This is a genomic window from Micromonospora sp. LOL_021, assembly GCF_048060215.1.
Taxonomy (GTDB): Bacteria; Actinomycetota; Actinomycetes; order Mycobacteriales; family Micromonosporaceae; genus Micromonospora_E.
This window is the reverse complement of sequence record NZ_JBHMIN010000035.1, coordinates 1-56570: the sequence shown is the minus strand read 5'-3', so window position 1 is coordinate 56570 and position 56570 is coordinate 1. Positions and strand designations below refer to the sequence as shown.

51 protein-coding genes and 1 pseudogene (1 of these 52 running past the window's edge) are annotated in these 56570 nt (G+C 72.2%); 30 read left to right on the top strand and 22 right to left on the bottom strand.

What is annotated here, in order from left to right:
* Positions 1 to 46: the end of an imidazole glycerol phosphate synthase subunit HisF gene (gene hisF, locus ACFHWT_RS21435; RefSeq protein ID WP_416596453.1), read on the top strand. The gene continues 737 nt to the left of window position 1, outside the view; only the last 46 of its 783 coding nucleotides appear in the window; its start codon lies beyond the left edge, outside the window; the stop codon is at positions 44 to 46.
* Between the two features lie 26 nt (positions 47 to 72).
* Here hisF and ACFHWT_RS21430 read toward each other — a convergent pair whose 3' ends face one another.
* Entirely contained in the window at positions 73 to 549 is a 477-nt protein-coding gene (locus ACFHWT_RS21430; RefSeq protein WP_416596452.1) for a hypothetical protein, read from the bottom strand.
* A gap of 57 nt (positions 550 to 606) precedes the next feature.
* On the opposite strand from ACFHWT_RS21430, the gene ACFHWT_RS21425 reads away from it, so the two are divergent.
* Complete coding sequence (locus tag ACFHWT_RS21425) at positions 607 to 2124, top strand: beta-N-acetylhexosaminidase (RefSeq protein WP_416596451.1); 1518 nt, start codon at positions 607 to 609, stop codon at positions 2122 to 2124.
* Here the strand turns inward: ACFHWT_RS21425 and ACFHWT_RS21420 are convergent.
* The gene (locus ACFHWT_RS21420; RefSeq protein WP_416596450.1) at positions 2099 to 2860 is read right to left on the bottom strand and encodes a YczE/YyaS/YitT family protein; all 762 of its coding nucleotides are present in this window, start codon (positions 2858 to 2860) and stop codon (positions 2099 to 2101) included. The genes ACFHWT_RS21425 and ACFHWT_RS21420 overlap by 26 nt on opposite strands.
* A gap of 59 nt (positions 2861 to 2919) precedes the next feature.
* Here ACFHWT_RS21420 and ACFHWT_RS21415 point away from each other — a divergent pair, with 59 nt between their 5' ends.
* A complete protein-coding gene (locus ACFHWT_RS21415; RefSeq protein ID WP_416596449.1) occupies positions 2920 to 4380 on the top strand; it encodes a PLP-dependent aminotransferase family protein in 1461 nt (486 codons plus the stop codon).
* Positions 4381 to 4405: 25 nt separating this feature from the next.
* On the opposite strand, the gene ACFHWT_RS21410 is transcribed toward ACFHWT_RS21415, so the two are convergent.
* Positions 4406 to 6232, bottom strand: coding sequence for an AMP-dependent synthetase/ligase (locus ACFHWT_RS21410; protein WP_416596448.1), 1827 nt, complete (start codon positions 6230 to 6232; stop codon positions 4406 to 4408).
* Positions 6233 to 6605: 373 nt separating this feature from the next.
* Here ACFHWT_RS21410 and ACFHWT_RS21405 point away from each other — a divergent pair, with 373 nt between their 5' ends.
* Together ACFHWT_RS21405 and ACFHWT_RS21400 are read left to right on the top strand one after the other, a co-directional pair.
* On the top strand, positions 6606 to 7820 hold the full coding sequence (locus ACFHWT_RS21405) for a S8 family peptidase (protein WP_416596447.1): 1215 nt from the start codon (positions 6606 to 6608) through the stop codon (positions 7818 to 7820).
* A gap of 268 nt (positions 7821 to 8088) precedes the next feature.
* Positions 8089 to 9489: a S8 family serine peptidase gene (locus tag ACFHWT_RS21400; RefSeq protein WP_416596446.1), complete on the top strand. Its 1401-nt coding sequence runs from the start codon at positions 8089 to 8091 to the stop codon at positions 9487 to 9489.
* Between the two features lie 66 nt (positions 9490 to 9555).
* Here the strand turns inward: ACFHWT_RS21400 and ACFHWT_RS21395 are convergent, their stop codons facing one another.
* The 3 genes from ACFHWT_RS21395 to ACFHWT_RS21385 form a co-directional block, all read right to left on the bottom strand.
* Positions 9556 to 10050, bottom strand: a complete 495-nt coding sequence (locus tag ACFHWT_RS21395; protein ID WP_416596445.1) for a PepSY domain-containing protein — start codon at positions 10048 to 10050, stop codon at positions 9556 to 9558.
* 107 nt (positions 10051 to 10157) lie between these two features.
* A complete protein-coding gene (locus tag ACFHWT_RS21390; RefSeq protein WP_416596444.1) occupies positions 10158 to 11453 on the bottom strand; it encodes a sensor histidine kinase in 1296 nt (431 codons plus the stop codon).
* A complete protein-coding gene (locus ACFHWT_RS21385; RefSeq protein ID WP_416596443.1) occupies positions 11450 to 12139 on the bottom strand; it encodes a response regulator transcription factor in 690 nt (229 codons plus the stop codon). Before ACFHWT_RS21385 ends, ACFHWT_RS21390 begins: the two co-directional genes overlap by 4 nt.
* A gap of 103 nt (positions 12140 to 12242) precedes the next feature.
* Between ACFHWT_RS21385 and ACFHWT_RS21380 the strand changes: the two genes are divergently transcribed.
* Positions 12243 to 12746, top strand: a complete 504-nt coding sequence (locus ACFHWT_RS21380) for a septum formation initiator (RefSeq protein ID WP_416596442.1) — start codon at positions 12243 to 12245, stop codon at positions 12744 to 12746.
* A 54-nt stretch (positions 12747 to 12800) separates the two neighbouring features.
* On the opposite strand, the gene ACFHWT_RS21375 is transcribed toward ACFHWT_RS21380, so the two are convergent.
* Complete coding sequence (locus ACFHWT_RS21375) at positions 12801 to 13754, bottom strand: terpene synthase family protein (RefSeq protein ID WP_416596441.1); 954 nt, start codon at positions 13752 to 13754, stop codon at positions 12801 to 12803.
* Between the two features lie 87 nt (positions 13755 to 13841).
* Positions 13842 to 14471, bottom strand: coding sequence for a TIGR03085 family metal-binding protein (locus ACFHWT_RS21370; RefSeq protein WP_416596440.1), 630 nt, complete (start codon positions 14469 to 14471; stop codon positions 13842 to 13844).
* A 175-nt stretch (positions 14472 to 14646) separates the two neighbouring features.
* Between ACFHWT_RS21370 and ACFHWT_RS21365 the strand changes: the two genes are divergently transcribed.
* Both ACFHWT_RS21365 and ACFHWT_RS21360 read left to right on the top strand, forming a co-directional pair.
* A complete protein-coding gene (locus tag ACFHWT_RS21365; protein WP_416596439.1) occupies positions 14647 to 16623 on the top strand; it encodes an ABC transporter ATP-binding protein in 1977 nt (658 codons plus the stop codon).
* A 113-nt stretch (positions 16624 to 16736) separates the two neighbouring features.
* The gene (locus tag ACFHWT_RS21360; RefSeq protein WP_416596464.1) at positions 16737 to 18470 is read left to right on the top strand and encodes an ABC transporter ATP-binding protein; all 1734 of its coding nucleotides are present in this window, start codon (positions 16737 to 16739) and stop codon (positions 18468 to 18470) included.
* Positions 18471 to 18558: 88 nt separating this feature from the next.
* Here the strand turns inward: ACFHWT_RS21360 and rpsD are convergent, their stop codons facing one another.
* Positions 18559 to 19170: a 30S ribosomal protein S4 gene (rpsD, locus tag ACFHWT_RS21355; protein WP_416596438.1), complete on the bottom strand. Its 612-nt coding sequence runs from the start codon at positions 19168 to 19170 to the stop codon at positions 18559 to 18561.
* Positions 19171 to 19244: 74 nt separating this feature from the next.
* Here rpsD and ACFHWT_RS21350 point away from each other — a divergent pair, with 74 nt between their 5' ends.
* Positions 19245 to 19994 carry a DUF2470 domain-containing protein gene (locus ACFHWT_RS21350; RefSeq protein ID WP_416596437.1) on the top strand — a complete coding sequence of 250 codons (750 nt, stop codon included), beginning with the start codon at positions 19245 to 19247 and terminating at the stop codon, positions 19992 to 19994.
* Between the two features lie 15 nt (positions 19995 to 20009).
* Here ACFHWT_RS21350 and ACFHWT_RS21345 read toward each other — a convergent pair whose 3' ends face one another.
* Genes ACFHWT_RS21345 through ACFHWT_RS21335 form a run of 3 tightly spaced genes read right to left on the bottom strand, consistent with a single transcriptional unit; the run spans position 20010 to position 22164 of the window.
* Positions 20010 to 20645, bottom strand: a complete 636-nt coding sequence (locus ACFHWT_RS21345) for a TetR family transcriptional regulator (protein WP_416596436.1) — start codon at positions 20643 to 20645, stop codon at positions 20010 to 20012.
* A gap of 26 nt (positions 20646 to 20671) precedes the next feature.
* Positions 20672 to 21427 carry an ABC transporter permease gene (locus ACFHWT_RS21340; RefSeq protein ID WP_416596435.1) on the bottom strand — a complete coding sequence of 252 codons (756 nt, stop codon included), beginning with the start codon at positions 21425 to 21427 and terminating at the stop codon, positions 20672 to 20674.
* Positions 21424 to 22164, bottom strand: coding sequence for an ABC transporter ATP-binding protein (locus ACFHWT_RS21335; protein ID WP_416596434.1), 741 nt, complete (start codon positions 22162 to 22164; stop codon positions 21424 to 21426). Before ACFHWT_RS21335 ends, ACFHWT_RS21340 begins: the two co-directional genes overlap by 4 nt.
* Before the next feature lie 148 nt (positions 22165 to 22312).
* Here ACFHWT_RS21335 and ACFHWT_RS21330 point away from each other — a divergent pair, with 148 nt between their 5' ends.
* A complete protein-coding gene (locus ACFHWT_RS21330) occupies positions 22313 to 22681 on the top strand; it encodes a MerR family transcriptional regulator (protein ID WP_416596433.1) in 369 nt (122 codons plus the stop codon).
* A gap of 89 nt (positions 22682 to 22770) precedes the next feature.
* Here the strand turns inward: ACFHWT_RS21330 and ACFHWT_RS21325 are convergent, their stop codons facing one another.
* A complete protein-coding gene (locus ACFHWT_RS21325) occupies positions 22771 to 23925 on the bottom strand; it encodes a hypothetical protein (RefSeq protein ID WP_416596432.1) in 1155 nt (384 codons plus the stop codon).
* A 374-nt stretch (positions 23926 to 24299) separates the two neighbouring features.
* Here ACFHWT_RS21325 and hisI point away from each other — a divergent pair, with 374 nt between their 5' ends.
* From hisI to ACFHWT_RS21310, 3 genes are read left to right on the top strand one after another with little or no spacing between them, the layout of a single operon-like run.
* Positions 24300 to 24746: a phosphoribosyl-AMP cyclohydrolase gene (gene hisI, locus ACFHWT_RS21320; protein ID WP_416596431.1), complete on the top strand. Its 447-nt coding sequence runs from the start codon at positions 24300 to 24302 to the stop codon at positions 24744 to 24746.
* Positions 24743 to 26302 carry an anthranilate synthase component I gene (locus ACFHWT_RS21315; RefSeq protein WP_416596430.1) on the top strand — a complete coding sequence of 520 codons (1560 nt, stop codon included), beginning with the start codon at positions 24743 to 24745 and terminating at the stop codon, positions 26300 to 26302. The genes hisI and ACFHWT_RS21315 overlap by 4 nt, the downstream gene beginning before the upstream one ends.
* Positions 26299 to 26901: a Trp biosynthesis-associated membrane protein gene (locus tag ACFHWT_RS21310; protein ID WP_416596429.1), complete on the top strand. Its 603-nt coding sequence runs from the start codon at positions 26299 to 26301 to the stop codon at positions 26899 to 26901. Before ACFHWT_RS21315 ends, ACFHWT_RS21310 begins: the two co-directional genes overlap by 4 nt.
* Before the next feature lie 55 nt (positions 26902 to 26956).
* Here ACFHWT_RS21310 and ACFHWT_RS21305 read toward each other — a convergent pair.
* Positions 26957 to 27184 (bottom strand): annotated as a pseudogene (locus ACFHWT_RS21305) (hypothetical protein); the annotation flags it as partial.
* Positions 27185 to 27619: 435 nt separating this feature from the next.
* Here ACFHWT_RS21305 and trpC point away from each other — a divergent pair.
* From trpC to ACFHWT_RS21280, 5 genes are all read left to right on the top strand, one after another.
* Entirely contained in the window at positions 27620 to 28423 is an 804-nt protein-coding gene (trpC, locus tag ACFHWT_RS21300; protein WP_416596463.1) for an indole-3-glycerol phosphate synthase TrpC, read from the top strand.
* Entirely contained in the window at positions 28420 to 29685 is a 1266-nt protein-coding gene (gene trpB, locus ACFHWT_RS21295; protein ID WP_416596428.1) for a tryptophan synthase subunit beta, read from the top strand. Before trpC ends, trpB begins: the two co-directional genes overlap by 4 nt.
* Positions 29682 to 30482: a tryptophan synthase subunit alpha gene (gene trpA, locus ACFHWT_RS21290; RefSeq protein WP_416596427.1), complete on the top strand. Its 801-nt coding sequence runs from the start codon at positions 29682 to 29684 to the stop codon at positions 30480 to 30482. The genes trpB and trpA overlap by 4 nt, the downstream gene beginning before the upstream one ends.
* Positions 30483 to 30600: 118 nt before the next feature.
* Positions 30601 to 31788 (top strand): prolipoprotein diacylglyceryl transferase, encoded by a 1188-nt coding sequence (gene lgt / locus ACFHWT_RS21285; protein ID WP_416596426.1) that lies wholly within the window; start codon positions 30601 to 30603, stop codon positions 31786 to 31788.
* A gap of 45 nt (positions 31789 to 31833) precedes the next feature.
* The gene (locus tag ACFHWT_RS21280; RefSeq protein ID WP_416596425.1) at positions 31834 to 33030 is read left to right on the top strand and encodes an FAD-dependent oxidoreductase; all 1197 of its coding nucleotides are present in this window, start codon (positions 31834 to 31836) and stop codon (positions 33028 to 33030) included.
* 43 nt (positions 33031 to 33073) lie between these two features.
* Here ACFHWT_RS21280 and ACFHWT_RS21275 read toward each other — a convergent pair whose 3' ends face one another.
* Positions 33074 to 34069 (bottom strand): GNAT family N-acetyltransferase, encoded by a 996-nt coding sequence (locus ACFHWT_RS21275; protein ID WP_416596424.1) that lies wholly within the window; start codon positions 34067 to 34069, stop codon positions 33074 to 33076.
* A 146-nt stretch (positions 34070 to 34215) separates the two neighbouring features.
* Here ACFHWT_RS21275 and gltB point away from each other — a divergent pair, with 146 nt between their 5' ends.
* The 3 genes from gltB to ACFHWT_RS21260 all read left to right on the top strand — a co-directional run bounded on the left by gltB (position 34216) and on the right by ACFHWT_RS21260 (position 41452).
* The gene (gene gltB, locus ACFHWT_RS21270) at positions 34216 to 38835 is read left to right on the top strand and encodes a glutamate synthase large subunit (protein ID WP_416596423.1); all 4620 of its coding nucleotides are present in this window, start codon (positions 34216 to 34218) and stop codon (positions 38833 to 38835) included.
* On the top strand, positions 38828 to 40396 hold the full coding sequence (locus tag ACFHWT_RS21265; protein WP_282231398.1) for a glutamate synthase subunit beta: 1569 nt from the start codon (positions 38828 to 38830) through the stop codon (positions 40394 to 40396). Before gltB ends, ACFHWT_RS21265 begins: the two co-directional genes overlap by 8 nt.
* Positions 40397 to 40645: 249 nt before the next feature.
* Positions 40646 to 41452: an SGNH/GDSL hydrolase family protein gene (locus ACFHWT_RS21260; protein WP_416596422.1), complete on the top strand. Its 807-nt coding sequence runs from the start codon at positions 40646 to 40648 to the stop codon at positions 41450 to 41452.
* A gap of 79 nt (positions 41453 to 41531) precedes the next feature.
* Here the strand turns inward: ACFHWT_RS21260 and ACFHWT_RS21255 are convergent, their stop codons facing one another.
* Positions 41532 to 42311, bottom strand: coding sequence for a hypothetical protein (locus tag ACFHWT_RS21255; protein WP_416596421.1), 780 nt, complete (start codon positions 42309 to 42311; stop codon positions 41532 to 41534).
* Positions 42312 to 42556: 245 nt separating this feature from the next.
* On the opposite strand from ACFHWT_RS21255, the gene ACFHWT_RS21250 reads away from it, so the two are divergent.
* The gene (locus ACFHWT_RS21250) at positions 42557 to 43240 is read left to right on the top strand and encodes a S1 family peptidase (RefSeq protein WP_416596420.1); all 684 of its coding nucleotides are present in this window, start codon (positions 42557 to 42559) and stop codon (positions 43238 to 43240) included.
* 168 nt (positions 43241 to 43408) lie between these two features.
* On the opposite strand, the gene ACFHWT_RS21245 is transcribed toward ACFHWT_RS21250, so the two are convergent.
* Complete coding sequence (locus tag ACFHWT_RS21245; protein ID WP_416596419.1) at positions 43409 to 44008, bottom strand: hypothetical protein; 600 nt, start codon at positions 44006 to 44008, stop codon at positions 43409 to 43411.
* Between the two features lie 9 nt (positions 44009 to 44017).
* Positions 44018 to 45028 (bottom strand): papain-like cysteine protease family protein, encoded by a 1011-nt coding sequence (locus ACFHWT_RS21240; protein WP_416596418.1) that lies wholly within the window; start codon positions 45026 to 45028, stop codon positions 44018 to 44020.
* Between the two features lie 484 nt (positions 45029 to 45512).
* Between ACFHWT_RS21240 and ACFHWT_RS21235 the strand changes: the two genes are divergently transcribed.
* From ACFHWT_RS21235 to ACFHWT_RS21220, 4 genes are all read left to right on the top strand, one after another.
* Positions 45513 to 48086 (top strand): FtsK/SpoIIIE domain-containing protein, encoded by a 2574-nt coding sequence (locus tag ACFHWT_RS21235; protein ID WP_416596417.1) that lies wholly within the window; start codon positions 45513 to 45515, stop codon positions 48084 to 48086.
* A gap of 5 nt (positions 48087 to 48091) precedes the next feature.
* A complete protein-coding gene (locus tag ACFHWT_RS21230) occupies positions 48092 to 49060 on the top strand; it encodes a hypothetical protein (protein ID WP_416596416.1) in 969 nt (322 codons plus the stop codon).
* A gap of 146 nt (positions 49061 to 49206) precedes the next feature.
* Positions 49207 to 49761: a Uma2 family endonuclease gene (locus ACFHWT_RS21225; protein WP_416596415.1), complete on the top strand. Its 555-nt coding sequence runs from the start codon at positions 49207 to 49209 to the stop codon at positions 49759 to 49761.
* 77 nt (positions 49762 to 49838) lie between these two features.
* Positions 49839 to 51164 (top strand): ATP-dependent 6-phosphofructokinase, encoded by a 1326-nt coding sequence (locus ACFHWT_RS21220; protein ID WP_416596414.1) that lies wholly within the window; start codon positions 49839 to 49841, stop codon positions 51162 to 51164.
* Between the two features lie 62 nt (positions 51165 to 51226).
* Here ACFHWT_RS21220 and ACFHWT_RS21215 read toward each other — a convergent pair whose 3' ends face one another.
* Positions 51227 to 52297, bottom strand: a complete 1071-nt coding sequence (locus tag ACFHWT_RS21215; RefSeq protein ID WP_416596413.1) for a hypothetical protein — start codon at positions 52295 to 52297, stop codon at positions 51227 to 51229.
* A gap of 194 nt (positions 52298 to 52491) precedes the next feature.
* Here ACFHWT_RS21215 and ACFHWT_RS21210 point away from each other — a divergent pair, with 194 nt between their 5' ends.
* Positions 52492 to 52815, top strand: coding sequence for a DMT family transporter (locus ACFHWT_RS21210; RefSeq protein WP_353850380.1), 324 nt, complete (start codon positions 52492 to 52494; stop codon positions 52813 to 52815).
* A complete protein-coding gene (locus tag ACFHWT_RS21205) occupies positions 52812 to 53507 on the top strand; it encodes a TetR/AcrR family transcriptional regulator (RefSeq protein WP_416596412.1) in 696 nt (231 codons plus the stop codon). Before ACFHWT_RS21210 ends, ACFHWT_RS21205 begins: the two co-directional genes overlap by 4 nt.
* Here the strand turns inward: ACFHWT_RS21205 and ACFHWT_RS21200 are convergent.
* The 3 genes from ACFHWT_RS21200 to ACFHWT_RS21190 are packed head-to-tail and all read right to left on the bottom strand — an operon-like array spanning position 53479 to position 55090.
* Entirely contained in the window at positions 53479 to 53967 is a 489-nt protein-coding gene (locus tag ACFHWT_RS21200) for a hypothetical protein (RefSeq protein WP_416596411.1), read from the bottom strand. The genes ACFHWT_RS21205 and ACFHWT_RS21200 overlap by 29 nt on opposite strands.
* Positions 53964 to 54752: a hypothetical protein gene (locus ACFHWT_RS21195; RefSeq protein ID WP_416596410.1), complete on the bottom strand. Its 789-nt coding sequence runs from the start codon at positions 54750 to 54752 to the stop codon at positions 53964 to 53966. The genes ACFHWT_RS21200 and ACFHWT_RS21195 overlap by 4 nt, the downstream gene beginning before the upstream one ends.
* Positions 54749 to 55090 (bottom strand): hypothetical protein, encoded by a 342-nt coding sequence (locus ACFHWT_RS21190; RefSeq protein WP_416596409.1) that lies wholly within the window; start codon positions 55088 to 55090, stop codon positions 54749 to 54751. Before ACFHWT_RS21190 ends, ACFHWT_RS21195 begins: the two co-directional genes overlap by 4 nt.
* A gap of 260 nt (positions 55091 to 55350) precedes the next feature.
* Between ACFHWT_RS21190 and ACFHWT_RS21185 the strand changes: the two genes are divergently transcribed.
* A complete protein-coding gene (locus ACFHWT_RS21185; RefSeq protein ID WP_416596408.1) occupies positions 55351 to 55584 on the top strand; it encodes a winged helix-turn-helix domain-containing protein in 234 nt (77 codons plus the stop codon).
* A gap of 761 nt (positions 55585 to 56345) precedes the next feature.
* Entirely contained in the window at positions 56346 to 56537 is a 192-nt protein-coding gene (locus tag ACFHWT_RS21180; protein ID WP_416596407.1) for a hypothetical protein, read from the top strand.
* Positions 56538 to 56570: the final 33 nt, after the last annotated feature.

The following is a 56570-nucleotide window of genomic DNA, read 5'->3' as shown; positions in this document are numbered from 1 at the left end:
CGCGGTCAAACAGGAGCTGCGCGACGCCGGCCACCCGGTGCGCTGACCGCCGGCGAGGCAGCCGGCCGGCGGTCAGGGCCGGCCCTGCTGGGCGGCGGCGGAGTTCTCCACCGAACGCCGGGGCGCCGGCGGCAGGAAACGCCCGGTGTATTCGAGCATCGCGGCAGCGTGGTCCTGGTCGTCCAGCCGCCACTCGGCCTCGGTGGTGGCGTACCGCTGGTCGAGCAACCCGTGCACACTGTCCACCGTCGTGGTCAGACCGCTGCGTGGCCGGTCCCGCCACAGCTGTTCACCGGCCTCGGTCACCTGGAACCAGCCGTCGCTGACCGAGACCAGCCTGGCGCCGAGCAGTCGGCGTACCCCGGTCTCGATCTCCTCCCGGGTGGGGATCGCCTGGTTGAGGTGTTCGGCGGTGGTGAGCACGTCGACCAGGCGTACCCCTTCGGGCCGGCGGCTCAGCGGCGACCTGCGGTGCCGACCCACCTTGCCCGCGATGACCGTCGAGACGAAGATCCACGCGTCCGACCAAGCCCACCCCTCGTCCATCATCTGCCCATGATGCCGCGCGGGGCGGCGCGGGCGGAACTCCTGTGCTTGGCTGTGGACATGCTTTTGCCGCGTCCCACCCGGCTGATCCGTGAGGCCGGGCATTTCACCCTCGATGCGACGACCGGTCTGTTCGCGCCGGCCGGCGTCGCCAACCTGCTGCGCGAACTGCTCACCCCGGCGACCGGGCTGCCGCTGCCGATGGCCGGGGCGCCCGGCGACGGCGTGATCAGCCTGCTGGTGCGCGACGATCCCGCGCTCGGCGCCGAGGGCTACCGGCTGCGCGTCGACCCAACCGGGGTCCGGGCGGTGGCCGCCGCCGAGGCCGGGCTGCGCTGGGCGGTGCAGACGCTGCGTCAGTTGCTGCCCGACCAGGTGTACGCGGCCGGGCCGGTCCGCGGCGTGCCGTGGCGGCTGCCGACGGTGGAGATCGTCGACGTGCCGGCGTACCCGTGGCGGGGATCGCTGCTCGACGTGGCCCGCTGGTGCCACCCGCTGCCGCTGCTCTACCGCTACGTCGACGTGCTGGCCATGCACAAGCTCAACACCCTGCACCTGCATCTGACCGACGACCAGGGTTGGCGGTTCGAGGTGCGGCGGTACCCCCGGTTGACCGAGGTGGGTGGGTTCCGGGCGGCGTCGCCGGCCGGTCATCTTCGGGACGGCCGCAGCGACGGGGTGCCGCACGGCGGCTGGTACCGGCAGGCAGAGCTGCGTGACCTGGTGGCCTACGCGGCCCGGCGCGGCGTGCGGATCATGCCGGAGATCGACCTGCCCGGGCACGCTCAGGCGGCGATCGCGGCCTATCCCGAGTTCGGCAACGATCCGACCCGCCAGTTGGCAGTCGGGACGACCTGGGGGATCTCCACCCACGTGCTCAACCTGGAACCGGCCACCCTGGCCGCCGTGCACCACATCCTCGACGAGGTGGTCGAGGTCTTCCCGTTCGAATACGTGCACGTCGGCGGGGACGAGGTGCCGACCACCGAGTGGGCGGCGAACCCGGCGGCCGTCGCCCGGGCCACCGAGCTCGGCCTGCCCCGGGTGGCCGACCTGCAGGGCTGGTGGACCGGGCGGCTCGCCGAGCATCTGGCCGGCCACGGCCGGCGGACCGCGGTCTGGGACGAACTGCTCGACCGGGGGGCGCCGGGCGGATCCACCGTCTTCGCGTGGCGGGGCACCGACCGGATCGACGTGGCCCGGGCGGCCGGCCTGCCGGTGGTCGCCGCGCCGTACAGCCACACGTACTTCGACTGGGCCGAGTCCGACGATCCGGCCGAGCCGTTGGCCATCGCCGGGGTGCTGCCGCTGCGCACGGTGTACGGGTTCCAGCCCGGCGACGTGCTCGGGGTGCAGGGGCAGTTGTGGAGCGAGTACCTGCCCACCGAGCAGCGGGTGTGGTGGCGGGCCTTCCCCCGGCTCGCCGCGTTGGCGGAGGTGGGCTGGTCCGGACCGGTGCCGACCGATGACACCGGCGCGGTGCCGCCCGGGGTGTGGGCGGAGTTCCGTAGTCGGCTGACCGGGCAGCTGCGCCGGCTGGACCGGGTCGGCGTCAGCTACCGTCCGCCGGACGACTGACCGCCGGGACCGGCCCGGGCCCGGCCGTGTCGGGCGGCGTGGCGTCGGGCGCGGTCAAGTTGCTGGGTACGGTGCACAGCGGCAGGAAGAACTGCACCAGCGGTCCGATGCCGACCGCGTAGAGCACGGTGCCCAGCCCGGCGGTGCCGCCGAGCAGCCAGCCGCACGCCAGGACGGACACCTCGATCACGGTGCGGACCAGCCGGACCGAGCTGCGCGGGTGCCGCGCGACCCAGCCGGTCATCAGCCCGTCCCGGGGGCCGGGGCCCATCCGCGCTCCGATGTACAGGCCGGTGGCCAGGCCGTTGAGCACGATCCCGGCGACCAGGAACGCGCCCCGGACCGGCAGTTGCGTCGGTGCGGGCAGTAGCGCGAGGCCGGCGTCCACCGCGACGCCGATCACCACCACGTTGCTGACCGTGCCGAGGCCGGGCCGCTGCCGCAGCGGTATCCACAGCAGCAGCACGGCGCCACCGACGAGCACCGTGACGGTCCCGAAGCTCAGCCCGGTCAGCTGGGTCAACCCCTGGTGGAAGACGTCCCACGGGTTCAGCCCGAGGTCCGACTCGATCATCAGCGCCATGCTGACGCCGTACAGGGCGAGGCCGGCGTAGAGCTGCCCGAGCCGCCGGGGCAGCCGCCGACCCGGGTGTCGGCCGGGGCGGCCGCCGACATGGTGACCGGGGTCGGGGTCCGATCTGCGGCGGAGGCCACCGCCGTTGCCAATCTTGGTCATGCATGCCACTCTGAAGGCCAATCGGCGATCGCGAAACGACCAATCGGAGGCAACTGGTTATGGCGGTGATCGTGCGGGGCAGCCAATTGGCCCGGCTGCTCGGCCAGTGGCATGCCCTGCCCGGCCGGCGGCGCAACCCGGACTACGCCGCGTTGGCCGGGGCGGTCCGCGGCCTGCTCGCCGACGGGCGGCTGGCGCTCGGCGTACGGCTGCCGGCCGAGCGGGAACTGGCCGAGGCGCTTCGGGTCAGTCGGACCACCGTCACCGCCGCGTACCGCAGCCTGCGGGAGACCGGCCACCTGACCAGCCGACGGGGGGCCGGCAGCTGGACCACGCTGCCCACCGGACACCAGGTGGCCAGCTCCGGGCTGTGGACCGCGGCGACCGCTCCCGACATGATCGACCTGGGGTACGCGGCACTGGCCGCCCCACCCGAGCTGGTACCGGCGGCCCGGGCCGCCGCCGAGGACCTGCCCCGCTACCTGCAGCACGCCGGCTACTACCCGACCGGGCTGGCCGAGCTGCGGGCCTCGGTCGCCCACGGCTACACCCGGCGTGGCCTGCCTACCAGCGCGGAGCAGATCATGGTGACCAGCGGCACCCAGCACGCCCTCGACCTGGTGCTGCGGCTGCTGCTGCCGGCCGGTGCGCCGGTGCTGGTCGAGTCGCCCACCTACCCGAACGCGCTCGCCGCGCTCGCCGCCCGTCGGGCCCGGATCGCCACCCACGGACTGGCGACCACCGCCGGCGACGGGTGGGACGCCGACCTGCTGCTCGGCGCGATCCGGCAGGACCGGCCCCGGCTGGCCTACCTGATCCCCGAGTTCCAGAACCCGACCGGTCACCTGATGTCGGCCGAGCTGCGGGAACGGGTGGTTGCGGCGGCCCACGCCAGCGGCACCGACCTGGTGGTCGACGAGTCGTTCGTGGACCTGCCGCTGGACGGCACCGTGGTGCCGCCGCCGACCGCGGTCTTCGACCGGCACTCCCGGGTGATCTCCATCGGGGGGATGAGCAAGCCCTACTGGGGTGGGCTGCGGATCGGCTGGGTACGGGCCTCGGCGCCGCTGGTGCAGCGGCTCGCCGCCCTGCGGGTCGGGGTGGACATGGCCGGTCCGGTGCTCGACCAGCTGGTCGGGGTCCACCTGCTGGCCGCTGCTGACACCATCGTGCCGGCCCGGTTGGCGCAGCTCACCGCCCAGCGGGACGCGCTGCTCGCCGAACTGGCCAACGTGTTGCCCGAGTGGCGGGTCACCGTGCCGCACGGCGGGGTGACCCTCTGGGCGGAGCTGGACGGCCCGATCTCCAGCGCGCTCGCCCGGGCGGCCGAGGAGTCCGGGGTGCGACTGGCCCCCGGCCCAAGGTTCGGCATCGACGGCACCCTGGAGCGGTTCCTGCGGTTGCCGTTCACCCTGCCAGTGCCGGTGCTGACCGACGCCGTACGGCGGATCGCCGCCGTGCGCTACGACCTTGACCGCACCAGCCGCCGCCAGTGGCGGGAGCCCGCCATGATCGCCTGACGGCGGCTGGTGCCCGACCCCACGGTCAGATCTCGGCGAGCTGACCGGCGTACATCCGGTCGATCTCGGCGGCGAAGTTGTTCTCCACGATCCGGCGTTTGATCTTGAGCGACGGCGTCATCTCGCCGTCCTCGATGGTCAGGTCCCGACTGAGGATAGCGAACTTCTTGATCGTCTCCCACCGGTTGAGCTTGCCGTTGAGCTCAGCGACGTAGCCCGCCACCAGAGTCTGCACTTCGGGCGAGGCGACGATCTCGGCGTACGGGCGGCCGGCCAGCGGCCCGTCGGCGGCCCAGCCGGTGATGGCGTCCGGGTCCAGGGTGACCAGCATGGTGCAGTAGTTGCGGGCCTGGCCGATCACCACCGCCTGTGAGGTGTACGGGCAGACCGCCTTGAACAGGCCCTCGATGTGCGACGGTGCTACGTACTTGCCGCCGGAGGTCTTGACCAGGTCCTTCTTGCGGTCGGTGATGGTGAGGAAGCCCTCGTCGTCGAGGTTGCCGATATCGCCGGTGCGGAAGAACCCGTCGGCGGTGAACGCCTCGGCGGTCTCGTCCGGCAGGTTGTGGTAGCCACGCATCACCGGGGCGCCACGCAGCAGCACCTCGCCGTCGTCGTCGATGCGGCACTCCAGGTCGCCCAGCGCCTGTCCGACGGTGCCGATCTTGATCTTGACTGGCCGGTTGACGAAGTTGGCGGCGCTCGCCTCGGTCAGCCCGTAGCCCTCGCAGATCGGCAGGTTGGCGGCGGCGAAGAACTCGGCGATGTCCGGGCTCAGCGGCGCCGAACCGGAGACCAGCGCGTTGATGTGCCCGCCGAGACGGGCCTGGAGCTTGCTGAAGACCAGCTTCTCGGCGATCGTGTACTTGAGCTTCAGTCCACCCGGCACCGGCCGGCCGGCCTGTTGCAGGGCCACCCGCTGGCGACCGACGCCGACCGCCCAGTCGAAGATCCGGGCCTTGGCGCCGCCGGCCTCCTGAGCCGTGGTGACCGCCTTGTTGTAGACCTTTTCGAAGATCCGCGGGGCGGCGCACATCAGCGTCGGCCGGACCACCGACAGCATGTCGACCAGCTTGTCCACCCGGCCGTCCACGTAGGTCGGCAGTCCGACATGGATGATGCTGCACAGCAGGGTCTTGCCGAACGAGTGCGACAGCGGCAACCAGAGGTACTGCAGGTCGTCGGGGTTCATGATGCCCAGCTGGGATTGGGCGACGGCCTCCCAGCACCAGCCCCGGTGCAGCAGCTCGACGCCCTTGGGTCGGCCGGTGGTGCCGGAGGTGTAGATCAGGGTGGCCAGGTGCTCCGGCTCGATGGTGGTGGCGATCCGTTCGATCAGGCCGGGTTCCTCGGCGAGTGCCTGGGCGCCGCGTTCCTCCAGCTCGGCCAGGGTGAGCTGGGGGACCGTCGCAGCGGGGTCGGCCGCCCCGTCGATCAGCACCACGTGGGTGAGCGCAGGCAGGTCCGCACCGGCCATCTTGTCGGCCTGGGCGCGGTTCTCCGCGATCAGGATCTTCGAGCCGGAGTCGCCGACGATGAACGCCGCGTCGGCGGGCTCGGTGGTGGGGTAGACCGTGGTGGTCGCGCCGGCGGCGCACATGATGCCCAGATCGGCCAGTACCCATTCGATCCGGGTGTTGGCCAGGATGGCCACCCGGTCCTCGTTGCCGACGCCCAGCGCGTACAGGCCGGCAGCGATGGCCCTGGTCCGGCCGGCGACCTCGCTCCAGGTCAGCCAGGTCAGGCCGGAGTCGCCGGGGGCGGGGCCGGCGATCGCGTTCCGGTCCGGGGTGGCAGCCACCCGCTGCAGAAACATGTCAGGAATCGACCGGTATGGGACGTCGAGAGCCATTGGGTCCGTCGCCTCCGCATATGTGATAGTGAGCGCCGTCACGTAAATTCTGTGTTACCGAACAGTAGTGCCAGGGTTGCGCGTTCGGCTAGCCCCAAGCATCGCCCAGCGGGGCAGACCCGGCCAGGCCTCGCGGTGGCATTCCTCGTCAAGGGCTGTTTCGCCGGTGCCCGGCTCCGGTGCGCTGCTCCGGGTCGGTGACCCGCGCCCGGTTCCGGGGACCGGAAACCATGCGTCGGCGGTATAGGTATATCGATATATAAATCTGCCTACCATCCCGCATACGATCCCATCGATCGATATCCCGATCGCCCGCCCGCGACCGAGACGGCCACAAGCCGACGCGGGTGTCCGCATCCAGGAAGGAACAGGGATGACCGTTCTCCGTACCACCGGCCGCCGGCTGCTGCTGGCCGGCTGCGCCGCCGCGGTCGCCACCGCGCTGGTCGGCAACCCGGCGGCCGCCGCTCCGGCCGGGGAGATCAAGCTCGCCGGCGGGGCCACCGCGGTCGCGGGCAGCTACATCGTGGTGCTCACCGACGCCGCCGTCGCGGCTCGGGGCGACGCGGCCCGCGCCGCCGCCGTCGCCGACCGGGCCGGCAGCCTCGCCGCCCAGTACGGCGGTGCCGTCAACCGGGTCTTCGGCGCCGCGGTCAACGGCTTCGAGGCGCGGCTGTCGGCGTCGGCCGCCCGTCGGCTCGCCGCGCACTCGTCCGTGGCGTACGTGGAGCAGAACCACACCGTGTCGATCGCCGCCACCCAGAACAACCCGCCGTCCTGGGGTCTGGACCGCATCGACCAGCGCAACCGTCCGCTGAACAACGCCTACACCTACCCCACGACGGCCAGCAACGTCACCGCGTACATCATCGACACCGGCATCCGCACCACGCACAACGACTTCGGTGGGCGGGCCCGCGCCGGCTACGACGCGTTCGGCGGCACGTCGGCGGACTGCAACGGGCACGGCACCCACGTCGCCGGTACGGTCGGCGGCAGCGCGTACGGGGTGGCCAAGGGCGTCCGGCTGGTCGCGGTCCGGGTGCTGAACTGCTCCGGCAGCGGCACCATCGCCGGGGTCGTCGCCGGGGTCAACTGGGTCACCGCCAACGCGGTCAAGCCGGCGGTGGCGAACATGAGCCTCGGCGGCGGGGCCAGCAGCACGCTGGACAGCGCGGTGGCGAACTCCATCTCCTCCGGCGTCAGCTACGCGGTGGCGGCCGGCAACTCCAACGCCAACGCCTGCAACTACTCGCCGGCCCGGGTCTCCAGCGCGATCACCGTCGGTGCCACCACCAGCAGCGACGCCCGTGCGTCGTACTCCAACTACGGCAGCTGCCTGGACATCTTCGCGCCGGGCTCGTCGATCACCGCGCCGTGGTACAACAGCAACACCGCCACCCGGACCATCAGCGGCACCTCGATGGCCGCCCCGCATGTGGCGGGTGCCGCCGCTCTGGTGCTCGGCCGGTTCCCCTCCTACAGCCCGGCCCAGGTGACCAGCTACCTGGTCGGCAACGCCACCACCGGCGTGGTGTCGGGCGCGGGCTCCGGCTCACCGAACCGCCTGCTCTTCGTGGTCAACTGATCAACAGATCAGCTGATCGACCCGACGAGTCGAGCAGCGCGCGCGGCCCCCGGGCACCCCAGCGCCCGGGGGCCGCACCCCGCCCGGCACCCCTACCCATCGACGCCGCATAGGGTAGTCGTTTGCATACTGCTAGTGATATGACCCAAGAGGTATAGGAAGCCGTCAATCGGCTCCGCCCTACGATCGGTCCGATCGGCATCGTCGATCGTCCATCTATCCGCAGTAGTCGATCTACTGCGGACAAAAGACCGAAGGAAGGACGGAGATGACACCCTTGCGCACGCACGTCCGGCGCGCCCTGGTGCTGGTCGTGGCGGCGGCCGTCGCCACCATGACGGTCACCCCGCCGGCCGCGGCCGCACCCACCGGCGAGATCCGCCAGGCGGGTGGCGCCACCGCGGTGGCGGGCAGCTACATCGTCGCGTTGAAGGCCAGCGCGGTGAGCGGCTCCCGCACCATGCGGACCGCCCGGATCGCGACCCGCGCCGCCGACCTCGCCGGGACCTACGGCGGCGTGGTCAACCGACTGTACGAGACCGCCTTCACCGGGTTCGAGATCAACCTCTCCGAAGCCGCCGCCCGCCGCCTGGCGGCACACTCGTCCGTCGCGTACGTGGAGCAGAACCACACCGTCTCGCTGGCCGGGACCCAGGTCAACCCGCCGTCCTGGGGCCTGGACCGGATCGACCAGCGCTACCTGCCGCTGGACCGCTCCTACACCTACCCGAACACCGGCTCGACGGTCACCGCGTACATCATCGACACCGGCATCCGGTTCGACCACACCGACCTTTACCCCCGGGCCGTCCCCGGGTACGACGCGTTCGGTGGCACCTCGGCGGACTGCAACGGGCACGGCACCCACGTCGCCGGTACGGTCGGCGGCACCAAGTTCGGGGTGGCCAAGAAGGTCCGGCTGGTCGCCGTCAGGGTGCTCAACTGCGGCGGCAGCGGCACCGTCGCCGGAGTCCTCGCCGGCGTCAACTGGGTCACCACCAACGCCGCGGGCCGGCCGGCGGTGGCGAACATGAGCCTCGGTGGCGGGGCCAGCGCCACGCTGGACAGCGCGGTGACCGCCTCGATCGCCTCGGGCGTCAGCTACGCGGTGGCGGCCGGTAACTCCAACGCCGACGCCTGCAACTTCTCGCCGGCCCGGGTCCCCACAGCACTGACCGTCGGGGCCACCGACCGCAACGACAACCGGGCCCCCTACTCCAACTGGGGACGCTGCCTGGACCTGTTCGCGCCCGGCTCGCAGATCACCTCTGCCTGGCACACCAGCCCAACCGCGACCAACACGATCAGCGGCACCTCGATGGCCGCGCCGCACGTGGCCGGAGCGGCCGCCATGGTGCTGCACGCGTACCCGAACTACACCCCGGCGCAGGTGTCCGCCTTCATCCTGCGGATCGCCACGCCGAACGTGGTGGTCAACCCCGGGCCCGGCTCGCCGAACCTGCTGTTGTACGTCCTGTTCCGCAACGCCGTCACCCCGGCGCCGACGTTGACCGCGGTCCCGACCTTCACTCCACGGCCGACGTTGTCGCCGCGCCCGACTGTGGCACCGTCGCTGACCGCGATCCCGACCTTCACTCCACGCCCGACGTTGACCGCGGTGCCGACGCTGACCCAGCGTCCGCCGCTGCTGCCCGCACCGATCGGCTGACCATGTCCGGCCGCCGGGACGGGCATCATCCCGTCCCGGCGGCCGGCACGACCGGGCCGCCGCCGCTCAGCGATCCCGGCGGTCGTCGTCGCGGTCGTCGTCCCGGCGGTCATCGTCGTCGCGGTCGAGCTTGACGATGGCGCCGGTCACCCGGTCGATGTCGAGGTCCCACTCGACGCCGTCGGCGACGACCTCGACCTCCCAGATCGGCCGGCCGTCCGTGTGGTCCCGCTCGATCTCGGTGACCCGACCGCCGCCCACCTCATCGACCGCGATCCGGGCCGCCCGGTCCAGGGTGACCTGGTCGGCGGACCCACCGCCCATGCTGGCCTTACCGCTCGGCCCGTCGCCGCCGCTCGGCCCGTCGTCGGCGGCCCCGTCCGTGCCGGTACGCGGCACCGACGTCGTTTCCTGTCCCGACTCGCTGGCGACCACGGCCGGGCTGGTCGGCCCGGCGCCGCCGGTCACGTCCTGGGCCGCCGCGCCGAGCGCGGTGCCCGCGACGGCGAGTGCGGCGACCGCACCCACCCCGATCATCACGATCATCGGTCTGCTGGCCATGTCGAACCTCCTGTCGTCGTTGTACTACCGAAGGTTCGCCCGTCGCCGGATAGCGGCGCGCTGCGTCGTCGATAAAGCCGAGTTAAACCGAACGGGGCCGGGCTGGTTCAGCCACCGGCTGGCGGCCCGAACCGCAGCGTCACCACCGCGCCGGGGGAGCTGTCGGCCAGCTCGAGCCGACCGCCACTGGCCTGCGCGGCCCGGCGGGCGATGTCCAGACCCAGACCGGTGGAGCCCGCCCCCGACACACCACGCAGGACAAGCCCGTCCGGCATGCCGGGGCCGTCGTCGGCGACGGACAGCACCGCGCCGCCGACCGGCGCGCCGGTCAGGGTGACGGTGAATCCGGCGCCGTCCGGGGTGTGCGCGAAGACGTTGCCCAGCACCGCGTCCACGGCGGCGGCCAGCTCCTCGGCGTCGATCCCCACCGGCAGCGGACCGTCCGCCAGGTCCAGCCGCACCACCCGGGCGGTGTCCTCGGCCAGCACCGACCAGAACTCGACCCGGTCGCGTACCACCACGGTGGCGTCGGCCACCACCGCCGCCGGCCCGGCCGCCCGGCCCGGCGCTGCGCTGCGTCGCCGGGCCTGTTCGATCAGCCCGGTCACCGCCCGCTCCAGCGAGTCGACCCCGGCGGTCACCCGGGCCGCGTCGGCCGGATCGGACAGCGTCTCGGCCTCCAGCCGCAGCGCGGTCAGCGGCGTACGCAACCGGTGGGACAGGTCCGCGACCTGCTCCCGCTCGTCGCGCAACAACTCCTGGATCCGGCCGGCCAGATGGTTGAGCGCACCGGCCACCTCGCGGAACTCGGCCGGACCGCTGGGTCGTGCCCGGGCCGACAGTTCGGCGTTCGCCAGCCGGTGCGACACCGCCGACAGTTCGGTGACCGGTGCCGCCAGCCGCCGGGCCAGTCGGTCGGCGACGAGCACTCCGAGCAGGATCAGCACCACTCCGAGGCCGGCGAGCACCGCCCAGGCTCGGCCGACGCCCCGGTCGAGTTCGGCAGCGGGCACGAAGGTCCGGATCACCGCCGTGCCGTCGTCGCGACCCTGCACCGCGACGAGGATCTCCCGTCCTTGCCCGTCGGTGGCGGTGAGGCTGCGGCCGGTGCCGGCCAGCCGTACCGCCGGGGTGACGTCGACCTGGTCGCCGAGTACGGTGCCGTCCGGCAGGTAGACGGTGACCGGCCGGTCGGCGGTTGCGGTCAGCTGATCGACGGTCAACCGCAGGCTGTCGGCGTCGGCGGTGCCGACCAGCGCCACGATCGACTGCACGTCGGCGGTCGCCGCGGTGATCGCCCGGTCCTGGGCGACGGTCCGCAGCAGCAGCGCCAGCGGCACCAGGAACGCCACCAACACCAGTGTCGTGGTGGCGGCGACCAGGGTGGTCAGCCGTCGTCTCACGGCACAGCGTCCGGGTCGTCCAGCCGTACGCCGACGCCGCGCACCGTGTGCAGGTAGCGCGGAGCCCCAGCGGTCTCCCCGAGCTTGCGGCGCAGCCAGGACAGATGCACGTCGACGGTCTTGTCCGCGCCGCCGTAGGGCACCTGCCAGACCTCGGTGAGCAGCTCCCGCTTGGTCACCACCTGCCCGGCCCGGGCCGCCAGGTAGTGCAGCAGGTCGAACTCGCGCGGGGTCAGCTCCAGACCGGTCCCGGCGAGGCTGACCTGCCGGGCCCGTACGTCGATGTACAGTGCGCCGACGGTCACCGCGCTGTCCACCGGCTCGCCGGCACCGCGCCGCAGCACCGCGCGGATCCGCGCGTCGAGCTGCGCGGCGGTGAACGGTTTGACAACGTAGTCGTCCGCGCCCGCGTCCAGCCCGCGGACGATCTCGCCCTCGTCGTCGCGTGCCGTGGCGATGATCACCGGTACGCGGCTCACCGCCCGTAGCATCCGCAGTATCTCCAGGCCGTCCAGATCGGGCAACCCGAGGTCCAGCACCACCAGGTCGGGGCGGTCGTCCAGGGCGTGCTGGAGTCCGTTCATGGCGGTGTGCGCCGCGGCCACGGCGTGCCCGCGTTCACGCAACGCCCGGATCAACGGGGTACGGATCGCCAAGTCGTCCTCGATCAGCAGCAGCCGGGCCACGCCCACGCACGTTACCCGTCCCGGCGGGTCGGACCGTCGGCGTTAACCCTGCCTTAGCACCCCTCGGCGCCGCCGTTAACCCGCCAGGCGGCATAGTCGGGACATGCCGATCAACCGCCGGATGCTGCTGACCGCCGCCGGTTGGGGTCTTGCCGCCGGCCTGGCCACGCTGATCGGGGTGGCCGCGATCCGGGTGGTCGGCGAGGGCCTGACCGGCGGTCCGGCCGGCGAGGTGCTGAGCCAGGCCGAGATCGCCCGTGAGCTGGCGGCGGCGGAGTCGGCGGAGCCGGAGGCGGGCCGGTCGCCGTCCGGCGCTCCGCCGACGGGGCCGGCCGTTCCCACCGCGACCGGTGCGGCCACGACCGGCGGGCCCGACGCGGTACGCCGGGCGGCCGCCACCCCGGGCGGGACGGTGGTCGCCGAGTGCGCCGGGGGTCGGGCCCGGCTGGTGTCCTGGGCCCCGGCGCAGGGCTACACGGCGACCGACGTGGACCGAGGGCCGGACGACGACGTCGAGGTGAGCTTCGTGGGGCCGGCGGGGGAGTACGAGGTCGACGCCGTGTGCGTCGGCGACCAGCCGGAGATTGGCTGGGAGCTGGACGACTGAATCCCGGGGTGAATCCCGGCTGAATGCCGTCGACCCCGGCGGTGCGACGCCCGGTCACTGGTACCGGCTGGAGTTCACCGACCAGTCGTAGGTGCCACGGATCCAGTTTCGTCGCGTCGCGACCAGGCGGGCCACCGGCGGCGGCGCGTCGGTCAGCACCTCGGCCTGCAGCCGGAGGAACAGCGCGAGACCGTTGTTGAACCGTTCGGCGGCGGCGGCCAGGGCCGCCGCCGGACAGTGGCCGGTCTCGTGGGCGATCACGGTGACCAGGTTGTGGGGATCCTGGCCATGTTCCTTGCCGTACGAGAACAGGTCGTTGCACCAGCAGACCAGATCCGCCGCCACAGTGTTCAGTCTGGCGAGCCTCGGGTCAACCCGGTGACGGGAATGCGGCAGTCCGCTTTCGGCGAGGTCGGTGAGCGCGAAACTGGGCAGTACCGCGCCGGCGTGCCGGCGCATCTGGATGTACTCGGCGACCGCCGGCACCCGGCCCTGCTGGCGGTTGCCGGCCTCCCAGAGCAGCGCGAAGAGGTACTGGTGCAGCGAAGCGGTGAACCGCAGCAGGACCCCGGGCCGGCCCAGCCGGCGGATCCGGCGGCACAGATCCGCGAGGGTCAGCGTCAGTGGCGACCGCTCGGCCACCTCGCCCGGGTCGGTCTGGGGCGTCGCACCGGGTCCGTCGAGTGTCCGCATCAGCTGGCTGATCACCGGCGCGACCCGCCCCGGGTCGGTGCCGAGCCCGTCCTCGTCGCAGCGGTCGTCGAGCGCGAACAGCCAGGTGATCAGGTCGCTGAGCAGTTGTACGCGGTCGATGTCCGCGTCGGGCGCGGCCCGGGCGGCCAGCTCGGCGGCGTTGGCGCGGCGCAGCCGGGCGGCATGCTGCGGATCGGCGGTCAGCCCGTGCCGGTCCGCCCAGCCCGCCGATGCCCGGGCGAGCGTCGACCAGTACGGGCTGGCGCGGGGCCTAAACGGTGGGGCGACCACGGACGTCGGTGCGAACGCGCGCATTCGTCCTCCAGCCGGCCGCCCAGGGGAGGGATGGCGTACCGGTATGATCATCATCGCGGTCCGGACCGGCCGCGACGAGGATCACCGCTAGATGCCGAAGCGGGCGTTACGCAATCGTTCTTCGGCTGCGGTGACGCAGTCCAGCTGGACCCGGGCCACCCGTTGCCGGCCGGTCAGGAAGAGCACCAGCTCCCCGGGTGGGGCGCTGATCGACACCCGGTCCCCTCCGGCGCCGGTCGCCACGTCCCCGTAGCCGTCGGCGACGACGGTGACCGTGCCGGGGAACCGGCGCAGCCGCAGCTTGGCCAGCGCCGAGACGCGTTTCCACAGCGCGGCCTGCTCGCCGGGCGGCAGGTCCCGGGGTTGCCAGTCCGGCTGGGCGCGGCGGACATCCTCGTGATGGATGAAGAACTCCATCAGGTTGACCACCTCGTCGGTGATCCGGTTGCTCAGCGGACTCCACGCCGGTGGCTGCCGGACCATCCGCACCAGGTCGGGGAAGGGACGGGCGGCGAGTTCGAGCCGGATCCGTTCGCTGTAGCCGCGCAGCACCGGCAGCCAGATGCCCACTGCCGCGTCGGGCCGCTGCTCCCGGACGACCAGGTGCGCGGCGAGGTCCCGGGTGTTCCACCCATCGTTCACCGTCGGGGCATCCGGACCAACGGCAAGGAACAGGTCGGCCAGGGCATGACGTTCCATCTGTGCGAACCGCGCCATGATCCGATCCTAGGCGGGCGGCGGACGGCACGCCGAGCGAGTCGACGTCGCGGTACCGGGCCGGGTGCCGGGACCGGCGGCGTGCTGTGGTGGTGGCCACAGTCGTCGTACCCCGCTGGCATCGTGGGTCGGTAAGGACGAGATTTGATGATCAGGACTTACAGTCGGGGGTAGCGTGGCCAATCGAACAAGCCGTGACGTCCTGCTCCGCGGCCTGTGGGTGCTCGGCCAGGGCATCCGCGAGCAGCCGGGGCTGTTCACCGTCGGCGTCGGCGGCAGCGTCGTGTTCGGCCTGCTCACCATCGCCAGCGCGTACGTGGTCGGGGCGATCGTGGGCGAGGTGGTGGTCCCGTCGATCGAGTCCGGGCGGGTGGAGACCAGCCTGCTCGGAGCCGGCGCGGCGGCCCTGCTGGCGGTGAGCGTGGTCAAGGTGGTGGGCATCTTCGGCCGGCGGCTCGGTGCCGGCTTCATGCAGTACCGACTGCAGGCCAGCTACCGCCGCCGGGTCACCCGCCGCTACCTCGACCTGCCGATGTCCTGGCACCAGCGGCACCCCACCGGCACGCTGCTGTCGAACGCGAACTCCGATGTCGAGGCGACCTGGTTCCCGGTCGCCCCGCTGCCGTTCGCCGTCGGCACGGTGGTGATGCTGGTCACCGCGATCGCCGCACTGTTCGCCACCGACTGGGTGCTCGCACTGGTCGGGCTGGCGGTGTTCCCGGCGCTGTTCGCCCTCAACGTGGTCTACTCGCGCCGGATGGCCCCCCGGCAGGTCCGGGCGCAGCAGCTGCGGGCGGAGGTCAGCGGGATCGCGCACGAGAGCTTCGACGGTGCCCTGGTGGTCAAGACCATGGGGCGGGAGGCCCAGGAGACCGCCCGGTTCGCCGGCCGGGCGGTCGAACTGCGCGACGCGCTGATCTCCGTGGGCCGGCTGCGCGGGCTGTTCGACCCGTTGCTGGAGACCCTGCCCAGCCTCGGCACCCTCGCCGTACTGCTGGTCGGTGCCGCCCGGCTGCGGCAGGGCGCGGTCAGCGTGGCCGACCTGGTCAGCGTCGCGTTCCTGTTCACCGTGCTGGCCTTCCCGGTCCGGGCGATCGGCTGGGTGCTGGCCGAGCTGCCGCGCAGCGTCGCCGGATGGGACCGGGTGCGGCACGTGCTCACCGCCACCGGCGAGATGCCGTACGGCGACACCGAACTGCCCGCCGCCGCCACCCCGGCGAGCCTGGTCTTCGACCGGGTCTGGTTCAGCTACCGGCCCCCGGTCGCCGCGCCGGCCACGGCCGACCAGCCGGCCGGCACCGACCAGCCCGCCGCACCGGCACCGGCCGACCAGTCCGTCGACCCGACCGCGGTCACCGCGCCCGGCACCGACGGCGCGCTGCCGCCGGTGCTGCGTGACGTGTCGTTCACCGTGCCCGCCGGGCGGACCGTGGCCCTGGTCGGGCCGACCGGAGCCGGCAAGTCGACGATCGCGGCGCTGGCCGCCCGGCTGGTCGACCCGACCGCAGGCCGGGTCATGCTGGACGAGGTCGAACTGCCCCGGTTGACCGCCGGTTCGCTGGCCCGCACGGTCTCCCTGGTCGCCCAGGTGCCGTTCGCCTTCGACGACACGGTCCGGGCGAACGTCACTTTGGACCGGCCCGGGCTGACCGACGAGGTGGCCTGGTCGGCGCTGCGGCTGGCCGAGGCGGACGGGTTCGTCGCGGCGCTCGACGACGGGCTGGACACCGTCGTCGGTGAGCGCGGCACCACCCTCTCCGGCGGCCAGCGGCAGCGGCTCACCCTGGCCCGCGCGTTGGCCGGGCAGCCCCGACTGCTGGTGCTCGACGACGCGACCAGCGCCGTCGATCCCCGGGTGGAGGCGGCGATCCTGGCCGCGCTGCGCAACTCCGAGATCGCCACGTCGATCCTGATCGTCGCGTACCGTCGGGCCACCATCGCCCTCGCCGACGAGGTCGTCTACCTCGACCAGGGCCGGGTGGTGGACCACGGCACGCATCAGCAGCTGCTGGCCCGCTGCCCCGGCTACAACGACCTGGTCACCGCGTACGAGCAGGCGGAAGCGGAGCGGGAGCGGACCCGGTCCGGCACCGGCACCGACGACGGCGATCCCGGTGGCGGTCCGGCGCGGGCGGCGGAGGTGGTCGCGTGAGTGCGCCCACCGTCGACCGGTCCGGCGGCGAGCGTCGGCCCGACCCCGTCGAGCCGTCGGGTGGGCCGGCCGCCGGCCCGCTGGCGGGCAGACCCGAGTCGACCTGGCAGACGATGCGCCGCGGGCTGGCGCTCTCCCCGGAGCTGCGGACCGGGCTGGCCGGCACCCTGCTGCTGGCGTTGGTGTCGATGATCGGCCGGGCCGCCATTCCGGTCGCGGTCCAACAGGCCATCGACAACGGTCTGCGCGCGCCGGGTGGCCCCGATCTCGAGGTGGTGGGCACGATCGTCGCGGTCACCGCCGCCGTGCTGGTCGTGACGACCGTCTGCGGCTACTTCATGGTGCGCCGGCTGTTCACGGTCAGTGAGACCGCGCTCGCCGCCGTGCGGACCCGTGCGTTCCGGCACGTGCACGACCTGTCCATGCTGCACCAGCAGTCCGAGCGGCGCGGTTCACTGGTCAGCCGGGTCACCAGCGACGTCGACCAGATCACCCAGTTCCTGCAGTGGGGTGGGGTCATCCTGCTGATCAGCATGGGTCAGGTGGTGGTGACCGCGGTCGTGATGGCGGTCTACTCCTGGCAGCTGACCCTGGTGGTCCTCGCCGCCTTCGTTCCCGCGCTGCTGATCATCCGGGCGTTCCAGCGTCGGCTCGCGGCCGCCTACGGCGTGGTTCGCCAGCGCACCGGCGCGCTGCTCGCCGCAGTGGCGGAGAGCGTGGTCGGCGCGGCGGTGATCCGGGCGTACGGCGTGTCCCGACGCACCGCCGGTCGGCTGGACGAAGCGATCGAAGGGCAGCGCCGCGCCCAGCAACGGGCGTTGCGGACCAGCGTCGTCAGTTTCTCCACCGGGGAGATCGCCGCCGGTCTGGCGCTGGCCGGGGTGGTGGTGGTCGGCGTCCGGATGGGGGTGGACGGCGGGCTGACCGTCGGCCAGCTCACCGCGTTCCTGTTCCTGGTTACCCTGTTCATCCAGCCGGTCCAGATTGCCACCGAGGTGCTCAACGAGGCGCAGAACGCGATCGCCGGCTGGCGGCGGGTGCTCGACGTGCTGGACGTCGCCCCGGACGTTGCCGACCCGGGTGCCGACGGGGTGCACCTGCCGGGCGGGCCGCTGGACGTGCGGTTCGAACAGGTCTGCTTCGCCTACCCGGGCGGGCCGCCGGTGCTCTCCGAGGTGACCCTGGAGATCCCGGCGAAGACCCGGGTGGCGGTGGTCGGCGAGACCGGCAGCGGCAAGACGACCTTCGCGAAGCTGCTCACCCGGCTGATGGACCCGGTGTCCGGGCAGGTGAAGCTCTCCGGCGTACCGCTCGACCAGGTCCGGTTCGAGTCGCTGCGGTCCCGGGTGGTGATGGTTCCGCAGGACGGTTTCCTGTTCGACGCGACGGTCGCCGAGAACGTCCGGTTCGCCCGCCCGGAGCTCACCGACGGGCAGTTGACCGCCGCCTTCGTGGAGCTGGGGCTGGCCGACTGGGTGACCGGCCTGCCGGACGGGGTGCACACCCCGGTGGGAGAGCGGGGCGAGGCGCTCAGTGTCGGTGAGCGGCAGCTGGTGGCGCTGGTCCGGGCCTACGTGGCGGATCCGGATCTGCTGGTGCTCGACGAGGCGACCAGCGCGGTGGACCCGGCGACCGAGGTGCGGCTGCAGCGGACCCTGGAGGCGGTGACCCGGGGCCGGACCACGGTGGCGATCGCGCACCGGCTGTCCACCGCGCAGGCGGCCGACGAGGTGATCGTCGTGGACCGTGGCCGGGTGGTGCAGCGGGGCCCGCACGAGGAGCTGCTCGCCGATCCGGAGTCGGTCTACGGTCGGCTCTTCGCCTCCTGGCTGGAGCAGACCCGGTGACCCGTGCTGGAGCAGACCCGGTGACCGCCGGCTCCGCGCCGTACCCGCCGGGGCAGGTCACCGGGTACGGCGGGCACGGCGACCGGGGTCAGCGGGAGTAGAACTCGACGACCAGCTGCTCGTCGCAGATGATCGGCACCTCGCGGCGGGCGGGCTCGCGGACCAGGGTCGCGGTCAGTTCGGTGAGGCTGACCGACAGGTACGGCGCGCCCGGCCCTGCACCGACGTGCGCCCCGGCGGCGGCGAGCTGAAACGGCGGTTTGGTCCGGCTGCGTCCCCGGACCTGGACTAGCTGACCCGGGCGCAGTCGGTACGACGGCCGGTCCACCTTGTGTCCGTCCACTGTGAAGTGGCCGTGGGTGACGAGCTGCCGCGCCTGGTAGATGGTGCGGGCCAGGCCGGCCCGGTGCACGATCGCGTCGAGGCGTCGCTCCAGCAACGTGACCAGGGCCTCGCCGGTCTTGCCGGTGCCGCGTACCGCGTCGTCGAAGGCGCGCCGCAGTTGGGTCTCGCTGACGTTGTACTGGTGCCGTAGCCGCTGCTTTTCCAGCAGCCGTACCTGGTAGTCGGAGGGCTTGCGGCGGGCGCGGCCGTGCACGCCGGGCGGGTACGGGCGCCGCTCGAAGTACCGGGTGCACTTGCGGGTCAGCGGGATGCCGAGGGCGCGGGAGATTCGCGCCTTGGGTCGTGGGTGGTTCACGTGGACGTCTCCGGGTTCAGTAGGTTAGCCTGCCCTCACTAAGGTGAGCCTAACTGATCTCGGAGGTCCGTGTCATGCAGCCCAGTCCCGCGGAGATCGCCCGGACGATGGCATCCGGCCGGCTGCCCGGCATGGCGCATGTCGCCTGCCGCCCCGGACCACACGCCGTACGGCACGCGACCGACCCGATGGGGCGGATCCTGCTGCTCGCCGCCGGGTCCGACCAGCTCGACGGCGCGCTGCGACCCGTCGCCGGCACCGACGACACCGCCGTGGTGCTGGAAGTGGCCGACGTACCGCCGGTGGCCGGTTCGCCGACGCACGGCCGGGTCTGGGTGTCCGGCTGGGTCGGCCCACTCGACGGCGCCCCCGCCCGGATGGCCGCGCTGGACTTCGCCGACGTGCATGCCTGCCCCGACCTGCTCGACGTCGGCCGGGGTGCCACCATCTTCCGGATGGAGGTGGCCGAGGTCCGGCTGGAACGCTGCGGCGTCACCATCGACGTCGACCCGGACGAGTACGCCGCCGCCGAGCCCGACCCGATCGGCGCCATCGAGTCAGAACTGCTCGTCGACCTCGCCGACCACCACCGGGCCGAGATGACAGCGTTCATCCGCCGGCAGCTGCGCGACGCCGGTCACCGGTCGCTGGCCGGGGATCCGCAGGTCGTCCGGATGGACCGGTACGGTTTCGTGGTCGCGCTCGGCCCGCACGGGCCGCGTGCCCGGTTGGCCTTCCCGGCCCCGGTACGTGACCGCGCCGAGCTCGCCCGCCTGCTGCACCCGGTGCTCTGCCGGCGGTGCGCTCCACCGGCCACCGCCTGACGCGGGGCAGCGGACTCAGCCCGGCGTCTTCTCAGCTGCCCCGACCGCCCCGGCCGCTGCGGTCAGCGGCCCCGTCAGGTAGCGCTGGATCGTCGGACCGACCGCCGCGGCCACCTCGTCGGCCGCCATAATGGACAACGGCGCCAACCGCAGGACGTACCGGACCACCAGCAGGCCGGCCATCTGCGAGGCGACCAGAGCGGACCGGATCGGCAGCTCCGCCGGTTCGATGTCGAGCTGGCCGAGCACCCGCCGGATGATCTGGGTGGTGACGAATTCACGCATCAGCCGGGCGGTCCAGTCGTTGGTCAACGCCGACCGTAGCAGCGCCAGGGCCGCCACCCCGGCCGGCGAGTCCCAGACCCCCAGCACCAGCCGGACCATCCGTTCGCCGACCTCCTCGGGGCCGCCGGCGAACGCCTGCGGAAGCAGGTCGCCGGGATCCACCGGCGCGTTCATGGTGGTGAGGAAGAGCTTCTCCTTGGTGCCGAAGTAGTGGTGCACCAGCGCCGGGTCGACACCGGCCGCCGCGGCGATGGCGCGCACCGACGCCTGGTCGAAGCCACGTTCGCCGAAGACCTGCCGGGCGGCGGTCAAAATCGCCTCGCGGGTGTCCGGGTTGCCCGGTCGCCTCCCGGTGCGTCGTGCCATCGGTACCGCTTCCTGTCGCGTCGGGTTCAGCCGCTGCGGCGGCGCAGCGTCGCGGCGGCGAGCACCAACGCGGCCACCACCGCCCCGGCGACCACGGCCAGGTCACGCCAGAGCGTCGCGGTCGGCTCCGGATGCGCCCCGACCTCGGTCAACGCCGACACGGCGTAGGACAGCGGCAGGACGTTGCTGACCGCCTCCAGCCAGCCGGCCATCTCGTCGCGGGCGACGAACAGGCCGCAGAGCAGCAGCTGTGGGATCACCACCACCGGCATGAACTGTACGGCCTGGAACTCGGTGCGGGCGAAGGCGCTGCACAGCAGGCCGAGCGCCACCCCGAGCAGCGCGTCGAGCACCGCGATCGCGATCACCAGCGCCGGGCTGCCGGCGGTGGACAGGTCGAACAGCCAGTACGCCACAGTGCTGGCCACGGTGGCCTGCACCGCCGCCGCGAGCCCGAACGCGACGCCGTAGCCGAACAGCAGATCCAGCTTGCCCAGCGGGGTGGTGAGCAGCCGTTCCAGGGTGCCGCTGGTGCGTTCGCGCAGCATCGCGATGCTGGTCACCAGGAACATGATCACGAACGGGAACACGCCGAGCATGATCAGCGCGACCCGGTCGAACAGCGCCGGCTGCCCGCCGGTGGCGGGCTGGTCGCCGTACATGTAGTAGAGCAGGGTCAACAGCAGCGCCGGTACGACGACCAGCAGCGCGACGGTGCGCCGGTCGTGGCGCAGCTGGCGCAGCACGCGGCCGACCGTGGCGGCCAGAATCTGCGGGTTCACCGGTCTGCTCCTCGGCTCGGGTCGGTCGTCTGACGGTCGCGGATCAGCCGCAGGAAGGCCTCGTCCAGGTCGTCGGTGCCGGCGGCGGCGCGGATCGCCGCCGGGGCGTCGTCGGCGACCAGCCGACCGTCGCGGATCAGCAGCAGCCGGTCGCACCGGCCGGCCTCGTCCATCACGTGGCTGGAGACCAGCAGGGTGGTGCCGGCGGCGGCGAGGGCGTGGAACCGGGCCCACAGCTCGGCCCGCAGCACCGGGTCCTGGCCGACGGTCGGCTCGTCGAGCACGACCAGTTCCGGGCGGCCGAGCAGCGCGCAGGCCAGCGAGGCGCGGCTGCGTTGGCCGCCGGACAGGTTCCCGACGAGCTGCCCGGCAGCGGCGGCGAGCCCGACGTCCGTGACGGCCTGATCGGCGTCGGCCCGGGGCAGGCCGTACAGCGCGGCAAAATACCGGGCGTTCTCCGCGACGGTGAGGTCGGAGTAGACGCTCGGCGCCTGGGTCAGACAGCCGACGGTACGCCGTAACGCGGGGGCCCCGGCGGGCCGTCCGAGGACGCGTACCTGCCCGGAGCGGACCGTCTGCACCCCGACGACCGCCCGCATCAGGGTCGTCTTGCCGCTGCCGCTCGGCCCCAGCAGGCCGGTGACGCTGCCGCTGCCAACGGTGCACGAGATGCCGTGCAGCACGCGGCGTCGGCCGCGGTCGACCACGAGGTCGGTGACCTCGACGACGGGGTCCATGGCTGCCTCCGGAGAAATTCATCAGCTGTCGAAATCAACGATAGTTGAATTGCCTCGGAAGGTCCACAGGTGGCGGCCATCAGGTGGTAGCCGCCGATGCTGGGCGGCTGCGATCCTGGACCGCGTGGAATCGCCAATGGAACCCACGGTGACTGTCAGCGAGGCCGCCGGGCGGGTCGGGCTCACCGCGCACACACTGCGCTGGTACGAGCAGGAAGGTCTGGTCGAGCCGGTCGGCCGGGACTCCGCCGGCCGTCGCCGCTACACCGACAACGACATCGGCTGGTTGATACTGCTGACCCGGCTGCGGCGCACCGGCATGCCGGTGCGGGACATGCGCCGGTACGCGGAACTCGCCAGGCAGGGCGACGGGACACTGCCGGACCGCGTCGCCCTGTTCGAGCAGCACCGCGCCCGGGTGCTTGCCCGAATCGACGAACTGCGGGAGGACCTTGCCGTCCTGGACTACAAGATCGACGCGTACCGCAAGGAGATGCGGCCGACCGCCACGCCGTAACGCCGACCGCCACGGTCGTACGCAGACGTCGAACCTGCGGCCGGTGCGGGACGGGCGGCCCGGCCCCGTCCCGCACCGACCGCAGGGGGTCAGATCGCCAGCAGCCGGTCCAGGAACTCCCGGTACTGCCGCAACGCCATCCGCATCGACTCGGTGTCCGGCGTCTCGCTGTGCCGGTGCGGGTCGAGCTCGACCTGCTCGGCGAGCAGCCGCTCGGCCAGCGTACGGACGGTGTGCCCGACCAGCGACTGAGCCTGCGCCAGGGCGACCTCCGGCTCGTCGACGAACCGGGCCTTGATCTCGTGCCACTCGTCGCGCAACTCGTCGGCGGCGTCCTCGGTCCAGATGGTGATCGGCGGCAGCGTCACGTCGCCCGGCCGGGCCGGCCGGGTCACCGCCGGCTCCTCGTCGTGCGCGGCCGCCGGCCCGGTCGGCTCCTCGACTGTGGTCAGCATGGCAGCCTGCTCCTCGTCGTCCTCGTCGTCGTCCGGATCTTCGTCTTCGTCGTCTTCGTCGTCGAACTCCTCGTCGTCGTCCTCGTCGAAGCCGTCGTCTGCGGCGTAGAACAGATCGCCGGCGTCGCCGTGCGCGGTGACGGTCTCCTCGTCGTCCGCCGGGCTGTCGTCCGACTCGACTGCTGTCGGGCCCGGCTGCTTGTCATCATCCGGGTCGGCCTGCGCTGCCGTCGGCCCGTCCGCCTCGTCCGCCGGGGCATCGGGGTCGTCCCGGTCGTCGGCTGGCGCGCCGTCCCCGTCCGGGCCGGCGGTCGGATCCCCGTCGCCGTTCCCCTCCTGGCCGGCGGCGGCGTCCTGCTCGGCCGGCCCGGAACCCGCTCCGTCCGGTTCGGCGTCGGTCTCTGCCCGTTGCCCGGACGTCGGACCGTCGTCCGTCTGGCCGTCGGCCGAGTCGCCAGCTGGGCCGTCGGGGTCTCCCTCCGCCCCGGCTGGCGCCGCCGCGGACTCAGCCGGGTCCTGCTGAGCCGACTGCTGCTGCTCGGGGGCGCTGGGGACGTCCGCGCCGCCGCCGAGCAGCTGCGTGGCGATCGGCGGCAACGGGCTCGGACCGTTGCGGTCGGCCGGCTTCGGCACGATCATCGGGATCTCCGTCGTCGCCTCGTTGATCGGGTTGTCGTCGAAGGCGGGTCGGGGCGTCGGCACCGGGGTGCCGTGCACGGGACCCGAACCTGCGCCGGTCTCCTCCGGCTTCACCGGCCCGGCGTGTGCAGGGGTGGGGGTGGGCTGCATTGCTGATCCTCCGTCCGCTTCGGCGGGGGCGACCCGGTCCCGGTGTGACCGGAGCCGTCCGCACGGGCGTGGTGCTGGGGTGGTGCGCCGACTCGCTGCGCCGGCCACGGCCGACAGGCCCGGCGGACACAGACCACCGGCCCAGGTGCGGAACCTGAGCGGAAGGTGCGAGCGACGGGCACCGGGGCCGGGGTCCGCCGAGCAGTGGATGTGCCCGCAGACCTGGACCGTGGCGGCGCACAGCCAAGGTACTCCGGATGCCGTACCGGCACAGCCCCCGAACCGTCGATTCCGGCCGACCGCTGTCGGGCTCACGACACCACATGCCGGAGGCCGCCGCATCCCGGTTCGGCCGTACGGAACAATCGGGCACTGTGTCCGTACCAGATGAACCGCGCGCCGACCCCGCGACCACCCGGCTGCGGCGCGTCGACGGCGACCCCGCGCGCGCGTCCGCCCTCGACCCGGCGATCGCCGCCCGGCTGCGCCGCACCGCCGACGGCCTGGTCGCCGCCGTCGTGCAGCGGCACGGCAGCGGCGAGGTGCTGATGATGGCGTGGATGGACGACGAGGCGCTGCACCGCACCCTCACCACCGGCCGGGCCACCTACTGGTCGCGCAGCCGGCAGGAATACTGGGTCAAGGGCGCCACGTCCGGGCACCACCAGTACGTGCGGTCGGTGCGGCTCGACTGCGACGGCGACACGGTGCTGGTCACGGTCGAGCAGGTCGGTGCCGCCTGCCACACCGGGGCCGGGAACTGTTTCTTCGACGAGCTGCCGGTGACCGGCACCATCGCCGACCCCCAGGAGGATCGATGATCACCGGTACGGTCAGCCCGGACGAGCCGACCTTTCAGACCCTGGCCCGGCAGCGGCGGGTGGTGCCGGTGACCCGGCGGCTGCTGGCCGATGGCGAGACCCCGGTCGGGGTGTACCGCAAGCTCGCCGGCGGACCCGGCACCTTCCTGCTGGAGTCCGCCGAACAGGGCGCCGGGTCGGCCGGCACCGCCTGGTCGCGCTACTCGTTCATCGGGGTACGCAGCGCGGCGACGCTGACCGAGTCCGGTGGCGGTGCGCACTGGCTCGGTGACCCGCCCGATGGGGTGCCCACCGGAGGCGACCCGGTCGAGGTGCTGCGGGCGACCGTCGCCGCGTTGACCGGGCCGGCCCCGGACACCGACCCCGTCGGCGGCGGCCCGCCGCCGCTGACCGGCGGCCTGGTCGGCTACCTCAGCTACGACTTCGTCCGCCGGTTGGAGCGGATTCCCGAGCACACCGAGGACGATCTCGGGCTACCCGAGTTCGGGTTGCTGCTCGCCACCGACCTGGTGGTGCTCGACCACTTCGACGGTACGGCGATCCTGGTCGCCAACGCGGTCCTGCCGGCGGCGGCCGACCCGGTCACCGCGGCGGCCGCCTACCACCACGCGATCGGCCGGCTCGACGCGATGACCACCGCGCTGTCCCGGCCCAACCCGCCGATGGTGTCGACGGTGGACGCGCCCGGTGCGCCCGGGCCGGCGGCCCGCAGCCGGACCGCCCCGGGCGCGTACCCCAAGGCGGTCGAGGAGGCCAAGGAGGCGATCCGGGCCGGCGAATGCTTCCAGATCGTGCTGGCCCAGCGGTTCGAGCGGGACACCTCCGCCGACCCGCTGGACGTCTACCGGGTGCTGCGGGCGACCAACCCCAGCCCGTACATGTACCTGCTGCGGTTCGACGACTTCGACGTGGTGGGTTCGTCACCGGAGGCGCACCTCAAGGTCACCGTCACCGCCGGCGGCACCCGGCGGGCGATGCTGCACCCGATCGCCGGCACCCGGCGGCGGGGGGCCACCCCGCAGGCCGACGCCGCCCTCGCCACCGAGCTGCTCAACGACCCGAAGGAACGGGCCGAGCATGTGATGCTGGTCGACCTGGGCCGTAACGACCTCGGCCGGGTGTGCCGGCCGGGCACCGTCGAGGTGCCCGAATTCGCCACCGTCGAGCGGTACAGCCACGTGATGCACATCGTGTCGACGGTGGTGGGCGAGCTGCGCGAGGACCGGACCGCGTTCGACGCGCTGGCGGCCACCTTCCCGGCCGGCACCCTGTCGGGTGCGCCGAAGGTCCGGGCGATGGAGATCATCGAGGAGCTGGAGCCGACCCGCCGTGGCCTGTACGGCGGCACCGTCGGCTACTTCGGGTTCGGCGGCGATCTGGACATGGCGATCGCGATCCGGACCGCGCTGATCCGCCGGGGCCGCGCCTACGTGCAGGCCGGCGCGGGGATCGTGGCGGACTCGGATCCGGCCGCCGAGGAACGGGAGACGCAGAGCAAGGCGGCGGCGGTGCTGGTCGCGATCGCCGCCGCCGAGACGCTGCGTCCGGCCCGGTGACCGGCCCGGGCCGGTCCGCCGCGCCGGGACGGGCGCTGGCCGGCGCGGCCGTAACCTGCCTGGCCGGGGCCGGCCTGGTGCTGTACGCCGCCGGGCGAGACTGGGCGGTCGCCGTGACCGGGCGCCCAGCGCCGCTGCCGGCCGTCGAGGTGGCCCACACCGGTGCCGACGTGCTGCCGTGGCTGCCGGCGGTCGCTCTGGTCGGACTGGCCGGCACCGGCACGGTGCTGGCCACCCGAGGGCTGGCCCGGCGGCTGGTCGGCGCGCTGCTCGCGGCCCTCGGCGTGGCGATGGCGGCCGGCGGGCTGACGGTGCTGCTCGCTGGCGCCGGTCCGGCCGGTCCGACGACGGACAGCACCGTGTCGGCCCCGCAGTGGCCGGCGTTGACGGTGATCGGTGCGGTGCTGCTCGCCGCCGGTGGGACGGTCACCGCGCTGCGCTCCCGGCACTGGCCGGCGATGGGCGCCCGGTACGAGCGGAACAGGTACGAGCGGAGCCGGCCCGGTGGCGACCGGTCTAACCGGTCGACGCTGGACGCGTGGAACGCTCTGGACCGGGGCGAGGACCCGACCGACGACGACCCGGGCGCCGACCGGTGACGGTGGCGGCTTCAGCGATGGCGGTTGGCTCATCAGCGGCGTCGGATACCTCGACGGACCGGGCGGCGGCGAGCGTGGCCACCAGCCGGCGGATCTCGTCCCGCTGGTGGGCACGGGCCCGGTCGGCGCAGATCGCCTCCCAGGCATTGCCCTTGGCGGTACGTACCCGGTGATCGCCGATCACGGCGCGTTCCATGGTGTGCACGACCTCAGCGGCCAGCGAGACCACGGCCCGGGGGATGGCGATCAGGTCGACGGTGGCGTCCCGTGGTGCGGTGCTCATGGCGTCCCCCAGGTGGTTGCGCGGCCGGCGGCTACCGCCGACCAGTCTGCCCGAACCCCATGCTGACCGGAGGCTGTTTCACGGCGGTGACCTGCAGGTCAACTGTCGCCCAACGGGGCGGGTGGCACCCGTACCGCCGGTGTTGATCTGCACCACAGCGGAGCCGGCACCGTCGACACGATATGATCAGCGTCGATGGGGTCCGGTGCTGCCCGGGTGGCCCGGCCCGCGGGTGGCCGTTGGCACGGTGGGTGATGCTCTTCTCACAAAAGTTGGGCATTATGCCCCAGCCCAGATGGTGAGGCGCGCCATACCCCCGACTCCGGCTCACCTGCGCCGCCACCTAGCATCGGGCGCATGACACCCGGAGAGGGGAGTCCGTTGGTGACTGCTGACCAGGAGGACAGCGCCGGACCGTCGGCGCCAGCGCTCGGAGTGCTCGACGAGATCATCGCCGGCGTCCGGGCCGAGGTTCAACGCCGCGAAGGGCTGGTCTCGCTGAGCCGGATCCGTGAGCTCGCCGCCGCCGCGCCACCGCCGATCGACGCCTGCGCGGCGCTGCGCAAGCCCGGGGTCGGGGTGATCGCCGAGGTCAAACGGGCCTCGCCGTCGAAGGGCGCGCTGGCCGACATCCCGGATCCGGCCGATCTTGCCTCGGAGTACGCCGCCGGTGGTGCCCGCTGCATCAGCGTGCTGACCGAGCAGCGGTGGTTCGGCGGCTCACTGGACGACCTCACCGCCGTACGGGCCGCCGTCGAGGTGCCGGTGCTGCGCAAGGACTTCATCGTCTCCAGCTACCAGGTGCACGAGGCCCGCGCCTACGGCGCCGACCTGGTCCTGTTGATGGTGGTCGCGCTGGAGCAGAACGTGCTGGTCGGTCTGCTGGAGCGGATCGAGTCGCTGGGCATGACCGCGCTGGTCGAGGTGCACACCGAGGAGGAGGCCGACCGGGCCCTCGAAGCCGGTGCCCAGGTCATCGGGGTCAACGCCCGTGACCTGCGCACCCTGGAAGTGGACCGGTCGGTGTTCGAGCGGATCGCGCCGGGGCTGCCGAACAGCGTCGTCAAGATCGCCGAGTCGGGGGTGCGCGGGCCGCACGACCTGATCCGGTACGCGTCGGCCGGCGCCGACGCGGTCCTGGTCGGCGAAGGCCTGGTGACCCAGAAGAGCCCTCGGGACGCGGTCGCCGAGCTGGTCAACGCCGGCAACCACCCGGCGACGCCGAGGCCGGTCCGATGAGCGCCCCGAACGCCACCGGCGTCGACGCGCCCGGCACCGGTGCGCGGCCCGCCGCGCTGCCCGACGACACCGGCCACTTCGGCCGCTACGGCGGACGCTTCGTCCCGGAGGCACTGATCGCCGCCCTCGACCAGCTGGACGTCGCGTACCGGCAGGCGATGGCCGACGACGGCTTCCGGGCCGAGGTCGACCGGCTGCTGCGCGACTACGCCGGCACCCCGTCGCTGCTCTACCGGGCCGAGCGGCTGTCCGCGCAGGTCGGCGCGACGGTGCTACTCAAACGGGAGGACCTCAACCACACCGGCGCGCACAAGGTGCGCAACGTGCTCGGCCAGGCGTTGCTGACCCGGCGGATGGGCAAGCCCCGGATCATCGCCGAGACCGGCGCCGGTCAGCACGGGGTGGCCAGCGCCACCGCCGCCGCACTGCTGGACCTCGAATGCGTGGTCTACATGGGCGAGGTGGACACCGAACGGCAGGCGCTCAACGTGGCCCGGATGCGGATGCTCGGTGCCACCGTGGTGCCGGTGACCACCGGGTCGCGCACCCTCAAGGACGCGCTCAACGAGGCGCTGCGCGACTGGGTGGCCAGCGTCGACCACACCCACTACCTGATCGGCACCGCCGCCGGCCCGCACCCGTTCCCGGCGATGGTCCGCGACTTCGTGCGCGGTATCGGCGACGAGGCCCGTCAGCAGTGCCTGGACATCCTCGGCGGGCTACCGGACGCGGTCACCGCCTGCGTCGGCGGCGGCTCCAACGCCATCGGCATCTTCCACGCCTTCGTCAGCGACGATCAGGTCCGGCTGTACGGCTTCGAGGCCGGCGGCGACGGGGTGGCCACCGGCCGGCACGCGGCCAGCATCACCGGCGGGGCGTCCGGGGTGCTGCACGGGGCCCGCACCTACCTGCTGCAGGACGCCGACGGGCAGACCCTGGACTCGCACTCGATCTCGGCCGGGCTGGACTACCCGGCGGTCGGGCCGGAGCACGCCTGGCTGCACGACGCCGGCCGGGCCCGCTACCAGCCGGTCACCGACGCCGAGGCGATGGCGGCGTTCCAGCTGCTCTGCCGCACCGAGGGGATCATCCCGGCGATCGAGAGCGCACACGCGCTCGCCGGTACCCTGCGGATCATTCCGGAGCTCACCGCCGAGCTGGGCCGCGAGCCGACCATCGTGGTCAACCTCTCCGGCCGCGGCGACAAGGACGTGCACACCGCCGGCGCGTACTTCGGCATCCTCGACGGGCAGGACCGATGAGCATCTCGGTGGCGTTCGACAAGGCCCGGGCCGAGGGCCGCGCCGTGCTGGTCGGCTGCATGCCGGCCGGCTTCCCCAGCGTCGACGACAGCATCGTCGCGATGCGGGCGATGGTCGACGCCGGGGTCGACGTCATCGAGGTCGAGCTGCCCTACTCCGACCCGGTGATGGACGGCCCGGTGATCCAGCGGGCCAGCGACATCGCCCTGGCCGGCGGGGTCCGCACCGCCGACGCGCTGCGGATCATCGAGGCGGTCGCCGCCACCGGCGCGCCGGTGGTCACCATGACCTACTGGAATCCGATCGAGCGGTACGGCGTCGACGCCTTCGCCCGCGATCTGGCGGCCGCCGGCGGCACCGGGCTGATCACCCCGGACCTGATCCCGGACGAGGCGGACGAGTGGCTGGCCGCCTCGGACGCGTACGGCCTGGACCGGACCTTCCTCGTCTCGCCGTCGTCGACCGACGCCCGGCTGGCGATGACCGTGCGGCACTGCCGGGGCTTCGTCTACGCCACCGCGCTGATGGGTGTCACCGGGGCCCGCGAGCAGTCCTCGGGCGCGGCACCGACCCTGGTCGGCCGGCTGCGTGGGGTCACCGACCTGCCGGTCGGCGTCGGCCTCGGGGTGGGCAACGGTGCCCAGGCGGCCGAGGTCGGTTCGTTCGCCGACGGGGTGATCGTCGGCAGCGCGTTGATCCGGTGCCTGCTAGGCGCGACCGACCTGCCCGCCGGGCTGGCCGCACTGCGTTCGCTCAGCGGCGAACTCGCCGCCGGCGTTCGCGCTGTGAGCCGGTGAAGCAGGGTGCGGTGACCTGGTGAAGTAGGGCACCGTGACCGGGTTGGCCGGCGACACGCCTGACGCTGGCTGACCGGGGGTCCCTGGTTCGCGGGTCACGACGGTAGCGTGTGCACCCGTGACACTCGCCGCGATCCCCAGCCCGGCCACCGCTGTCTGGCAACTTGGTCCGATTCCCATCCGGGCGTACGCGCTCTGCATAGTCCTCGGCATCGTGGTGGCCAGCGCGGTCACCGAGTACCGGCTTCGCCAACGCGGGGTCCGCCCGTGGGCGGTGCTGGACATCGCCATCTGGGCGGTGCCGTTCGGCATCCTCGGTGCCCGGCTCTATCACGTCGTCTCCTCACCGCAGGCGTACTTCGGCGCCAACGGCAACCCGATCGCGGCGCTCTACATCTGGGAGGGCGGTCTCGGTATCTGGGGCGCCGTCGCCGGTGGCGCGGTCGGCGCCTGGCTGGCCGGCCGGCAGCTGGGCATCCCGCTCAGCGTGATCGCCGACGCGCTCGCTCCCGGCCTGCCGCTCGCCCAGGCCGTCGGCCGGTTCGGCAACTGGTTCAACAACGAGCTGTACGGCGGCCCGACCACGTTGCCGTGGGGCCTGCAGGTGCACCAGATGGACCGCAGCAACCCCGGTCAGGCGCTGCGCGACCCGGAGGGCAACCCGGTGCTGGAGCCGGGGCTCTACCATCCGACGTTCCTGTACGAGGCGATCTGGAACGTCGGTGTCGCCGCGCTGGTGCTGCTCGCCGAACGCCGTTGGAAGCTCGGTGCCGGTCGGGCCTTCGCGGTGTACGTGGCGGGCTACACCGCCGGGCGGTTCTGGATCGAGATGATGCGTACCGACGAGGCCAACGAGATCCTCGGTGTCCGGCTGAACGTGTGGACCTCGGCGGTGGTCTTCCTGGCCGCGCTGGTCTATCTCGTCCGGGTACGCGGCCCGCAACAGTTCCTCGTCCCGTTGGACGCCGAGGGTCGGCCGCTGCCACCTGTGGGCGCGTCGACCCCGGCCGCCGGCGGTTCGACCGACGCCGGGTCGGGCACCGCCGAGCCGACCGAAAGCGGAGCGGCCGGGTCCGGGGCAACCGGTGGGGTGTCCCAGATCGACGTCTCGGGCAAGACACCCACCGCCGAGTTGGCCGCCGGCTACCGGGTGGTCACCGAGGAGCAGTTCCGCCGGTACGAGAGCACCGGCGAGCTGCCGGACGAGGCCACCGCCGAGACCGACACTGGCAGCAGCAGCACCACCGACACCGGTGCCGACGCCGACGCCGAGACCGGTGCCGGCACCGGCAAGACCGGAAGCTGACCGCCGGTCGGCGGGCGCCGACCGACCGGGGGAAAGGGGGGCGGGATGCGTACTGCGGTCGTGGTGGGGGCGGGCATCGGCGGTCTGGCGGTCGCCGGTGCCCTGGCCCGCACTGGTTGGCGGGTCACCCTGCTGGAACGCGAGGACCGGGTCCGGTCCGACGGCACCGCCCTGGTGCTCTGGCCCAACGGCGTGCGCGCGTTGCGGGCGTTGGGCCTCGGCGCCGGGCTGGAGGCGATCGCCACCCCGGTGTCGCACACCGGGGTACGCCGTCCCGACGGGCAGTGGCTGGTGCAGCCCCGGCCGCAGCCGGAGGACCGCGCCCCGGTGGTGGTGCACCGGGAGGATCTGCACGACGCGTTGATCGCCGGTCTCGGTGAGCAGGCGGAGATCCGTACCGGGGTGACCGTCAAGGGTCTGCGGCCGGCGGCGGACCGGCCGGCGGTGACCGTCGGCCGAGGCGCTGTCGAGGCCGATCTGGTGGTGGCGGCGGACGGCGTGCACAGCGCGCTGCGTCCGGCGCTGGCCCCGGGCAGTTCGGTGGTCAGCTCCGGGTGCTCGGCCTGGCGGGCGGTGATCCCCTGGTACCGGGCACCGCAGCTGACCGCCGGCCAGGTCGGCGGCGAGATACTCGGCGCCGGCTACCGGTTCGTCTCGGCGTCGCTGGGTGAACGGGGCTCGGCCGGCGGCTCCAGCCGGGGCGGCATCTACTGGGTGGCGACCGCCGCCGGGGCCTCCCGCCCGGAGCCGCCGGCGACCCAGCTGACCCTGCTGCGCCGCTGGTTCGCCGGCTGGCCGGCCCCGGTGGGCGAGCTGCTCGCCGCCACCGAGCCGGCCGACCTGGTCCAGCAGGAGGTCCGCGAGCTGCGGCCGCTGCCCCCGGCGTACGGGTTCCCGGCCGGGCCGGGCGGTGTGGTGCTGCTCGGTGACGCGGCGCACGCGATGCCGCATCATCTCGGGCAGGGCGCGTGCCTGGCGTTCGAGGACGCGGCGACGCTGTGCGCCCTGGTCCGGGACACCGTGCCGGGGCCGGCGCTGGTCGCGGCGGTCGAGTCGTACAGCCGGTTGCGCCGGCCCCGGGCGGTGGCGATGGTGCGCCAGACCCGGCGGATGGCGGCGGTGCTGTCGGCGCGGGGCCGGCTGGCGCTGCGGGCCCGGGACGCCACGCTCGGCACGATCAGCCCTCGGCTGATGGGCAGTGTGGCCGCCACCGCCGCGCAGTGGCAGCCGCCGCCGTCCTGACCCGCCCGGCTCAGTGGGCCGGTCGCCCGGCTGCGTGCGTCGGTCAGCCGCCGGGGTGGGCGGTGGGCTCGGCGATGCAGGAGGTGCCCACCCGGCGGAAGCCGAGGCGGTGGTAGAGCATCGCCACGTCGTCGTCGCCGGCGGCCAGGAAGATCAGGTCGACGCCGGCGGCCAGCGCGTGCCGGGCCAGCGCGGCGGTGATCGCCGACGCCAGGCCCTGGCGGCGGGCCGGTGACACGGTACCGACGCCGACGATCTCGGCGACGTCGTCGACCCGGTTGAGCGATCCGCCGGCGGACGGCTGTCCGCTGGCGGGCAGCTCAGCCGAGGGCAGCCCGGCCAGGGCGATGGTGTGGCTGCCGGCGGCGATCGCCGATCGTTCGTGGTCGACCAGGGCGTCCGGCAGGATCGGGTCGGCGGTCGCTGCCGGGGCGGCGGTGGCGAGCCCGCCGGAGGCTGGCGCGGGCTGCCCGGCCGGGTCCGGCGCACCACCGCCGGGACCGCCATTGTCGACAGTGGGAAATGTCACTGTAACAATCTCGGGGGCGTCGGCGCCGACGGTCGGCAGCGCGGTGCCGGTGCCGCCGGACGGGGCGAACGCGGCCTGGGCGACGGTGAACCAGGTGGTGAGATCGGCCGCGAAGTCGGGTGAGTCCGGGTCGAGCAGCCGCACCGGCCGGTCGGCGAACCGGTCAACCGGGGGCAGAGCGGTCGGGTCGAGCACCATCAGCGGTGCCTGTCGCACACCGAGACCGGCCGACCGGGCGACCGCCAGCAGGTCCGGGTTGATCTCGTGGATCCATTCGAAGGACTCGGGGAGGCCCAGTTCGCGCTGCCGGGCGCGTACGGTGGTGATGTCGGCGGCGGCCGGCGGCGCGGTCACGCCTACCCGGGGGCGGGCGTAGAACGGCCAACCCGCCTCCCCCTTCCGCACGAAAAGTACATAGTCGCCCAGCTCTTCGGGGCGGGCGGCAGCACGCGGTACGGCATCGCAGAACCGGTCCAGCCGATCGAGGAGTGCGTTCTCCTGGTTGGCCACCTTGTGAGACTACACGTCCCATACAATGGACGTGTGATCAATTCGCACTGGTGATGTCCGGTGGCCCCTCACGTAGACTCAGAAAACTCTCCAGGGCCGACGTCGTCCCGAAATCTGTTCATGCGCGAGTGACGACAGGAGGCCCGGTGGTTCTTCCGTACCCGCAGGGACCGCACCCCTGCCCGCCGCAGGCATCCCAGCCGCCGGCGCAGGGTCTCTACGACCCCGCCCACGAGCACGACGCGTGTGGTGTCTCTTTCGTGGCGGACCTCAACGGCCGCCGTTCGCACGACGTGGTGGCCAAGGGCCTGGCCGCGCTGTGCCGGCTCGACCACCGTGGTGCGCGGGGTGCGGAGCAGAACACCGGTGACGGCGCCGGCATCATGATCCAGGTCCCGGACGCGTTCCTGCGGGCCGTCGTCGACTTCGACCTGCCGCCGGCCGGGCAGTACGCCACCGGCCTGGTGTTCCTGCCCGCCGACCCGGCCGACGAGGCCCGGGTCCGTCGGATCGTCGAGAAGTACGCCCTGGTCGAGGGCGCCGACGTGCTCGGCTGGCGGGACGTGCCGGTGCAGCCGGACGGGCTCGGTGAGACCGCCGACGCCGCCCGCCCCCGGATCGCACAGCTCTTCCTGTCCGCGCACCGACTGACCGACTCCGCGGCCGGCCCGGCCGGCACCCCGTTGGCCGGGCTGGACCTGGACCGGGTGGCGTTCTGCGTACGCAAGCAGGCCGAGCGGGAGAGCGCCGAGCGCGGCGTGACCGCCTACTTCCCGTCGCTGTCCGGCCGGACCATGGTCTACAAGGGCATGCTCACCCCCGACCAGCTGCCCGAGTTCTACCCCGACCTGCGCGACGAGCGGGTGGCCAGCGCGATCGCCCTGGTACACTCCCGGTTCTCCACCAACACGTTCCCGTCCTGGCCGCTGTCGCACCCGTACCGGTTCATCGCGCACAACGGCGAGATCAACACGATCCGGGGCAACAAGAACTGGATGAACGCCCGCGAGGCGCTGCTCGCCACGCCGGACATCCCCGGCAACATCCGCCGGCTGTTCCCGGTCTGCACCCCGCAGGCGTCCGACTCGGCCAACTTCGACGAGGTCCTCGAACTGCTGCACCTGGCCGGACGCAGCCTGCCGCACGCCGTCCTGATGATGATTCCGGAGGCCTGGGAGAACGACCCCGGGATGGAGCCGGCGAAGCGGGACTTCTACCGCTTCCACGCCAGCCTGATGGAGCCGTGGGACGGCCCGGCCTCGGTCGCCTTCACCGACGGTGAGCTGGTCGGCGCGGTGCTGGACCGCAACGGGCTGCGGCCGGGCCGCTGGTGGCGCACCAGCGACGGCCTGGTGGTGCTGGGCAGCGAAGCCGGCGTGCTCGACCTCGACCCGGCGACCGTGGTCGCCAAGGGCCGGCTGCGGCCGGGCCGGATGTTTCTGGTCGACACCGCCGCCGGACGCATCGTCGAAGACGAGGAGATCAAAGCCGAGCTGGCTGCCGCCCACCCGTACGGCGACTGGCTGCACGCCGGCCTGATCGACCTGCGGGACCTGCCGGAGCGGGACCACATCGTCTACGCGCACGACTCGGTGCAACGCCGCCAGCAGACGTTCGGCTACACCGAGGAGGAGTTGAAGATCCTGATCGCGCCGATGGCCCGCAAGGGCATCGAGCCGATCGGGTCGATGGGCACCGACACCCCGATCTCGCCGCTGTCCACCCGGCCCCGGCTGCTGTTCGACTACTTCCACCAGCTGTTCGCCCAGGTCACCAACCCACCGCTGGACGCCATCCGGGAGGAGATGGTGACCAGCCTGCAGTCCACCATCGGCCCGGAGGCCAACCTGCTCGACCCGGGTCCGGCGTCCTGCCGGCAGATCGTGCTGCCGTACCCGATCATCGACAACGACGAGCTGGCCAAGATCCTGTCCATCGACGAGGACGGCGACCTGCCCGGCTTCAAGGCGGTCCGGGTCTCCGGCCTGTACCCGCTGCGCGACGGCGCCGGCGGCATCAAGGCCCGGCTCACCGAGATCTGCCGGCACGTGTCGGAGGCGATCGAGGACGGTGTACGGATCTTCGTGCTGTCGGACCGGGACTCGACCGTCGACCTGGCGCCGATCCCGTCGCTGCTGCTCACCGCCGCCGTGCACCAGCATCTGGTCCGCGAGCAGACCCGCACCCAGGTGGCGCTGCTGGTCGAGTCCGGTGACTGCCGCGAGGTGCACCACGCCGCCGTGCTGATCGGCTACGGCGCCGCCGCGGTCAACCCGTACCTGGCCTTCGAGTCGGTCGAGGACCTGATCGCCACCGGTGCGCTGGCCGGCATCACCTCCACCGAGGCGATCCGCAACTACGTCAAGGCGCTCGGCAAGGGCGTGCTCAAGATCATGTCGAAGATGGGCATCTCGACGGTCTCCTCGTACTGCGGGGCCCAGGTCTTCGAAGCGGTCGGCCTGGACCCCCGGCTCGTCGAGCGCTACTTCGCCGGCACCCCGGGCACGGTCGGTGGGGTCGGGCTGTCCGGCATCCACGCCGAGGTCGCCGCCCGGCACGCCCGCGCGTACCCGTCGAACAGCGCCGAACGCTCGCACCGCCGCCTCGACGTCGGCGGCGAGTACCAGTGGCGGCGCGAAGGCGAACTGCACCTGTTCAACCCGGAGACGGTGTTCCTACTGCAGCACGCCACCCGCTCCGGGCAGTACGACGTGTTCCGCCGCTACACCGCCACCGTCGACGGCCTGGCCGCCGAGGCCGGCTCGCTGCGCGGGCTGTTCACCCTGCGCGACGGAGTCCGCGAGCCGGTGCCGATCGACGAGGTCGAGCCGGCCAGCGAGATCGTCAAGCGGTTCTCCACCGGTGCCATGAGCTACGGCTCGATCTCCGCCGAGTCGCACGAGACCCTCGCCATCGCGATGAACCGCCTCGGCGGGCGGTCCAACACCGGCGAGGGCGGCGAGGACGTCGACCGGCTCTACGACCCGACCCGCCGCTCGGCGGTCAAGCAGATCGCCTCCGGCCGGTTCGGCGTGACCAGCGAGTACCTGGTCAACGCCGACGACCTGCAGATCAAGATGGCGCAGGGGGCCAAGCCGGGTGAGGGCGGCCAGCTGCCCGGCAACAAGGTGTGGCCGTGGATCGCCAAGACCCGCCACGCCACCCCCGGCGTCGGGCTGATCTCCCCGCCGCCGCACCACGACATCTACTCGATCGAGGACCTCGCCCAGCTGGTGCACGACCTCAAGTGCGTCAACCCGGTCGCTCGGGTGCACGTCAAGCTGGTCAGCGAGATCGGCGTCGGCACCGTCGCCGCCGGTGTCGCCAAACTCAAGGCCGACGTCATCCTGATCTCCGGGCACGACGGCGGCACCGGCGCGTCCCCGCTGAACTCGCTCAAGCACGCCGGCACCCCGTGGGAGCTGGGCCTGGCCGAGACCCAGCAGACGCTGCTGCTGAACAAGCTGCGCGACCGGGTCACCGTCCAGGTCGACGGCCAGCTCAAGACCGGCCGCGACGTGCTGATCGCGGCGCTGCTCGGCGCCGAGGAGTACGGCTTCGCCACCGCTCCGCTGATCGTCTCCGGCTGCGTGATGATGCGCGTCTGTCACCTGGACACCTGCCCGGTCGGCATCGCCACCCAGAACCCGGTGCTGCGGGAACGCTTCACCGGCAAGCCGGAGTTCGTGGAGAACTTCTTCCTGTTCCTCGCCGAGGAGGTCCGCGGCTACCTGGCCGAGCTGGGCTTCCGGTCGATCGACGAGGCGATCGGCCGGGCCGATCTGCTGGACACCACGCCGGCCGTGGAACACTGGAAGGCCAAGGGCCTGGACCTGTCCGCCGTGCTGCACGTGCCGGCGCTGCCCGCCGGGGCGGCGCTGCGCGGCGTCCGCGCCCAGGACCACGGACTGGACAAGGCGCTGGACAACGAGCTGATCACCCTGGCCGGGCCGGCGTTGACCGAGCGGACCCCGGTGCGGGCGTCGGTGCCGGTACGCAACGAGCACCGCAGCGTCGGGGCGATGCTCGGCGGTGAGGTGACCCGCCGGGTCGGCGGGGCCGGGCTGCCCGACGACACCATCGAGTTCACCCTGACCGGCACCGCCGGGCAGTCGTTCGGCGCGTTCCTGCCGCGCGGGGTGACGCTGCGGCTGGTCGGCGACGCCAACGACTACGTCGGCAAGGGCCTGTCCGGCGGCCGGTTGATCGTGCGTCCGGACCCGGCGGCCCCGTTCGCCGCGCCCGGTGGCGCCGGCGCCGAGGAGCAGATCATCGCCGGCAACACCATCCTGTACGGGGCGACCGCCGGTGAACTGTTCCTGCGCGGGCGGGTCGGCGAACGGTTCGCGGTGCGTAACTCCGGTGCGGTCACCGTCGTCGAGGGCGTCGGCGACCACGGCTGCGAGTACATGACCGGCGGTACGGTCGTCGTGCTCGGCCCGACCGGGCGCAACTTCGCCGCCGGCATGTCCGGCGGTACGGCGTACCTGTGGCGCCTCGACGAGAACCTGGTCAACCGGGAGCTGGTGGATCTGGAGCCGGTGACCGCCGACGCCGAGCCGATGCTGCGGGAGCTGGTCGAGCGGCACTTCGCCGAGACCGACTCGGCGGTCGCCGAGGCGCTGCTCAAGCGCTGGCCGGAGGCGGTGGAGGAGTTCACCGTGGTGGTCCCGCGCGACTACCGCCGGGTGTTGGAGACGATGAGGGCCGCCGAAGCCGCCGGCCGTGACGTGGATGAGGCCGTCATGGAGGTGGCTCGTGCCTGACCCGACCGGATTCCTGCGGATCGACCGGCGGCTGCCGCACCGCCGCCCCGTGCCGGTGCGGATCATGGACTGGCGGGAGGTCTACCCGCCGGCCACCGACGAGCTGATCCGCGAGCAGGCGACCCGCTGCATGGACTGCGGCATCCCGTTCTGCCACGACGGCTGCCCGCTGGGCAACCGGATCCCGGACTGGAACGACCTGGTCCGCACCGGTGGCTGGGCGGCGGCGATCGAGTCGCTGCACGCCACCAACAACTTCCCGGAGTTCACCGGCCGGCTCTGCCCGGCGCCGTGCGAGGCGGCCTGCGTGCTGGGTATCGCCGGCGGCGCGCCGGTCACCATCAAGCAGGTCGAGGTGGAGATCATCAACCGGGCGGTCGGCGCCGGCCTGGTCACCCCGCATCCGGTGCCGGAGCCGTCCGGCCGGCGGGTCGCGGTGGTCGGCTCCGGTCCGGCCGGGCTGGCCGCCGCCCAGCAGCTGGCCCGCGCCGGGCACGCGGTCACCGTCTTCGAGCGTGACGACGCCATCGGCGGCCTGATGCGGTACGGCATCCCCGACTTCAAACTGGAGAAGGAGCACATCGACCTGCGGTTGGCCCAGTTGGCGGCCGAGGGTGTGCAGTTCCGCACCGGGGTGAACGTCGGCGTCGACGTGACCGCCGAGCAGCTGCGCGCCGACCACGACGCGGTGCTGCTGGCCTGCGGGGCGCTGGCCGGCCGGGACACCCCGGCGACGCCGGGCCGGGCGCTGCGCGGGGTGCATCTGGCGATGGAGCACCTGGTCGAGTCGAACCGGGTGGTGGCGGCCGCGGCGGCGCACGCCCGCACGGCCGAGGCGGCCGGGGTGGTGGCCGTCGAGCCGCCGTCCGACGCCGGGTCGTCGCACGTGGACGGCGTACCGGTGGACCGGCCGGCGATCGACGCGGCCGGCCGGCATGTGGTGATCATCGGCGGTGGTGACACCGCCGCCGACTGCCTCGGGGTGGCGCACCGGCAGGGTGCGGCCGGGGTGTACCAGCTGGACCTCTACCCGGAGCCGCCGAGCGCCCGCGACGAGGCCCGGGATCCGTGGCCGACCTGGCCGTGGGTGCTGCGCGAGTACCCGGCGCACGAGGAGGGCGGCGAGCGGGTCTTCGCCGTCGCGGTGCAGGAGTTCGTCGACGACGGCACCGGCGCGGTACGGGCGGTCCGCATCGCCGAGGTGACAGTGACCAAGCGTGACGGCGAGCGGATCCTGACCGTGGTGCCGGGCACCGAGCGGGAACTGCCGGCGGACCTGGTGCTGCTGGCGATCGGCTTCGAGGGCACCGAGCAGCAGCCGTTGCTGGAGCAGCTGCGGCTGGTCCGTAACCGGCGCGGGGCGATCGACTCCGACGGTGACTGGCAGACCGCCACCAAGGGGGTCTTCGTCGCCGGTGACATGCACCGGGGGGCGTCGTTGATCGTGTGGGCGATCGCCGAGGGACGAGCGGCGGCGGCCGCCATCCACTCGTACCTCGGTGGGGTGGGGGAGTTGCCGGCACCGGTGGTGCCGACGGCGCAGCCACTCGCCGCCCGCTGACCCGGCGCTGCCCGTTGCTGGCACGGACGGTTACTCTGCGTGGTCCGGCCCAGGGCACACCCGCTCGACAGCCTTGATGCCACAGGTGCATCTTGATGCACCTGTGGCATCACGCTGGAACAGTACAGGTGCCGGCACCTCTTCCGGGGATGCAGATGTTTCGATAGCATTACCGGCTAGTAACAACCGTTACTCCCCACGGCCACGCGCGCGGCCACGAGGATCCCCCCATCCTTGTGAGGTCCGTCCATGCCCCTTCGTCCCCTGGCCCGCGCCGCCGTCGCGCTGGCCGTCACCCTCGGCGCCACCGGCGTCGGCGTAGGCGCGGCCACCGCTCCGGCGCACGCCGCACCCGCCGCCGTGCACTATGTCGCCCTCGGCGACTCGTTCTCCTCCGGCGTCGGCGCCGGCCCCTACGAGACAACCTGCCTGCGCAGCGACCGCTCGTACGCGCCGCTGTGGGCGGCCGCCAACGCGCCGGCGAGCTTCCGCTTCGTCGCCTGCGGCGGTGCGGTCACCGACGACGTGCTCGACAACCAACTGTCCGCGCTCGACGCCGGCACCACGATGGTCACCATCACCATCGGCGGCAACGACGCCGGATTCGCCGACGTCGTGCTGAGCTGCCGGCTGGGCAGCGAGTCCTCCTGCGCCAGCGCGGTCGACCGGGCCGAACGGTTCGCCACCACCGAACTGCCCGGCCGGCTGGACGCCACCTACGCCGCTATCCGGCAGCGGGCACCGAACGCGCAGCTGATCGTGCTCGGCTACCCGCGCCTGTTCGATGAGGTCCGCTACTGCGGCCTGTTCAGCATGAGCCTGACCAAGCGGTCCATCATCAACGACGCGGCGGACCTGCTGGCCGACGTCACTGCCGCCCGTGCGTCGGCTGCCGGGGCCACCTTCGTGGACACCCGGGACCAGTTCGCCGGGCACGGTGTCTGCGCCGGCAGTCCGTGGATCAACGACTTCTCCGCGTTGATCGCCGCGTACCACCCGAACGCCGCCGGCTACCGCGACGGCTACCTGGCCGCGCTCAACACGGTCACCGGTTGACAGACGGTGCCGCCCGCCTGACGGCGTCGCGTACCTGGCGGTCCGGTCCCCGCCCGCACCACGGGGACCGGGCCGCCCGTCACGTGGCCGCCTGGTCCCGGTCGCTGTCGCCACCGCCACCGCGGTCGTCGCCGGGAGTCGGCCGGTTGCTGAGGAAGTAGGCACCGAGCGCGCCAGCCAGGGTGCCGAAGACGACGACCGAGTACGCGGCCAGAATCAGCTCCATGCCTTGGGCGAACGGGTCCCGCGCAGCCATCCGCTGACCGGTGATCGTGGTAAGCGTGACGTCGTGCAGCGCCTGTGCGTAGCTCGGATAGGAGCCGGAGACCACGAGCAGTTGGCCGGCGGCGAGGATGAGGCTCACCGTCACCGCGAAGAGCCAGGCGAGACGGTCGGTGAGCAACCGGCCGGCGGAGCGTGAACCCCGTACGGCTGCGGTGATCGCCGCACCGGCGCGGGCCGTCCGCAAGGCCAACGCCACCCGGGCGAACCGCAGCACCGGAACGGCCAGGAATAGCAACTGCCACCAGTTGCGCCGCCAGAACCGGCCCGGGTGATGCCGGCCCAACCAGGCCCGCAGCGAGAACTCGGCGACGAAGACCACCCACAACGCCCAGCTGGCCGCGCCCAGCACGGCGGCCGTCGGCGGATGGGTGGTGACGAACTGGCCGATCACCAGCAGCAGGAACAGCACACCGAGGACACCGAGCGGCTTGTCGAGGCGGTCGGCGAGCCGGCGCAACATCGTGTCGCGTTCCGTGTCGTCGCGCTCGGTCTCGTCGTGCTCCGTATGGTCGCGGTTGCCGTGCCCGGTCTCCCTGCCGTCGGCGTCAGCGCCGTCATTGTCGCCAGGTCGCATCGATCGCACTTCCGACGGTGGTCGGGACACTCCGATTACGGATACTAGGCGCATTTCGGGCTCGGCGCCGGCACTACCGTCCGCGGCGGGGTTGTCGACCATGCCGGTCGGGTCCCCCGGCCGGCTGCTGTTTATGCAAGCGAATGCGCCTTGTCTGTCGATATCGTCAGCGATAAGATCCTCGCCGGGGAGCTTTGATGAGTGCGACGCCAGGGCTGGGTGTCCGCTCAGTGAGGAGCACCATTTTGCGTCTCCGTCAACTATTGGCAGTGGCCGTGACGGCACTCGTCGGCGCTGTCACGACTCCGTCGACAGCCGCTGCCGCACCGCAGCAGATCATCGGTGGCGACACCGTCTTGTCGGCGCCCTGGGCAGCCGCTGTCTACAGCGACGGCTCGTTCAGATGCTCCGGCTCGATGATCGCCTCCCGCTGGGTGCTCACCGCCGAGCACTGCATCGGCGGCTCGATGTCGGTACGGGTCGGCAGTGTCCATCACGCCACCGGCGGCCAGGTGAGCACGGTCAGCGTGACCTACTCCCAGTACGGATACCTATACGACGTCGGGCTGCTGTATCTCAGCACACCGATCAGCACCACGTACGTCACGCTCGCCACCAGCGACCCGCCGGTCGGCTCGACCAACACCATCTACGGCTGGGGCCGTACCTGCCTCAACTGTCACCTGTCGCCGCAGCTCAAAACAGCCTCGGTGCAGGTGGTGTCGGTGCGGGGCCGGGACGCGTACGAGGGACCGGCGCTGCGCAGCTCCCCGGTGACCGGCATCGCCTGGCAGGGGGACTCGGGCGGTCCGCAGTTCTACAACGGACAACAGGTCGGTGTCTGCTCGAACTCCAACGGGTCGAGCTCGCAGAACTACTCCTCGGTCGCTGCCAGCCGCGACTGGATCACCTCGATCACCGGCGTCTGACCGTCGGGCAGCTGACTGCCACGGCGGAGGTGGTCCGGTCTCCGATGGGGCGGGGACCGGACCACCTCGACCTCCGTTGTCGACGGCGAGACGGACGGAGCGTCCTTCGCGCCGCAGCTGTCCATTACAGGGCTGCGGCCAGGGACGACCAGGCGTTACTCGGCGTAGTCAGGAACCAGGTATCGTCCCAGGTGCCTCGGACGGATCGGGGGGAAGCATGGTTCGGGCCTTTTCCGTCAGGTCACTCAGGAACTCGTCTGCCGGCACCACTCGATCTTCCTTCCCGACCGGCGAGGGCTCCAACGGAATGATCAGGTCCCGCCGGGGAAGGTGCAGCCACAACGCCATCACGTACAGGGCTGGCACCCGCAGTAGACGTAGCTCGTACCGGCCGGTCCTGAGCGTGGCCAGTTTGAGGACACCCTTGAGCGCCTTGTTGGTCGACGCGACGAACGGTCCCTCGGTGAACTGCGACATCTGCTCGGTACCGTCCGGCGCGGAAGCAGTCTCGGCGCTGGCGATGGGTTGTCCAGCTTCCTCGATCAGGTACCGCCAGCCTACCGGCTGCGCGCTGTCGAGCCCATTACCAGCGATAATGTCGTCGAGGCCCAGCACATAGATCTGGTGCGGGTTGGACAACTCGAGCTGATCTTTGCGGGCGTTGCGCAGCGCCTTGGTGGAGAACTTGGAGGCGTCGGCGAACGTGCGCATCCTCGACCGAATCCGGTCGCGCACGCCGCTCGGTGGCTCGGGCATTTCGAGTGGCATGTCGATCTCCTAGCGCTGGGTCTTGTAACTGACGTTCCAGGTTCCGCTTCCCTGGTACGCGTTGCGGAAGGTGTTGTACGACACGTCAGAGTCCCCGTACCACGGGTCTGCCACGCTGACGTATTCCTCTCCATCGAGGAAAAAGCGTCCGCGGATCGCCAGGATATGCCCGCCTCCGCCTCGCCAGGAGGTATTCAATCCGATCGGGGCCGCGCTGGCCATCTCGGCTCCGATCTCGGCGGGGGTCAAGGCACGGTTTTCGCGTTGGCGCAGGACGCCGACCCGCTGCAACGCCGTGTCCGGCCACCGACCCTGGTTGCCGGGCGACACGACGCCGGGTGGCACGCAGCAGTCGTTTCGCTCGAGCTCCGCGTTGGCGAGGGTGCACTGGGTCCAGTCGGTGTTCGGGTCGTAGTAGGCCGCGAGGCTCACGGTGGCCGCCGACCAGCACCACATGTTCTGCTCCTGGCGCTGCATGGCGAAGTCGAGTCGCTGATCGATCATCGAGATGACGAACGTCTCGTGGACCCCGCCGTTAGCGTTGAACTGGCAGTTGACGCGCCCGCCGCCGTTGTCGGTGGAGGTGGTCACGCCGGTGCCGTTCATCCGGAGAAACACGTTTGGGGTGAGGGTGGACTCGAACGAGAACGCGTCGCCCGCGTGGGGGTGGAGCCGGAACCTCTCGGCGGAACCGCCGTTGGCGTTGAACTGCGCGTTGACCAGTCCGCCACCGTCTGCGGTCTGTGCCGTCACGCCCCGGCTGTCCATTCGAAGCCACACGTTCGGAAAGGCGGCCGACTCGAACGAGTACGTGCCGTCGGCCTGTCGGCGAATCTTGAACCTTTCGTAGGGTCCGGGCGTCTCGGCGCTGAACTGGCAGTTCACCAGTCCGCCACCGTTCGCGGTCTGTGAGGTGACCCCTCGACCATCAAGGCGGAGATAGACGTTCGGGAAAGCTGTCGATCGAATCGTGATCGGGGTCTCGTCGATCACGGCAAGATCGGCCGCTGACAAGGGCATGAGTGTCTCCTATCCGTGTTGCGATGCCGAAGAGGCTCTCGTCGGCGCAACTCATGGCAAGGCGTCATAACTATAGATCACCTCGCGATTACCGCAAGTGTCCGGAGCGCGACTGTTGAGGGGTTGACAAACGAGGGTTTGAAACAATGCTACGGTTGTTAACCGTTCCGCTTTTTCGGTGTTCAGAAGGCAAGTTGTGATGTGCTGGGCGATCGTACGAATTGCCGCCAAAGGCCGGCCAGTGTCCGGCTCGTTGCGGTCGATCGCCAGGCGACGCCGTACGACGCGACCAGGCCACGCGATGCCTCGCGTCACGACACCCGCCGGCTCGACCGGCCAGCGCATCGCCGTACCGGCCCGGGTCGGCGACCCACAGCCGATTCGGATAGTGTTTTCCCGACTACCCGAGGGCAGGTGGGGTGCGGGTGAACGATCGATGCGGGGCACTGGCGCAGGCAGGCGGGGCACTGCTGAGGACGGTGGGATGAGCTTCGGTGCCGCGTACCGTCGGGCGGTCGCCGCCCACCGGCGGGCCGTGACCCATCTGACCACCGCGCGATCGGCCATCGCGGACAGCCCGGCACCACCGCCGCCGGATCTCGGCGACGTCACCGAACGGCTGCGCCACGTCGGCGAAACCCTCACCACCGGCGCGACCAGCGCCACCCAGGACCTGGCCGTCGGCCCGGCACCGGTGCGGGTCGGAATGGCACGGCCGGTCGGGCTGGCCGGCACTGGCGACCCGGTCGAATTCCCGGCGCTGGTGCCGCTCGGCGCCGGCACCCACCTGGCCATCGACGCCGATGCCCGCCAGCCACGGATCGCCGCCCTGCTGCGCAGCCTGGTCGTACGGCTGCTCGCCGCCGCCCCACCCGGCACGGTACGGGTGGCCGCGCTGGACACCACCTCGATGGGCGCCACCTTCCTGCCGCTGCGCCCGCTGGTCGAAGCCGGCGTGCTGGCGGCACCGGCCGCCACCGACGCCGAAGCCAAGGAACGCCTCGACGACGCCGACCAGCACGTACGCGCCGCCCAGGCCCGCACCGGCGGGCAGCCGGGGGAGCTACTGGTGGTGGTCGCTGCGGCGCTGCCGGACAGCCGCGCCGAACTGATGCGCCTCGCCGCGCTCACCCACGCCGGCACCACCGCCCGGGTCTGCGTGATCGTCGCCGGCTACCCGCCGACCGGCACCGGAGCGCAGCCGCCGATGCTCGGCCCGACCACCCAGCTGCGACTCGACGGCAACCGGGGCTGGGTCGGCGACCCGCCCGGCCAGCCGTTCAGCTCCGACGGCAGCGGGCTGGCCGCACCGGTCGCCCTCGACGGCGACCCGCCGGCCCGGGTCGTGCAGGCCCTCGCCGACCGGCTCGGCGAGATTCACCGGCGCGGCTCCGCACTCGACTTCGCCGACCTGCTGCCGCCCCGGATCTGGACCGAGACCGCCGGTGCCGGCCTGCACACCGTCGTCGGCCGGGCCGGGCGGGAGCCGGCGATCCTCGCCTTCGACGACGTCACCCCGCACTGGCTGGTCGGTGGGCGCACCGGCTCCGGCAAGACCGTCTTCCTACTCGACCTGCTGTACGGCCTGGCCGCCCGCTACCCACCCGACGAGCTGGCGCTCTACCTGCTCGACTTCAAGGAAGGCGTCAGCTTCACCGAGTTCGTGCCGACCGGCCGGGACCCGTCGTGGATCCCGCACGCCCGCGCCGTCGGCATCGAGTCCGACCGGGAGTACGGCGTCGCCGTGCTGCGCGAACTGCGCCGCGAGCTGAACCGGCGGGCGGCGGCGATGAAACGCCACGGCGTGACGAAGCTCGCCGACCTGCCCCGTGACGGTGCCCCGACGCCGCGTACCGTCGCCGTGATCGACGAGTTCCACGTGCTGTTCGACGGCAACGACTCGGTCGCCCGGGAGGCCGCCGCCCTGCTGGAGGAGCTGGCCCGCAAAGGCCGGTCGTACGGCGTACACCTGGTGCTGGCCAGCCAGAGCATGTCCGGCATCGAAGCCCTGTACGGCAAGACCGACTCGATCTTCGGCCAGTTTCCGCTGCGGGTGGCGCTGCCCGGCGGCAACGGGGTCCTCGACCCGCTCAACCACACCGCCGGTGGGCTGCCGGTCGGGCAGGCGATCGTCAACGCCTCGGCCGGCATCGCCGGTGCCAACACGGTCGTCCGGTTCCCGGACGCGCACGGCGGGGCCCGGCGGATCGCCGCGCTGCGCCACGAGCTGTGGCAGGCCCGCGCCGCCGGCTCCCGGCCACCGGCGATCTTCAAGGGGTACGAGGCGGCGCACCTCGACGGCGACCCGACGTACCGCTCACTGGCCCCCGGCGGGCGGCGCCCCCTCGCCCTGGTCGGCCGGCAGGTCGACGTGGATCTGACGTCGGCGGTGTTCCCGCTGGACGCCACCCCGGGCCGGCACCTCGCCGTGGTCGGCACCACCGGCCACTCAGCCGACGTGCTGCACGCCGCCACGGTCAGCCTGGCCCGGCAGGAGCCGGCCGGCCACGCCCGGTTCCTGTTCGCCCCGCTGGTCGCCTCCGCCGACGAGGTCGCCGATGAAACCGCTGAGGCGCTGCACGCCCTCGGGCACTCGATCACCCGGCTGACCGCCGCCGAGCTGCGCGAGGAGCTGCGCCGACTGGCCAACCCGGACACCGCCGCGTCGGCCGACGGCGGCCGGACGTACCTGGTGGTGTTCGGGATGGACGCCGCCGCCGGGGTGCTCGGCGCGAAGGACGACATGTTCAAATCCGGGCTGGACGACCTGCAGGTGGTGCTGCGTCAGGGTCCCGGCCACGGCGTACACCTGCTGGGTTGGTGGCGTGGGCTGCGCCGGCTCGCCGACGACCTGGGCGGCTCGCACAACCGCGACGACCTGGCCTGCCTGGTGGCGATGAACGTGCCCGGCGGTGAGCTGGGCTCCTACCTGGGCACCCACGACCTGGCGTACCGGCTGCGGCAGAACCGGGCGCTGCTGATCGACCGGCACGACCAGCGGACCCGGCTGATCGTGCCGTTCGCGTTGCCCGGCCGCGAGCTGGACGAGGAGGGCTGAGCGCGGTGAGCGACGGGTTCGACGAGTACGCCGCCCTGGCCCGGCACCTGCACGACCTGCACCGCACCGGGCAGGCCGGCTCGGCACAGCACCAGACGCGCCGGCAGCGGCTCACCGGCTACGCCGACCAGCTCGGCCAGCGGCTGTACGCCCAGTGGCAGCGGCTGGCGGCGATCGCCCAGGCCGCCGGTGTGCCGGCCCCGCCCGCGCCGCCGCCGATCGCCGCGACCGCGGCTGGCGGCTCCGCACCGGGCCAGCGACAGTCCGGCGGGTACGGCGCCTCGCCGGCCGGTGTCCCGTGGCCACCGCCCCCACCGTCCCCACCGGGGCGGGCGATGCCAGGTCAGGCGATGCCGGGGCCGGTCGGGCTTCCTCCGCCGCCACGCCGCCCCGAGCTGGCCACCGGCGAACAACCGGTGCCGCTGCCTGCCGGGGCTGTCGGGCCGTCCGGGCAGGCCGGGCAGGTGCAGCCGTACGGCGTCGGCGCGGGCGCGACCGGCCCGGTCTCGGCCGCCCCGGTCTCCGGCGACCCGGCAGCGGCAGGCGGGTTCCCACCGGATCCGGAGCAGGAGCTGGAGGCGGCCCGCCGGCAGCTCGACGAGGCCGACGCCGCCGCCACCGAGGCGGAGCAGGCCGCCGGCCGCCCGCCGCTGCTGCCTGGCTGGTCACCGCTGGCCCGGGCGGTCACCGTCTACCTGGGGTTCGCCGCCGTCGTTGCCGCGCTGCAGTTCGCCATCTTCCTGAACCCGTTCGCCGCTACTGTCGACGTCAGCACCAAGTTCATCTGGTCCTGCACCGGCTTCCCGGCGACCGGCTTCTTCGCCGCGTACTTTGTGATCAGCAAGTGGGGGCGGTCCCGGTTGGAGACCGACGGCGGCCCCCGGTTCCCGAAGCTGGGTTTCCTGATCAGCTTCGCCGGTGCCGCCGCCTCGATGCTCCTGCTGCTGGTCTTCCTCCAACTCGACGAGTTCTGAGGCGATTCGGTCTTGGATCTGCACTAATTGCACCACCGTATCCGAGGTTTTGGATAGGTATCGAACATCCAGAGCCTTGCGGTCAGCCTGCAACCGCGACGCGCTGCGCCGGTCAGTGTCCTCGGGTGGTTGGTAGGATCGGCACCATGACCGAGCCCGTGCTCGCCTACCGATGGAGCCAGAGCGAGTTTCTGCGCGCCTCGGAAGCGGGGGCGTTCGACCACCGGGTGGAGCTCGTCGAAGGAGAAATCTGGCCCGTGGTGATCGGATCATGGCACGGTGACACGGTCGGTCAGTTGCTGGCGATGCTGCCGCGAGACGGGGTGCGGGTGACGACCGCGACCCTGCCGACCGGGGAGTCGCTTCCCGACCCGGACTGCTGGGTGCGTCGCGTCGACGCTGGTCCGATCGGGATGGTCGGGTCGCGGTTGTCGGTCTGGGACGCCGTCGACGTGTTGCTCGTGGTCGAGGTCGCCGACGAGACGATGATCCAGGATCTCAACGTCAAGACCAGGCTGTACGGCCAGGCGGGCTACCCGGTCTACTGGGTGGTCACCCAGCGGGCAATCTATGAGCACACGGGGCCGATCTCGTCCGGTTACCGGACTCGGGTCGAGTACCTCCCCGGGGAGCGCATCCCGGTCCCGTACGCCGGCATCGAGCTTGCCGTCGACGACCTGATCGCTCCGCCCGCCGGCTGATCTGATCGCTGTGGTCCGACCGGCCGACGGTCCAGTTCGGTAACGCTGCTGAAAACTACGGCCGGGACCATGGGTGGATGGCCGACGAGCCGGTGCGACTGGAGATCCGGACGCTGGGCGGGTGCCTGTTCGACTCACCGCTCGCCCGACTGCTGCTCGGGCGCAACACCAGCTGGCACTACGTCGACGAGTCCGACCGGGTGCTGCTCGACGACACCGTCGGGATGCTCACCGACCGGGGCCTGCCCATCGACGAGCTGCCCAGCCTGGAGCCGGGCGGACCGCGACAGAAGATCTTTTTCGAGCCGGCCCGGACCCGGGTCGGGATCGTCACCTGCGGTGGGCTCTGCCCTGGCCTGAACAACGTCATCCGGGCCCTGGTGCTGGAGTTGACCGCCGGCTACGGGGTGCGGCAGATCGTCGGCTTCCGCAACGGCTATCAGGGGCTGGTCGCCCGGCACGGCCATCCGGTGGTGCCGTTGACCCCGGCCGTCGTCGACCGGATCGACGAGTACGGCGGCACGATCCTCGGTACGTCGCGGGGCAACCAGGATCCGGAGGAGATCGCCGACACCCTCGACGAGCTCGGCATCGACATCCTGTTCGTGATCGGTGGCGACGGTTCGATGCGCGGCGCGTCGAGGATCACCGAGGTGCTCGCCCGGCGGGGCCGGCCGGTCGCCGTCGTCGGGGTGCCGAAGACGATCGACAACGACATCCCGTACATCGATCAGAGCTTTGGTTTTCAGACGGCCGTCGCGCACGCCACCGAGGTGATCCGGGCCGCGCACGTGGAAGCCACCGCGTTCCCCGGCGGCATCGGGCTCGTACAGCTGATGGGCCGGCATTCGGGTTTCATCGCCTGCTATGCGGCGCTGGCCACCCACGACGCCGATTTCGTCCTGGTGCCCGAGGTGCCGTTCGCCCTGGACGGCCCGGGTGGCTTCCTGGCGCATCTGCGCCGGCGGGTCGCCGACCGGGGGCACGCGACGGTCGTCGCCGCCGAGGGCGCCGGCCAGGAGCATCTGGCCGGCGAACCCGCCGGCCACGACGCCTCCGGCAATCTGCGGCTGCACGATTTCGGCCGCTACCTGCGGCAGCGGATCGTCGAGGACTTCGCCGACGCCGGGCGCGAGGCGAGTGTGAAGTACATCGACCCGAGCTACACGATCCGTGGGGTGCCGGCGAACCCGTACGACAGTGTCTACTGTATTCGGTTGGCGCACGCGGCGGTGCACGCGGCGATGGCGGGCCGGACCGACCTGGTGGTGGGTCGGTGGCGGGGCAGGTTCGTGCATGTGCCGATGCCGCTGGCGGTGAGCACCCGCAACCAGGTCGACCCGTACGGCGATCTGTGGTTGTCGGTCCTGGAGGCCACCGGTCAGCCGCCGCTGCTCACCTGATCGCCTGATCGGGCGGCCGAGTCGGCCGCCCGTTCAAGTCGAGGATGCTCACCAGCAGCGGTTCACCACCACTGGCGTACGGTCACGGTCGCGGCCCCGCCGTTGTCGCTGAGGTTGTTGTCGTTGATCGTGACCTGGAACCTGCCGCCTACCTGCCCGGCGGCTTCGTACAGCAGGCACGGCGAGGTCGACGGGGTGCCGACGATCGGGAACCAGCTGCCGGCCTCGTACCATCCGCGTCCGCTGACGAAGGTCGCGCCGGCCGTCACCGAGCCGATCAGTGAGTAGGGAGGCTCGCCGGGCGCCGGGTAGCCGGGTACGGCGTGCTGCCAGGAGTACCCGTGCACCGGCTTGACGTTGCCCCAGAAGTCGGTCCTGATCTCCCCGGTCGCGTCGACGCGCAGGGCGTCGCCGTTCTCCAGGCCATGCGCCGCCAACCAGGGGGTCACGTGGTTGCCGGCGGCGGACCAGGGGTCGGACGTGTGGTTCGGCGTGGTCATGGGCGGCTGGCATCTCCGCAGGGTCGACGACTCCGGGGGCAGCAGGTAGCCGGTTTCGCGGCGGTACAGGCCCCAACCGGCTGCGGGCGAGCTGTAACCCGTGACCCGGTTCCACGTCGCCGGGGCAGCATTGTCCTCGGTCGCCGGGTTCCAGTAGCTGTAGAAGGCCATCCCGCCGCCGGCCGGTAGCGCGATCGGCACGTACCCCTCGATCCGGAACAGCGTGTACTCGTGGCCGGATGTCTTGCGGTCGCCGACGTTGCCGGCCCAGTTGGGGTCGGTGGTGAGGAAGTTGTCCGCGCGGTCGGGGCTCCACCAGTGGTAGAGCGGGGTGGTGCCGGCCGGCCGGGGGTTGTCGGGGTTGAAGACGTGCCCCTGGATGCCGACGCTGTGGTAGAGCGGGTCGGGCGTGCAGCCGGTGAGGCGGAAGTACTTGCAGGTCCACGCCGACTGGCTGGTGGTGAAGTAGTCGCCCCGGGCGGGGCTGAAGAAGGTGACGAGCGGGACCAGGGTGGGGCCGCCGGCGGTGGCCGGTGGCGCCACGAGGATCACCGCACCCGCCGTCGCGATCACTCCGGTGACGATCCCGGCGGCCAGCAGGCTCCGGATTCGGGCTAACGCAGTGGTGAACATCGATCATCCTCGTGGGGCTGAAGGTGGCGAAACCAGGCACAGTCCAGCACCGGATCCCGGAGGTTGGCGTGAGTAGCGCGCCGCTCAAATCGGTGCGGCGGCTACTCACCCGGTGGTCGGCCGGGGACATCCGCTGCCGGCCCACCCCGTTTCTTGTACGCTTGTACATGTACGTGTGTACAAGAACGGAGACGATCATGGCGTACGTGTTCCTCGCTGCCGCGATCACCGCCGAGGTGATCGGGACGAGCCTGCTCAAGTCGACCCACGGGTTCACCCGGCTGTGGCCGACGCTCGCCCTGGTCGCGGCGTACGTCACCGCGTTCGCCTGCCTCGCCCAGGCGGTGAAGACGATCCCGGTCGGTGTCGCGTACGCGCTGTGGGCCGGGCTCGGCACGGCGGCCATCGCCGCGATCGGCGCGACGTTCCTGGGCGAGCCGTTGACTCTGGCGAAGGTGACCGGGATCGGGCTGGTCATCGCTGGTGTGGTGGTGCTCAACCTGGGCGGTGCCCATTGACCGCCGACCCGGGTAGCGCGGCCAGCAGCCCGGACCGCCGTCCGGCCAGCAGCCCGGCTCACGGCTCGGCCAGCGGCCGGGACCGGCGTCCGGTGCGGCCCCGGGATCCGGAGGGTCGCCGCCGGGCGCTGGCCGCCGCCACCCTGGAGGTGGTCGCCGAGGTCGGCATCGGGCGGACCACCCACCGGGCGGTCGCCGCCCGCGCCGGTGTCCCGCTCGGGGCGACCACCTACTACTTTCCGACCCTGGCCGACCTGATTGTGGCCGGGCTGCGGCAGGCCCAGACGGACGTCGAGGCCGAGTTGCGCCGCTGGGCCGAGCAGCTCGGCGACGGCACCGACCTGCCGGCCCGGCTCACCGGGCTGATCGGGGAGTACCTGGCCGACCGGGGCCGGGCGCTGACCGAGCTGGAGCTCTACCTGGCCGCAGCCCGCAGCCCCGAGCTGCGGCCACTGGCCCGCGCCTGGCGGGACCGTCTCTGCGAGATCCTGACGCCGCTGACCGGCGACCGCGCGGCGTACGCGGTCGCCGTCTTCGTCGACGGTGTCCTGCTGCAACACTTCGCCATCGGTGAGCCGCTGGACACCGCCGCCGTCGAGTCGTCGATCGCCGCTCTGGTCAGGTCGGATCAGTCGGCTGCTGCTCGTGGCCGTCGGGCTGCTGCTAGTCGGCCGGCTGCCCGTCCGGGGTGACGGCGGCCGGCCCGTCCGGAGTGACGGCGGCCGGCTGGTCGTCCGGCTCGGCGGCGATCATCGTGGTGGTGTCGTCGATCAGGTCGGCCAGGCCGGCCGGGCTGAGTCCTTCGTCGGTGACGAGGGCGACGACCAGCAGTGTCTGTGTGGTGATGGTCTCGGCGGTGGCGGGCAGGGTGTCGTGCTGGCCGAGGGCGGCGTACATCAGGGTTTCCGCCACGGTCGGGTCGATGGCGGTGCCGGCCGGGTCGAAGCGTTCCCGGACGCTGGCGACGAAGCGGATCACCGCGGCCGGTTCGCCGGGCCGGAAGCGTCGGTCCACGGTGAGCACGAACAGCCCGCTGAGCAGGTCGAGGTATTCCTGCCACTGGTCGTCGTCGAAGCGGGCGAGTTGGCGTTCGTGTGCGCCGGTCTGCCCGGCGACCAGGTAGGTCAGGGCGGCGGTGGGTGCGCTGGTCACCGGCTCCTCCAGGTGCGGAAGGCGTCTTCCCAGATGTGGTGGCGGACGAGCTGCCAGAAGGTGCGGAACCTGACGTGGTGCCGGCCGGCGGCGACCAGCGACGCGGCGGTACGGGCGGCGAGGCCGCGTACCTCGGTTGGTGGCTGATGCCCGGCGGACCCGGCACCGTCGCCGGGCGGATCGCCGTCGTCGGTGTCGGCGGCGGCGGGTGGGGTGCCGGTGAGTGGGCGTCGGGCGGCGAGCCGGCGCAGTCGCTGCTGCGGGTCGTAGCCGTTGGCGAGGGCGTTGAAGTAGCGGTCGAGGGCACCGGTGCCGACGCCGAGGCTGCCGCCGAGCTGGTCGAGGCGGGCCAGGGCGGTGCGCAGCCGGGCGGCGGCGGCCTGGGCGTACGGGTCGTCGCTGCGGGCCAGGCGGTCGGCGGCGGCCAGCACCCGGGGTCGGGCGTCGCCGGTGGTGCCGGCGGCGTGGGTTGCGTGCTCGCGGGCGATCCGCAGGCCGCGCATGATGGTGGCGACGCCGACCGGGCGGCTGCCCGGCAGCTGCGGCCGGGCGACGGCGACGGCATCGAAGACTTCGCCGTACGCCTCCCACGCCTGGTGCAGGGCTTCCTCGTAGCGGTCGACGGCGAGCCGGGCGTCCGGGGCGAGGGTGTGGGCGTCGCCGAGCTGTTCGGTGACGTGGGTGACGGCGGTCTCCAGGGCCAGGCAGACCGCCCGCAGCGCGCCGATCGTGTCGGCGGCGACCTGCAGGGCTGCGGCGTCGGCGGCGTACTCCCGGGTGCTCATGCCGACCTGCTCAGCCAGGAGAACCGGGGCCGGTCCGGGGCGTCGGCGACCCGGCCGGGGTCGAGCAGGGTCGCGCCGGGCCGGCGGAACGGCAGCCGGTGGTACCGGTGCATCGTCGCTTCGGCTTCGGCCAGGTCCGCGCACGGTCCGGGCCGTCCACAGCCGAGACAACAGCCGGTGTACGCCGAGGTGGTGTGACTGTCGATGGTGCGTTGCGCCTCGACGACGCGAGCGCGGGCGTACCGGGTGTAGTAGGTCGCGGAACGCTGGTCGCCGGCCGGGCGCAGCCGGGTGGGTGGTGGTGGGACGGTCGGGGTGGGGCGGGGGTCGGGTGTCACCGGACGTTGCCTCCCGTACGCGTGGAGATGGCACCCGCCGCGGGTCGACTGTTGTCGCAGGTGGCGGGCAGGTTGACGCACCCGGCCGACCGACAGGCGGCGCCGGCCGACCGGGCTTCTTGCGGGAAAACCAGCTCCGGTTGCTGACCAGGGAGCCGATCGATCGGAGCCTACGATAGCAGGCTATCGCAGTCAAGCTATCACTTGCGATCGTAGGTGCCGAGGTGATCAAATGGCGGTGCTGACCAGGGAGTACCGCCATGCCACCGAACGCCAAGTGGGTAGGTCTCGCCGCCCACATCCGCAAGCAGATCGAGACAGGCGAGCTGCCGCCGGGAGCGAAGCTACCGTCCACCTCGCAGCTCTGTGCCGAGCACGACGTGTCGGCGATCGTCGTCCGCAACGCGATGATCGCGCTCAAAGCCGAGGGCTTGGTCGTCGGCGTACCCGGTGTCGGCGTCTTCGTCGTCGACCCGAACGAGGCACAGGGCTGAACCCCTGCTCGTGGCAAGGTAGACGTTCGACGCCTGGTGGCTCGGCAAATTGGACGACCGCTAGTCCTCAGGTCTTGCCCAGGCACTGCGACTTCCGCTCAAATCGACATTTTTGTACGTGATCCTGAATTTTGTTGTGAATCAGGCGGATTTTGATGTTTTCGCTGTGGGTGCCGGTGCGACGTCGGGCTGTCAAGCTTGCGGCGAGGACAGTTCGCGTATCGCCTCTCCAGTTGCGGGCCGGCGCTGGGCCGCGGGGTTCCGTATGGACGCGAGCGCATCGGCGGTCCGGAGCGTGGTGATCGCTCGGTGCCTGGTGCCGAACGTACGTGCTGGATGCGTGTGCGTCACGCCGCTGTCCAATGTCGATCAAGGGTGGCAATCAGGACGAGCGGCGAGCGGTCGATAGACGGCGGCGCTCTCGGGACCACCGTCGTGTATGGTGTTCCGGTCGAGACCTCGTGGTCTCGACCACGCACCGCTTCGGTGGACTGGAAATCTGGGCGTATCAGCACCTTGAGCTGCGACGTTGTGCAACTGATCGGCACCGCCTACAAGGCGGCTAACCCGGCACCGAAGGTGTTGGCGGACCGATCATCGCCCCGGACGGACAGCAACACCGAGCCGGCCCGGTGCCAGCCGGAGACATGATCCGGCTCGGCTACGGATTGGATGCCCGCCCCGTGGGGCGGCGGCGGGGTCGAGACGACCGTCTCGGCCTTCGGCTTCGGCCGCGCGCGTGTGCCTGAAAGGCCGGCCACGTGACCACGCAGAAACCCTCCAAACAGCTTCACGGCTCGTCTCCGGCGACCGCTCGCACCGATGAGGACGCGTTCCCCGCGCCGAAGCACCGCCCGGCGGAGGCAGTGAAGCCCGCTGCCGCGAAACTGTTGGCCCCGATCCGGGCCACGATGCAGAAGAACCCTGAGGTCTATTCACAGGCGATCCTGTAGAAGTGCAGCCCGATGACACAGGAGATCGTTTCC

Coding starts and splice junctions, on each gene's coding strand:
- ACFHWT_RS21430 (WP_416596452.1), bottom strand. CDS start 549: ATGATGGACGAGGGGTGGGCTTGGTCGGACGCGTGGATCTTCGTCTCG.
- ACFHWT_RS21425 (WP_416596451.1), top strand. CDS start 607: ATGCTTTTGCCGCGTCCCACCCGGCTGATCCGTGAGGCCGGGCATTTC.
- ACFHWT_RS21420 (WP_416596450.1), bottom strand. CDS start 2,860: ATGACCAAGATTGGCAACGGCGGTGGCCTCCGCCGCAGATCGGACCCC.
- ACFHWT_RS21415 (WP_416596449.1), top strand. CDS start 2,920: ATGGCGGTGATCGTGCGGGGCAGCCAATTGGCCCGGCTGCTCGGCCAG.
- ACFHWT_RS21410 (WP_416596448.1), bottom strand. CDS start 6,232: ATGGCTCTCGACGTCCCATACCGGTCGATTCCTGACATGTTTCTGCAG.
- ACFHWT_RS21405 (WP_416596447.1), top strand. CDS start 6,606: ATGACCGTTCTCCGTACCACCGGCCGCCGGCTGCTGCTGGCCGGCTGC.
- ACFHWT_RS21400 (WP_416596446.1), top strand. CDS start 8,089: ATGACACCCTTGCGCACGCACGTCCGGCGCGCCCTGGTGCTGGTCGTG.
- ACFHWT_RS21395 (WP_416596445.1), bottom strand. CDS start 10,050: ATGGCCAGCAGACCGATGATCGTGATGATCGGGGTGGGTGCGGTCGCC.
- ACFHWT_RS21380 (WP_416596442.1), top strand. CDS start 12,243: ATGCCGATCAACCGCCGGATGCTGCTGACCGCCGCCGGTTGGGGTCTT.
- ACFHWT_RS21375 (WP_416596441.1), bottom strand. CDS start 13,754: ATGCGCGCGTTCGCACCGACGTCCGTGGTCGCCCCACCGTTTAGGCCC.
- ACFHWT_RS21370 (WP_416596440.1), bottom strand. CDS start 14,471: ATGGCGCGGTTCGCACAGATGGAACGTCATGCCCTGGCCGACCTGTTC.
- ACFHWT_RS21360 (WP_416596464.1), top strand. CDS start 16,737: ATGCGCCGCGGGCTGGCGCTCTCCCCGGAGCTGCGGACCGGGCTGGCC.
- ACFHWT_RS21350 (WP_416596437.1), top strand. CDS start 19,245: ATGCAGCCCAGTCCCGCGGAGATCGCCCGGACGATGGCATCCGGCCGG.
- ACFHWT_RS21345 (WP_416596436.1), bottom strand. CDS start 20,645: ATGGCACGACGCACCGGGAGGCGACCGGGCAACCCGGACACCCGCGAG.
- ACFHWT_RS21335 (WP_416596434.1), bottom strand. CDS start 22,164: ATGGACCCCGTCGTCGAGGTCACCGACCTCGTGGTCGACCGCGGCCGA.
- ACFHWT_RS21325 (WP_416596432.1), bottom strand. CDS start 23,925: ATGCAGCCCACCCCCACCCCTGCACACGCCGGGCCGGTGAAGCCGGAG.
- ACFHWT_RS21315 (WP_416596430.1), top strand. CDS start 24,743: ATGATCACCGGTACGGTCAGCCCGGACGAGCCGACCTTTCAGACCCTG.
- trpB (WP_416596428.1), top strand. CDS start 28,420: ATGAGCGCCCCGAACGCCACCGGCGTCGACGCGCCCGGCACCGGTGCG.
- trpA (WP_416596427.1), top strand. CDS start 29,682: ATGAGCATCTCGGTGGCGTTCGACAAGGCCCGGGCCGAGGGCCGCGCC.
- ACFHWT_RS21280 (WP_416596425.1), top strand. CDS start 31,834: ATGCGTACTGCGGTCGTGGTGGGGGCGGGCATCGGCGGTCTGGCGGTC.
- ACFHWT_RS21260 (WP_416596422.1), top strand. CDS start 40,646: ATGCCCCTTCGTCCCCTGGCCCGCGCCGCCGTCGCGCTGGCCGTCACC.
- ACFHWT_RS21255 (WP_416596421.1), bottom strand. CDS start 42,311: ATGCGACCTGGCGACAATGACGGCGCTGACGCCGACGGCAGGGAGACC.
- ACFHWT_RS21245 (WP_416596419.1), bottom strand. CDS start 44,008: ATGCCACTCGAAATGCCCGAGCCACCGAGCGGCGTGCGCGACCGGATT.
- ACFHWT_RS21240 (WP_416596418.1), bottom strand. CDS start 45,028: ATGCCCTTGTCAGCGGCCGATCTTGCCGTGATCGACGAGACCCCGATC.
- ACFHWT_RS21235 (WP_416596417.1), top strand. CDS start 45,513: ATGAGCTTCGGTGCCGCGTACCGTCGGGCGGTCGCCGCCCACCGGCGG.
- ACFHWT_RS21225 (WP_416596415.1), top strand. CDS start 49,207: ATGACCGAGCCCGTGCTCGCCTACCGATGGAGCCAGAGCGAGTTTCTG.
- ACFHWT_RS21220 (WP_416596414.1), top strand. CDS start 49,839: ATGGCCGACGAGCCGGTGCGACTGGAGATCCGGACGCTGGGCGGGTGC.
- ACFHWT_RS21215 (WP_416596413.1), bottom strand. CDS start 52,297: ATGTTCACCACTGCGTTAGCCCGAATCCGGAGCCTGCTGGCCGCCGGG.
- ACFHWT_RS21195 (WP_416596410.1), bottom strand. CDS start 54,752: ATGAGCACCCGGGAGTACGCCGCCGACGCCGCAGCCCTGCAGGTCGCC.
- ACFHWT_RS21185 (WP_416596408.1), top strand. CDS start 55,351: ATGCCACCGAACGCCAAGTGGGTAGGTCTCGCCGCCCACATCCGCAAG.